This window comes from Pseudaeromonas paramecii, from assembly GCF_039540575.1.
GTDB classification, from domain to species: domain Bacteria; phylum Pseudomonadota; class Gammaproteobacteria; order Enterobacterales; family Aeromonadaceae; genus Pseudaeromonas; species Pseudaeromonas paramecii.
Genome location: NZ_BAABFC010000020.1, coordinates 57,672 through 113,693 on the forward strand (window position 1 = coordinate 57,672; position 56,022 = coordinate 113,693).

The 56,022-nt window shown below is 64.1% G+C and carries 47 protein-coding genes (1 of these 47 cut by a window edge); 25 read left to right on the forward strand and 22 right to left on the reverse strand.

Translation table 11 applies throughout. From position 1 onward, the window contains the following. From ABD847_RS13725 to ABD847_RS13740, 4 genes are all read left to right on the forward strand, one after another. Positions 1–1,080 carry the 3' portion of a beta-galactosidase gene (locus tag ABD847_RS13725; protein WP_345013986.1) on the forward strand. 975 nt of this gene lie to the left of the window's left edge, so only the last 1,080 of its 2,055 coding nucleotides appear in the window; the start codon falls outside the window, past its left edge; its stop codon occupies positions 1,078–1,080. 78 nt (positions 1,081–1,158) lie between these two features. Then, positions 1,159–1,491 carry a glucose PTS transporter subunit EIIB gene (locus tag ABD847_RS13730; protein ID WP_345013988.1) on the forward strand — a complete coding sequence of 111 codons (333 nt, stop codon included), beginning with the start codon at positions 1,159–1,161 and terminating at the stop codon, positions 1,489–1,491. A gap of 305 nt (positions 1,492–1,796) precedes the next feature. Next, a complete protein-coding gene (locus ABD847_RS13735) occupies positions 1,797–3,050 on the forward strand; it encodes a glycoside hydrolase family 53 protein (protein WP_345013990.1) in 1,254 nt (417 codons plus the stop codon). Positions 3,051–3,058: 8 nt separating this feature from the next. Continuing rightward, positions 3,059–3,523 (forward strand): Lcl C-terminal domain-containing protein, encoded by a 465-nt coding sequence (locus ABD847_RS13740; protein WP_345013991.1) that lies wholly within the window; start codon positions 3,059–3,061, stop codon positions 3,521–3,523. Between the two features lie 72 nt (positions 3,524–3,595). On the opposite strand, the gene leuD is transcribed toward ABD847_RS13740, so the two are convergent. From leuD to leuA, 4 genes are read right to left on the reverse strand one after another with little or no spacing between them, the layout of a single operon-like run. Continuing rightward, positions 3,596–4,195, reverse strand: coding sequence for a 3-isopropylmalate dehydratase small subunit (gene leuD / locus ABD847_RS13745; RefSeq protein WP_345013993.1), 600 nt, complete (start codon positions 4,193–4,195; stop codon positions 3,596–3,598). A 10-nt stretch (positions 4,196–4,205) separates the two neighbouring features. Beyond that, positions 4,206–5,618 (reverse strand): 3-isopropylmalate dehydratase large subunit, encoded by a 1,413-nt coding sequence (gene leuC, locus ABD847_RS13750; protein WP_345013995.1) that lies wholly within the window; start codon positions 5,616–5,618, stop codon positions 4,206–4,208. Between the two features lie 2 nt (positions 5,619–5,620). Next, positions 5,621–6,721, reverse strand: a complete 1,101-nt coding sequence (leuB, locus tag ABD847_RS13755) for a 3-isopropylmalate dehydrogenase (protein ID WP_345013998.1) — start codon at positions 6,719–6,721, stop codon at positions 5,621–5,623. Next, positions 6,722–8,287 (reverse strand): 2-isopropylmalate synthase, encoded by a 1,566-nt coding sequence (gene leuA / locus ABD847_RS13760; RefSeq protein ID WP_345014000.1) that lies wholly within the window; start codon positions 8,285–8,287, stop codon positions 6,722–6,724. 340 nt (positions 8,288–8,627) lie between these two features. On the opposite strand from leuA, the gene ABD847_RS13765 reads away from it, so the two are divergent. From ABD847_RS13765 to ilvN, 5 genes are all read left to right on the forward strand, one after another. After that, a complete protein-coding gene (locus tag ABD847_RS13765; RefSeq protein WP_345014002.1) occupies positions 8,628–9,125 on the forward strand; it encodes a phosphatase PAP2 family protein in 498 nt (165 codons plus the stop codon). 58 nt (positions 9,126–9,183) lie between these two features. Continuing rightward, a complete protein-coding gene (locus tag ABD847_RS13770; protein WP_345014004.1) occupies positions 9,184–10,299 on the forward strand; it encodes an MJ1255/VC2487 family glycosyltransferase in 1,116 nt (371 codons plus the stop codon). Between the two features lie 27 nt (positions 10,300–10,326). Continuing rightward, a complete protein-coding gene (locus ABD847_RS13775; RefSeq protein WP_345014006.1) occupies positions 10,327–10,491 on the forward strand; it encodes a hypothetical protein in 165 nt (54 codons plus the stop codon). A 404-nt stretch (positions 10,492–10,895) separates the two neighbouring features. Then, positions 10,896–12,626 carry an acetolactate synthase 3 large subunit gene (locus ABD847_RS13780; protein WP_345014008.1) on the forward strand — a complete coding sequence of 577 codons (1,731 nt, stop codon included), beginning with the start codon at positions 10,896–10,898 and terminating at the stop codon, positions 12,624–12,626. Then, positions 12,614–13,111: an acetolactate synthase small subunit gene (ilvN, locus tag ABD847_RS13785; RefSeq protein ID WP_345014010.1), complete on the forward strand. Its 498-nt coding sequence runs from the start codon at positions 12,614–12,616 to the stop codon at positions 13,109–13,111. The genes ABD847_RS13780 and ilvN overlap by 13 nt, the downstream gene beginning before the upstream one ends. A 119-nt stretch (positions 13,112–13,230) precedes the next feature. Here the strand turns inward: ilvN and ABD847_RS13790 are convergent, their stop codons facing one another. After that, positions 13,231–17,616 (reverse strand): PKD domain-containing protein, encoded by a 4,386-nt coding sequence (locus tag ABD847_RS13790; protein WP_345014012.1) that lies wholly within the window; start codon positions 17,614–17,616, stop codon positions 13,231–13,233. A gap of 393 nt (positions 17,617–18,009) precedes the next feature. On the opposite strand from ABD847_RS13790, the gene ABD847_RS13795 reads away from it, so the two are divergent. From ABD847_RS13795 to ABD847_RS13820, 6 genes are all read left to right on the forward strand, one after another. After that, positions 18,010–18,447 (forward strand): copper chaperone PCu(A)C, encoded by a 438-nt coding sequence (locus ABD847_RS13795; RefSeq protein ID WP_345014013.1) that lies wholly within the window; start codon positions 18,010–18,012, stop codon positions 18,445–18,447. Between the two features lie 119 nt (positions 18,448–18,566). Further along, complete coding sequence (locus ABD847_RS13800; protein ID WP_345014014.1) at positions 18,567–19,211, forward strand: TIGR04219 family outer membrane beta-barrel protein; 645 nt, start codon at positions 18,567–18,569, stop codon at positions 19,209–19,211. 134 nt (positions 19,212–19,345) lie between these two features. Beyond that, on the forward strand, positions 19,346–21,139 hold the full coding sequence (locus tag ABD847_RS13805) for an assimilatory sulfite reductase (NADPH) flavoprotein subunit (protein WP_345014015.1): 1,794 nt from the start codon (positions 19,346–19,348) through the stop codon (positions 21,137–21,139). Then, positions 21,139–22,845 carry an assimilatory sulfite reductase (NADPH) hemoprotein subunit gene (cysI, locus tag ABD847_RS13810; RefSeq protein WP_345014018.1) on the forward strand — a complete coding sequence of 569 codons (1,707 nt, stop codon included), beginning with the start codon at positions 21,139–21,141 and terminating at the stop codon, positions 22,843–22,845. Before ABD847_RS13805 ends, cysI begins: the two co-directional genes overlap by 1 nt. Then, on the forward strand, positions 22,838–23,599 hold the full coding sequence (locus tag ABD847_RS13815) for a phosphoadenylyl-sulfate reductase (protein WP_345014020.1): 762 nt from the start codon (positions 22,838–22,840) through the stop codon (positions 23,597–23,599). The genes cysI and ABD847_RS13815 overlap by 8 nt, the downstream gene beginning before the upstream one ends. 168 nt (positions 23,600–23,767) lie before the next feature. After that, entirely contained in the window at positions 23,768–24,802 is a 1,035-nt protein-coding gene (locus ABD847_RS13820) for a permease (RefSeq protein WP_345014022.1), read from the forward strand. A gap of 59 nt (positions 24,803–24,861) precedes the next feature. On the opposite strand, the gene ABD847_RS13825 is transcribed toward ABD847_RS13820, so the two are convergent. The 4 genes from ABD847_RS13825 to ABD847_RS13840 form a co-directional block, all read right to left on the reverse strand. Next, positions 24,862–25,200: a hypothetical protein gene (locus ABD847_RS13825; protein ID WP_345014024.1), complete on the reverse strand. Its 339-nt coding sequence runs from the start codon at positions 25,198–25,200 to the stop codon at positions 24,862–24,864. Between the two features lie 171 nt (positions 25,201–25,371). Beyond that, a complete protein-coding gene (gene tehA / locus ABD847_RS13830; RefSeq protein WP_345014026.1) occupies positions 25,372–26,307 on the reverse strand; it encodes a dicarboxylate transporter/tellurite-resistance protein TehA in 936 nt (311 codons plus the stop codon). A 138-nt stretch (positions 26,308–26,445) separates the two neighbouring features. After that, on the reverse strand, positions 26,446–27,726 hold the full coding sequence (locus ABD847_RS13835; protein ID WP_345014028.1) for a trypsin-like serine protease: 1,281 nt from the start codon (positions 27,724–27,726) through the stop codon (positions 26,446–26,448). Positions 27,727–27,820: 94 nt separating this feature from the next. Then, positions 27,821–28,990 (reverse strand): S1 family serine peptidase, encoded by a 1,170-nt coding sequence (locus ABD847_RS13840; RefSeq protein ID WP_345014030.1) that lies wholly within the window; start codon positions 28,988–28,990, stop codon positions 27,821–27,823. Positions 28,991–29,153: 163 nt separating this feature from the next. Here ABD847_RS13840 and ABD847_RS13845 point away from each other — a divergent pair, with 163 nt between their 5' ends. The 3 genes from ABD847_RS13845 to ABD847_RS13855 all read left to right on the forward strand — a co-directional run bounded on the left by ABD847_RS13845 (position 29,154) and on the right by ABD847_RS13855 (position 30,680). Continuing rightward, on the forward strand, positions 29,154–29,291 hold the full coding sequence (locus ABD847_RS13845; protein ID WP_345014032.1) for an entericidin A/B family lipoprotein: 138 nt from the start codon (positions 29,154–29,156) through the stop codon (positions 29,289–29,291). 133 nt (positions 29,292–29,424) lie between these two features. Then, complete coding sequence (locus ABD847_RS13850) at positions 29,425–30,165, forward strand: NADPH-dependent oxidoreductase (RefSeq protein WP_345014034.1); 741 nt, start codon at positions 29,425–29,427, stop codon at positions 30,163–30,165. Between the two features lie 107 nt (positions 30,166–30,272). Next, on the forward strand, positions 30,273–30,680 hold the full coding sequence (locus ABD847_RS13855) for a CBS domain-containing protein (RefSeq protein ID WP_345014036.1): 408 nt from the start codon (positions 30,273–30,275) through the stop codon (positions 30,678–30,680). On the opposite strand, the gene malZ is transcribed toward ABD847_RS13855, so the two are convergent. Further along, complete coding sequence (malZ, locus tag ABD847_RS13860) at positions 30,664–32,508, reverse strand: maltodextrin glucosidase (RefSeq protein ID WP_345014038.1); 1,845 nt, start codon at positions 32,506–32,508, stop codon at positions 30,664–30,666. The two genes, ABD847_RS13855 and malZ, sit on opposite strands and share 17 nt — an antisense overlap. Before the next feature lie 88 nt (positions 32,509–32,596). Continuing rightward, positions 32,597–34,930 (reverse strand): LuxR C-terminal-related transcriptional regulator, encoded by a 2,334-nt coding sequence (locus tag ABD847_RS13865; protein WP_345014040.1) that lies wholly within the window; start codon positions 34,928–34,930, stop codon positions 32,597–32,599. Between the two features lie 156 nt (positions 34,931–35,086). On the opposite strand from ABD847_RS13865, the gene ABD847_RS13870 reads away from it, so the two are divergent. Continuing rightward, positions 35,087–36,187, forward strand: a complete 1,101-nt coding sequence (locus ABD847_RS13870; protein WP_345014042.1) for a protein kinase family protein — start codon at positions 35,087–35,089, stop codon at positions 36,185–36,187. Between the two features lie 248 nt (positions 36,188–36,435). Next, positions 36,436–38,070 carry a methyl-accepting chemotaxis protein gene (locus ABD847_RS13875; protein ID WP_345014044.1) on the forward strand — a complete coding sequence of 545 codons (1,635 nt, stop codon included), beginning with the start codon at positions 36,436–36,438 and terminating at the stop codon, positions 38,068–38,070. Positions 38,071–38,134: 64 nt separating this feature from the next. Here the strand turns inward: ABD847_RS13875 and ABD847_RS13880 are convergent, their stop codons facing one another. The 8 genes from ABD847_RS13880 to ABD847_RS13915 form a co-directional block, all read right to left on the reverse strand. Further along, on the reverse strand, positions 38,135–39,637 hold the full coding sequence (locus ABD847_RS13880; RefSeq protein WP_345014046.1) for an AGE family epimerase/isomerase: 1,503 nt from the start codon (positions 39,635–39,637) through the stop codon (positions 38,135–38,137). Between the two features lie 43 nt (positions 39,638–39,680). Next, a complete protein-coding gene (locus tag ABD847_RS13885; protein WP_345014048.1) occupies positions 39,681–40,160 on the reverse strand; it encodes a hypothetical protein in 480 nt (159 codons plus the stop codon). Between the two features lie 116 nt (positions 40,161–40,276). After that, positions 40,277–41,188, reverse strand: coding sequence for a carbohydrate kinase family protein (locus ABD847_RS13890; RefSeq protein WP_345014049.1), 912 nt, complete (start codon positions 41,186–41,188; stop codon positions 40,277–40,279). Positions 41,189–41,967: 779 nt separating this feature from the next. After that, on the reverse strand, positions 41,968–42,963 hold the full coding sequence (gene proX / locus ABD847_RS13895) for a glycine betaine/L-proline ABC transporter substrate-binding protein ProX (protein WP_345014051.1): 996 nt from the start codon (positions 42,961–42,963) through the stop codon (positions 41,968–41,970). A 3-nt stretch (positions 42,964–42,966) separates the two neighbouring features. Continuing rightward, on the reverse strand, positions 42,967–44,118 hold the full coding sequence (gene proW / locus ABD847_RS13900; RefSeq protein ID WP_345014053.1) for a glycine betaine/L-proline ABC transporter permease ProW: 1,152 nt from the start codon (positions 44,116–44,118) through the stop codon (positions 42,967–42,969). Then, positions 44,115–45,311 (reverse strand): glycine betaine/L-proline ABC transporter ATP-binding protein ProV, encoded by a 1,197-nt coding sequence (gene proV / locus ABD847_RS13905; protein WP_345014055.1) that lies wholly within the window; start codon positions 45,309–45,311, stop codon positions 44,115–44,117. The genes proW and proV overlap by 4 nt, the downstream gene beginning before the upstream one ends. 265 nt (positions 45,312–45,576) lie before the next feature. Further along, positions 45,577–46,059: a MarR family winged helix-turn-helix transcriptional regulator gene (locus ABD847_RS13910; RefSeq protein ID WP_345014058.1), complete on the reverse strand. Its 483-nt coding sequence runs from the start codon at positions 46,057–46,059 to the stop codon at positions 45,577–45,579. Positions 46,060–46,138: 79 nt separating this feature from the next. Then, positions 46,139–46,528 (reverse strand): Hpt domain-containing protein, encoded by a 390-nt coding sequence (locus tag ABD847_RS13915; protein ID WP_345014060.1) that lies wholly within the window; start codon positions 46,526–46,528, stop codon positions 46,139–46,141. 149 nt (positions 46,529–46,677) lie between these two features. Between ABD847_RS13915 and ABD847_RS13920 the strand changes: the two genes are divergently transcribed. The 3 genes from ABD847_RS13920 to ABD847_RS13930 are packed head-to-tail and all read left to right on the forward strand — an operon-like array spanning position 46,678 to position 50,593. Continuing rightward, positions 46,678–48,126 (forward strand): response regulator, encoded by a 1,449-nt coding sequence (locus ABD847_RS13920; RefSeq protein ID WP_345014062.1) that lies wholly within the window; start codon positions 46,678–46,680, stop codon positions 48,124–48,126. Further along, on the forward strand, positions 48,116–49,285 hold the full coding sequence (locus ABD847_RS13925) for an EAL domain-containing response regulator (protein ID WP_345014064.1): 1,170 nt from the start codon (positions 48,116–48,118) through the stop codon (positions 49,283–49,285). Before ABD847_RS13920 ends, ABD847_RS13925 begins: the two co-directional genes overlap by 11 nt. A 33-nt stretch (positions 49,286–49,318) precedes the next feature. Next, positions 49,319–50,593, forward strand: coding sequence for a GGDEF domain-containing protein (locus ABD847_RS13930; protein ID WP_345014066.1), 1,275 nt, complete (start codon positions 49,319–49,321; stop codon positions 50,591–50,593). Here the strand turns inward: ABD847_RS13930 and ABD847_RS13935 are convergent. After that, complete coding sequence (locus tag ABD847_RS13935; RefSeq protein WP_345014068.1) at positions 50,590–51,324, reverse strand: Crp/Fnr family transcriptional regulator; 735 nt, start codon at positions 51,322–51,324, stop codon at positions 50,590–50,592. The two genes, ABD847_RS13930 and ABD847_RS13935, sit on opposite strands and share 4 nt — an antisense overlap. 13 nt (positions 51,325–51,337) lie before the next feature. Continuing rightward, positions 51,338–51,835 carry a GNAT family N-acetyltransferase gene (locus tag ABD847_RS13940; RefSeq protein ID WP_345014070.1) on the reverse strand — a complete coding sequence of 166 codons (498 nt, stop codon included), beginning with the start codon at positions 51,833–51,835 and terminating at the stop codon, positions 51,338–51,340. Positions 51,836–52,000: 165 nt separating this feature from the next. Here ABD847_RS13940 and ABD847_RS13945 point away from each other — a divergent pair, with 165 nt between their 5' ends. Then, positions 52,001–53,272 (forward strand): ferredoxin reductase family protein, encoded by a 1,272-nt coding sequence (locus tag ABD847_RS13945; protein WP_345014072.1) that lies wholly within the window; start codon positions 52,001–52,003, stop codon positions 53,270–53,272. Positions 53,273–53,298: 26 nt separating this feature from the next. Here the strand turns inward: ABD847_RS13945 and ABD847_RS13950 are convergent, their stop codons facing one another. After that, positions 53,299–54,165, reverse strand: coding sequence for a helix-turn-helix domain-containing protein (locus ABD847_RS13950; RefSeq protein ID WP_345014074.1), 867 nt, complete (start codon positions 54,163–54,165; stop codon positions 53,299–53,301). 181 nt (positions 54,166–54,346) lie between these two features. Here ABD847_RS13950 and ABD847_RS13955 point away from each other — a divergent pair, with 181 nt between their 5' ends. After that, positions 54,347–55,243, forward strand: coding sequence for a DMT family transporter (locus ABD847_RS13955; protein ID WP_345014076.1), 897 nt, complete (start codon positions 54,347–54,349; stop codon positions 55,241–55,243). Positions 55,244–56,022 lie beyond the last annotated feature (779 nt).

Genomic DNA, 56,022 nt, shown 5'->3' on the forward strand with positions numbered 1-56,022 from the left:
AAGCTGAAGAAACCGGGCATGCACATACTGTCGTCGCTGCAGGCGGTGGCCCACGGCTCCGACTCGGTGCAGTATTTCCAGTGGCGCAAGAGCCGCGGCTCGGTGGAGAAGTTCCACGGCGCCGTGGTGGATCACGTGGGGCATATTGACACCCGGGTCGGCCGTGAGGTCCAGGCCCTGGGCGAAATGCTGGCCAAGCTGCCGGAGGTGGTGGGCACAGTCACCGAGGCCGAGGTGGCCATCATCTTCGACTGGGAGAGCCGCTGGGCCATGGACAACGCCCAGGGTCCGCGCAACGCCGGGCTCTACTACGAGAAGACGGTGAACGAGCATTACCGGGCCTTCTGGGAGCAGGGCATCGCCGCCGACATCATCAATGCCGACTGCGACCTGTCCGGCTACAAGCTGGTCATCGCCCCCATGCTCTACATGGTGCGTGACGGCTTCGCCCAGCGGGTGGACGCCTTCGTGCAGGCCGGCGGCAACTTCGTCGCCAGCTACTGGACCGGCATCGTCAACGAGACGGATCTGTGTCATCTGGGTGGCTTCCCCGGCCCGCTACGCCCCCTCCTCGGCATCTGGGCCGAAGAGATCGACGGCCTGTATGACGGCGAGACCAACAGCGTCAGCGGCCTGGCCGGCAACGCCCTGGGGCTCACTGGGCCCTATCAGGTGACCCACCTGTGCGAGCGCATTCAGCTGGAAGGTGCTCAGGCATTGGCCCGCTATGACAGCGACTTCTACGCCGGCGAGCCGGCGGTGACCGTCAATGCTCACGGGGCGGGCAAGGCCTTCTACGTGGCCTCGCGCAACGATCTGCCGTTCCAGCGGGACTTCTTTGGCCGCATCGCCGCCGACCTGGGCTTGAAGCGCGCCATCGACTGTACCCTGCCGGCCGGCGTCACCGCCCAGCGGCGCACCGATGGGCAGCAGGAGTTCGTGTTCGTGCAGAACTACGGTCGCCAGGCGGCCTATGTGCAGCTGCCTGGGATGTACCAGGATGCCGTGAGCGGCGAGCGCCTCACCGGTCAGCTGGCGCTGCCCAGCTTTGCGGTACGGGTACTCAAGCGGGCCATCTGAACCGTGTCGCACTAGGTTACAAGGCCCGCTTTTGGCGGGCCTTTTTATCGGTCAAGGCGCCGAAACAAGGAGGACGCCATGTTGGAACTGCTTAAGAGTAAGAAGCTGCAAGCCCTGGGTGAGACGGCAGGGGAGGAGCTTATCAAGGCGCCGGATCCGGCCATCCGCGCCCTGTGTGACGCCCTGGGCGGCAAGGAGAACATCTTCAGTCTGGATTCCTGCCTGACCCGCCTGCGGGTGCAGGTGCATCACCTGGGACAGGTGAACCATGACAAGCTGCAGCAGCTGGGGGCCATTGGTGTGGTGATCGTGGGCAAGGAGGTGCAGGCTATCTTCGGCAAGCGCTCCGACTCCCTGCGTCAGGATCTGGATCGCTGGTTCGGATTGGGTGAAGTCGATCACGAAAAATAGTCGTGAAAACGCTTCCTTGGTGAAAATGTTTTCGCTATATTAACTACCGAAGCCATTTTGGTTCCACGCTGTATCTGTCGGCAGGAGGCACATTACCTCCTGCCGTTTTTTTATTTAAAATAATGATAAATAAGCACTAACATCATTTTCTCCCCATGGCGGTCCTGCGCCTCCCTTCATCCCTCTCTCCAGCGGGAAGATCAAATAATCACCAGGTTGCTTGTGTAATCGCTATCACATTATGCCTGGAGTTCCCATGCTACAGTGCCCGCCGATTGAAGGTTGCCAAAGAAGGAGTAACGAGCATGTGGCAGACGAACAGAGGGCGCTGGCTGGGCATCATGGTGTTATGGGGCGCCCTGGCCGCCTGTGGTGGCGGGAGTGAGGGGGGCGGCGCCGGCAGCGGTGGCAGTGACGATGACGGTGGCAGCAGCACGGCCACCAGCCTGGCGGTTCGCGGGGTGGATGTCTCCACCCTGACGGCGGTGGAAGCGGCCGGCGGCCAGTTCCAGGATGCCAACGGTACGGCCGTGGAGCCCATGGCGTTTATGGCGGCGCAGGGGGTCAACCTGGTGCGGTTGCGGCTGTGGGTGGATCCCAAGAGCGCCGGCGGCCAGGCCTACGGTGGCGGGGATCTGGATCTGGACAAGGTCACCGCCCTGGCCAAGCGGGTGAAGGCGGCCGGCATGGACTTCATGCTGGATCTGCACTACAGCGACTTCTGGACCGATCCGGGCAAGCAGTTCAAACCCAAGGCCTGGGCGGATCTGGACAGCGATGCCCTGGTGGCCCAGGTGCAGAGCTACAGCCAGGCGGTGGTGAAGCACCTCATCGACAACGGTGTGCACCCCGAGTACATCCAGGTGGGCAACGAGATCAACTCAGGCCTGCTGTGGCCCGATGGCAAAAACTGGGGCGACAACACGGGTGGCTTCGACACCCTGGCGGCCCTGCTCAAGGCCGGTGTGGCCGGTATCCAGCAGGCGGAAAGTGACGGCGGCGTGACGACCCCGGCCAAGATCATCCTGCACCTGGCCGAAGGGGGCAACAACAGCAGCTTCCGCTGGTGGTTCGATGCCATTACCGCCCGAGCCGTGCCGTTCGACATCATAGGCGTCTCCTTCTACCCCTACTGGCATGGCAGCCTGGCGGATCTGCAGACCAACCTGAATGACATGGTTAGTCGCTATGGCAAGCCGGTGATGGTGGTGGAAACCGCCTATGGCTTTACCACAGATAACGGCGACAGCCTGGGCAATAACTTTGGGCCTGATGAAGCGACGGCCGGTGGTTATCCGGCCACCGAGGCGGGGCAGCTGGCGTTTCTCACCGATCTGCGGGCCGTCATCGCCGCCGTGCCGAACGAGCAGGGGCTGGGTCTGGTCTACTGGGAGCCGGCCTGGTTGCCGGTGGACGGGGTGAGCTGGGCCAGCGACGCCGGCATGGATTACATCGAAACCAGTGGCGGCATCGGCAATGCCTGGGAAAACCAGGGGCTGTTTGACTTCAACGGCGACGCCCTGGCCGGCTGGGCGGCCTTTGCCGAGACCTTGCAATGAGAGCGCCCTTGCTGAGTCTGTTGCTGCTGGTAGCTAGCTGGCAGGTGCAGGCCGGTTGCGCCGTGAGCGAGGGGCGCTTCGTGATGGATGGCCCGGATCGCTTCATCGACAGCCAGAGTTTGCTGATGTGGCAGCACTGCCCCCAGGGACGGCTCGGTGAGCGCTGTAGCGATGGCCCGCTGGACGGCTTTCACTGGCGGGGGGCCGTCAGCCGTCAAGGGGCGGTCAATGCCGCTGCTTTGGATGGCTTGCAGGATTGGCAGATCCCGTCTGTGGCGCAGCTGCAGAGCCTGTTCCAGGCCGCCTGTGGCGTGCCGGCCCAGATCCCCGCCGGCCTGTACTGGAGCAAGAATCCCAGTCCCAAGGCCGGTTATCTGCGCCAGGCGGTGGCGGCAGGAACGGGCGAGGTGATGACGGTGAACGGCGGCACCTTCGGCCTGCACCTGTGGCTGGTGCGCCCCCTGGAGGGCTAGGCCCGCAGCTAGTCATACGTGAACCAATAAAAAGCCCGGCACTTGGCCGGGCTTTTTGTTTTGCCGGAGCGCTTACAGCCAGGCGGGCTGCTTGGCCTCATAGGCGTCGATGGCATCGGCGTGCTGCAGGGTCAGACCTATGTTGTCCAGGCCGTTCATGATGCAGTAGCGGCGGAAGGGATCGATCTGGAAGTCGAAGCAGAGATCGGCGGCGCGCACCTGCTGGTGCTCCAGATCCACCGTGATGGTCTGGCCTTCGTTGGCCTCCACCAGCTGGAACAGGGCATCCACCTCCGCGTCCTTGAGCTTGACCACCAAGAGGCCGTTGTTCAGGGCGTTGCCGTAGAAGATGTCGGCGAAGCTGGGGGCGATGATGGCGCGCAGGCCGTAGTCGGCCAGGGCCCAGGGCGCGTGCTCCCGGCTGGAGCCGTTGCCGAAGTTCTCCCGGGCCAGCAAGATGCTGGCGCCGGCATAGCGGGGGGCGTTCAGCACGAACTCGGGGTTGGGCTGTTCGCCGGCCTCATCCAGGAAGCGCCAGTCGTGGAACAGGTGCTTGCCGAAGCCCAGCTTGGAAACCTTCTGCAGGAACTGCTTGGGGATGATCTGGTCGGTATCGACGTTGGCGGCATCCAGGGGCGCCGCGAGGCCGGTATGTTGCTTGAACTCTTGCATGGCGGGCTCCTTACAGCTCACGAATGTCGACAAAGTGGCCGGCGATGGCGGCGGCCGCGGCCATGGCCGGGCTCACCAGGTGGGTGCGGCCACCGCGGCCCTGACGGCCTTCGAAGTTACGGTTGCTGGTGGCGGCGCAGCGCTCGCCCGGTTGCAGCCGGTCGTTGTTCATGGCCAGGCACATGGAGCAGCCCGGCAGACGCCATTCAAAGCCCGCTTCCACCAGCACCTTGTCCAGTCCCTCGGCTTCGGCCTGCTTCTTCACCTGCTGGGAACCGGGTACCACCAGGGCCTGCACCCCGGCGGCCACCTTCTGGCCCTTGACCAGGGCGGCGCGGGCCACCTCGGCGGCGGCGCGCATGTCCTCGATCCGGCCGTTGGTGCAGGAGCCGATGAACACCTTGTCGATCTTCACGTCGGTGAGCTTGTGTCCAGCCTCGATGGCCATGTACTCCAGCGCCTTCTGGCAGGAGTGCTTGGCCACCGCATCGTCAAAGTCTGCCGGCGCCGGAATCGGCTGATCGATGCCGATCACCTGGCCCGGGTTGGTGCCCCAGGTGACCTGGGGCGCAATGTCGGCACCGTTTAAGGTCACCACGGCGTCGTACTGGGCACCCTCATCGGACTTCAAGGTCTGCCAGTAGGCCACGGCTGCATCCCAGTCGGCGCCCTTGGGCGCGAAGGGACGGCCCTTGAGGTAGTCGAAGGTGGTCTCGTCCGGGGCCACCATGCCGGCCTTGGCGCCCAGCTCGATGGCCATGTTGCACACCGTCATCCGCTCTTCCATGGTGAGGGCCTCGATGGCCTCGCCGCAGAATTCCACCACATAGCCGGTGCCGCCGGCGGTGCCGGTCTTGCCGATAATGGCCAGTATGATGTCCTTGGCGCTGATGCCGGGGGCCACATGACCCTTGACCTCGATCTTCATGGTCTTGGCGCGGGATTGCTTCAGGGTCTGGGTGGCCAGCACGTGCTCCACCTCGGAGGTGCCGATACCGAAGGCCAGGGCGCCGAAGGCACCGTGGGTGGCGGTATGGGAGTCACCACAGACGATGGTGGTGCCCGGCAGGGTCAGGCCGATCTCCGGCCCCATGACGTGGACGATACCCTGCCACTGGTGGCCCAGGCCGTACAGGGGGACGCCGAACTCTTCGGCGTTTTGCATCAGGGTCTGCATCTGCACCCGAGCCATCTCGCCGGAGGCGTTGATGTCGCAGGACTGAGTGGAGACGTTGTGATCCATGGTGGCCCAGGTGCGATCGGTGCGGCGCACCTTGCGGCCCATCTGGCGCAGGCCGTCGAAGGCCTGTGGGCTGGTCACCTCGTGTACCAGGTGCCGGTCGATGTAGATGATGGGGGTTTCGCCGGCGGCCTCATGGACCACGTGGGCTTCAAACACTTTCTGATAGAGGGTCTTGGCCATGATTAGATCTCCCGGATGCGGGCGGCGATCTGGCTGCCCATGTCAGAGGTACTTTGTGCCGGGTACTTGCCGGCCTTGCCTTGCAGCAGATCGCCGGTGAGGTAACCGTCTGCCAGGGTCTCGGCCACGGCGCGCTCGATGGCCAGGGCGGCGGCTTCTTCCTTGAAGCTGTAGCGCAGCATCAGGGCGGCGGAGAGGATCTGGGCCACCGGGTTGGCGATGTTCTGGCCGGCGATGTCCGGCGCGGAACCGCCCGCCGGTTCGTACAGGCCGAAGCCGTCGGCGTTGAGGCTGGCGGAGGGCAGCATGCCCATGGAGCCCGTGATCATGGCGCACTCGTCGGAGAGGATGTCACCGAACAGGTTGGAGCACAGCAGGATGTCGAACTGGGCCGGATCCTTGACGAGCTGCATGGTGGCGTTGTCGATGTACATGTGCTGCAGGGTCACCTCCGGGTAGGCCTTGGCCACCTCGGTCACCACCTGGCGCCAGAGTATGCTGCTTTGCAGCACGTTGGCCTTGTCGATGGAGGTGACCTTCTTGCCCCGTACCATGGCAGATTCGAAGGCGATCTTGGCGATGCGCTCGATCTCATAGCGGTGGTAGACCTCGGTATCGAAGGCCTTCTCCATGGCCCCTTCGCCTTCGCGGCCCTTGGGCTGGCCGAAGTAGATGCCCCCCGTCAGCTCCCGCACACAGACGATGTCGAAGCCGCGATCCGAGATGTCGGCCCGCAGCGGGGAGAGGGCGTTGAGGCCCTGGTGGATCTGGGCCGGCCGCAGGTTGCAGAACAGCTTGAAGTGACCGCGCAACGGCAGCAGGGCGCCGCGTTCGGGTTGTTCGTTAGGCGGCAGGTGCTCCCACTTGGGGCCACCCACAGAGCCAAACAGCACGGCATCGGCGGCCTCGCAGGCCGCCAGGGTGCTCTGGGGCAACGGGCAGCCGTGGTTGTCGATGGCGATGCCGCCCACGTCATGGTGGGAGAATTCGAAGCCGATGCCGAAGGTGCTGCTGACCTTGTCCAGCACCTTGAGGGCTTCGGTCATGACTTCGGGACCAATGCCGTCGCCGGGCAGAACGGCAACCTTGTAACTTCCTGTCATTTAGAGGGTCTCCAATTTGGATTGCTGAGCGATCTTTTCTTTCTGTTCGGCCACCTGCAGGGCGCGGTAGATGCTGTTCATCACGTGCACCAGCGCCTGGGCGGAGGATTCGACGATATCGGTGGCCAGGCCCATGCCGTGGAACTTGCGGCCTTCATACACGGCGACGATATCCACCTGGCCCAGGGCATCCTTGCCGGTGCCCTTGCTCTTGAGCTCGTACTTGTCGATGCGGATATCGTAGCCGGTGATGCGATTGATGCATTGATACACAGCATCCACCGGGCCGTTGCCGGTGGCGGCTTCGCACACCACGCTATCACCTACCTTCATCTTGACGCTGGCGGTGGCCATGACGCTGCCGCCGGAGAGCACGCTCAGGTAATCGAGCTTGAACTGTTCGGGCTCTTCCTGGATCTGGCTGAAGAACAGCAGGGCCTCCAGGTCGTAGTCGAAGACCTGGCCCTTCTTGTCGGCCAGCTTCAAGAAGCTCTCGTAGATCTGGTCGAGATCGTAGCTGCCCTCGTGGTAGCCCATGACTTCCAGGCGGTGCTTGATGACATGGCGGCCGGAGCGGGAGGTCATGTTCAGGTTGTTGGTGGACAGGCCAATGCTCTCGGGGGTGATGATCTCGTAGGTGTTCTTGGCCTTTAGCACCCCATCCTGGTGGATGCCGGAGCTGTGGGAGAAGGCGTTGGCACCGACGATGGCCTTGTTGGGCTGGATCGGCATGTTGCACAGCTGGCTGACCAACTGGCTGGTGCGGTGGATTTCCTGGTGCTTGATGCCGGTGTGGACACCGAGCAGATCGGCCCGGGTCTTCAGGATCATGGCCACTTCTTCCATGGAGCAGTTGCCCGCCCGCTCGCCGATGCCGTTGATGGTGCACTCCACCTGGCGCGCCCCCATCTGCACGGCGGCGATGGAGTTGGCCACCGACAGGCCCAAGTCATCGTGGCAGTGTACCGAGATCACCGCCTTGTCGATGTTGGGCACCCGGTTGAACAGGGTCTGGATGATGCCGCCAAACTCGCTGGGCACCGTATAGCCCACGGTATCCGGGATGTTGACCGTGGTGGCGCCGGCGTTGATGGCGGCTTCCACCATGCGGCAGAGGTTGTCGATGGGGGTACGGCCGGCATCTTCGCAGGAGAACTCCACGTCGTCGGTGAAGCGGCGGGCATACTTGATGGCATGCACGCCCATCTCCAGCACGTCTTCGAAGCTCTTGCGCAGCTTGTTTTGCACATGGATGGTGGAGGTGGCCAGGAAGGTGTGAATGCGGAACTGATCCGCCACCTTGAGGGCCTCGGCCGCCGCGAAGATGTCTTTTTCCAGGGCGCGGGAGAGGCCGCACACCCGGCTGTTCTTGATGTTGCGGGCAATGGTCTGCACCGATTCGAAGTCACCGGGGGAGGAGACGGGGAAACCCACCTCCATCACATCGACCCCCAGGCGCTCCAGGGCCAGGGCAATCTGCAACTTCTCTTTGACGGTGAGGCTGGCGGAGAGGGCCTGCTCACCATCCCGCAAGGTGGTATCGAATATGATGACCCGATCTGACATATGACATCCTCTTGTTGTCCGATTGACCCCTGCGCCTTGGCTGGATAATAAAAAACCCGTGCTAGGCGCACGGGTCTGGTTGAATTGGGGCTGCTTAATGGCTGGCCGCGACTAACCCGCGCGAGAATCCGCGTTGAGAGTTAGTAGTAGTAGTTGGCCGGCAAAGCGCATGGTCAGCTGTTCCTGATAGCTTGAGTGCCCATACCAATAACGGCTTTTGCCGCGGATGTCAACTTTCCCCATGCGTGGCGGCTTGTCATACAACCGTTACTCATTCTTCAAGAGGCTGTCATTGCCGCTCACTATTCTTGCCAAAACCCCAACGAGGAGGGAGGCAAGGATGAACCTGATTCAACGCTGGGATTTTACGCTGTGTCGACTCTGTCTGACCCATGGCTATAACCAGGCCCAGGCGCGGATCTGCCGACGGGTCTCCCGCACCGGGGATGGTCATGCGTATCTGTTGCTGGGCTTGCTGGCCTGCTGGCTGGACGATGAGCAGGGGCTGAACTTCCTGCTCACGGCCCTGCTGGCCTTTGCCATCGAATTGCCGCTGTATCTGCTGCTCAAGAACCTCCTGTGCCGGGAGCGCCCCCAGGGACTGCCGGTGTTCATCCGCCCGTCGGATCGCTACAGCCTGCCCTCCGGCCACACGGCGGCGGCCTTTTTGATGGCCTGCCTGGTGAGCCACTTCTATCCGGCGGCCACCCCGCTGGCCTTTGCCTGGGCCAGCTGCATCGGCGCTTCGCGCCTGCTGCTGGGGGTGCACTACTTAAGCGATCTCATCGCCGGGGGTGTGCTGGGGACCTCTGCGGCCTTGCTGGTGCTGCCCGCCTAGCCCGCGTGGCTGCGCCATTTGCCTATTTCGGCCTGAACTCCACCAACAAGGAGCGTGGATGAAGATATTGTTCGGCGTACAGGGGACCGGCAACGGTCATATCAGCCGCAGCCGTAGCCTGGCGCGTGCATTAAGCGCCCAAGGGGTACAGGTGGATTACCTCTTGTCGGGTCGCCCAGCCGATGCCTATTTCGACATGGAGGCCTTTGGTGATTATCGCGCCCGCCCTGGCCTGAGCTTTGTTACTCGGGAGGGCGCCATCAGCCTGTGGCAGACCCTGCGGCAGAGCCGGCCGCTGACCCTGTGGCAGGATATCCGCCAGCTGGATCTGACGGGCTATCAGCTGGTGCTCAGCGATTTTGAACCCATCACCGCCTGGGCCGCTCGCCGGCAGGGCATACAGTCGCTGGGGATCAGTCATCAGGCGGCCTTCTCCTGGCCCATCCCCCGGCGCTTCGATGACCTACGGGCGCGGCTCATCATGCGCCACTATGCTCCCGTCTCCCGCGCCATCGGTCTGCACTGGTTTCACTTCGGTCACCCCATACTGCCGCCCATCGTCGATGCCCTGATGCCGGCCCCCAGCCGGGGCGAGATCTTGGTCTACCTGCCCTTTGAATCCTTGTCCGCCATCAAGGCGTTGTTGGGGCGCTTCGTCGGCGTGACGTTTGTTTGTTATCACCCCCAGGTCGCCGAGTCCTATCAGCAGGGCAACCTGCAGTTTCATCCGCTGAGCCGGTCGGCCTTCACCGCCAGTCTGGCCAGCTGCGAGGGGGTGATCAGCAACGCCGGCTTCGAGCTGGCCTCGGAGGCCTTGACCCTGGGCAAAAAACTCTTGGTCAAACCCCTGGATGGGCAGTTCGAGCAGGCCAGCAACGCCATGACCCTTGAGATGCTGGGCTTGGGCTCTGTGATGGCCAGCCTGGATCCGGGGGCGGTGCGTCAGTGGCTGGATCATCCCGGCATCGGTCTTATCCGCTATCCCGATGTGGCATCGGCCCTGGCCGCCTGGCTGGCCGAGGGGGCGCAGGAGCCGGTGACCGAGCTGGCCCGTCGCCTGTGGCGCCAGGTGCTGTTGCCCGAACCCGTGTGCGAGCGGCTGGCCGAGTTGGGATTGTCCGACAGCCTGTGCTGTAATCTGCTTTTGCAGCAGGGATCTTTTGCTAGGCTTTAGGGGGAAGGCCAGCAAGGAGGAGTCATCATGCGATTCATCAACCAACGCGGCGAGGAGATCCACCTGGCCGACAACCTGACCCTGCGGGAGTTGACCGACATGGGGATGGACGTCAGCCTCACCGAGGTGACCGATCTGGAACATCAGATCTGGATTGCCGAGCCGGAAGTGGTGGAAGAGGATCTCGGCTGAACAGAGCCCGTGCGAACAAGCCAAAACCCGGCCCAGGCCGGGTTTTTCATGCTCTGCTGTTCGGCTTGGTCTTGCTAGGGTAATGCTCCGAGTTTTTCTATATATAAGGAAGTAAATTCTGGATCGTGCCCTTGGTAGCGTGGGAGTGCGCAATCTTGGGTCAGCTTTGCACTTTTTTGAGTCGGCAAAGCCGTGGACAAGGGCGAGGAAGCGCGATAAGTTGATCCTTCCATGTTTTCCCGGTGACGGAAAAACGCACGAATAATCACCCACATATTCATAAGGTTACGTTGAGTTGCCCCAACCAGGGCGTTCACCTGACCTGTGCCGTCAGCGAGTCATGGAGCGGGAAGCCATATCCCATCGACCTTAAAGACAACGATAAGCCTTGGAGGGCTTGTATCATGGAGATGTTATCAGGCGCGGAGATGGTGGTACGTGCACTGGAAGACGAGGGAGTCGAACATATCTTCGGCTACCCCGGCGGTTCGGTGCTCGACATCTATGACGCCCTCTTCGAAAACAGCAAAATCGAGCACGTGCTGGTTCGTCACGAACAGGCAGCGGTGCACATGGCGGATGGCTACGCACGCTCAACCGGCAAAGTGGGTGCCGTATTGGTGACGTCCGGTCCGGGCGCGACTAACTGTATTACCGGCATTGCCACGGCCTATATGGATTCCATTCCGTTGGTGGTGCTGTCTGGCCAGGTGCCCACCAGTCTGATCGGCGGCGATGCCTTTCAGGAAGTGGACATGATCGGTATCTCCCGCCCCGTGGTGAAGCACAGCTTCCTGTGCAAGACGGCGTCCGAGATCCCCGAAGCCATCAAGAAGGCCTTCTATATCGCTGCCACCGGCCGGCCCGGCCCCGTGGTGGTGGACTTGCCCAAGGATGTACAAAATCCGAAAGAAAAGTTCCCGTACGAATACCCCAAGAGCGTGCACATGCGCTCCTACAACCCCAGCAAGACGGGGCACAAGGGGCAGATCAAGCGGGCCGTGAAGATGCTGGCGGAAGCCAAGCAGCCGGTGCTGTACATCGGTGGCGGCGCCGTGGCGGCCAATGCGGCAGCTCAGGTGCAACGGCTGGCGGATCTGTTCAGCCTGCCGGTGACCAGCACCCTGATGGGGCTGGGGGCCTTCCCGGGCACCCATAGCCAGTTCCTCGGCATGCTGGGCATGCACGGTACCTATGAAGCCAACAACGCCATGCACCATGCGGATCTGATCCTGGCGGTGGGGGCGCGCTTCGACGACCGGGTCACCAATCACGTGGCCAAGTTCTGTCCCAATGCCAAGCTGGTGCATATCGATATCGACCCTGCGTCCATCTCCAAGACGGTGCAGGTGGATGTGCCCATCGTTGGCGCGGCCGATACCGTCATCGAGCAGATGCTGGAGGCCGTCACCGAGCTGAACCTGGAGATCGACAATGGTCAGCTGGCGGACTGGTGGGAGCAGATCGAAGGCTGGCGTGCGCGCCAGTGCCTGGAGTACGCCAAGTCGCCCAGCGTCATCAAGCCGCAGCAGGTGATCCAGAGCCTGTACAAGGCCACCGGCGGCAGCGCCTTTGTGGCCTCCGACGTGGGGCAGCACCAGATGTTTGCCGCCCTCTACTATCCGTTTGCCAAGCCGCGCCAGTGGATCAACTCAGGGGGGCTGGGCACCATGGGCTTCGGCCTGCCGGCCGCCATGGGGGTGCAGTTTGCCCATCCAGGCGCCGTGGTGGCCTGCGTCACCGGCGACGGCTCCATCCAGATGAACATCCAGGAACTCTCCACCTGCCTGCAATACGGTATTCCGGTGAAGATCATTGCCCTGAACAACCGCGCCCTGGGCATGGTGAAGCAGTGGCAGAAGATGTTCTACGGCGGTCGCCACAGCCACTCCTACATGGAGTCCCTGCCGGACTTCGTCAAGCTGGCGGAGTCCTATGGCCATGTGGGTATCCGGGTAGACGATCCGGCCAAGCTGGACGAGGCGATGGAATACGCCTTCTCCTTGAAGGATCGCCTGGTGTTCATGGACATTGCCGTAGACCCGGATGAGCATGTTTATCCCATGCAGATCAAGTTCGGCGGGATGAACGAGATGTGGCTGAGCAAGACGGAGCGTACCCAATGCGACGACTGATATCTGTATTGCTGGAAAACGAGTCTGGCGCCCTGAGTCGCGTGGTGGGCCTCTTCTCCCAGCGTGGTTACAACATCGAAAGCCTGACGGTGGCCCCCACCGACGATCCCACCCTGTCGCGGATGACAATTGTCACCCTGGGGGATGAGCGGGTCATCGAGCAGATCACCAAGCAGCTGCATAAGCTGGTGGATGTGCTCAAGGTGTCCGACATCACAGAAGGCAGCCATGTGGAGCGGGAGATCATGCTGGTGAAGTGCCGTGCCGCCACCGGCGAGGTGCGGGACGAGCTCAAGCGGATGTCCGAAATCTACCGTGGCCAGATCGTGGATGCCACCGCCGAGCTGTATACGGTGCAGCTCGTGGGCACCAGCGACAAGCTGGATGCCTTCCTGGGCACCCTGTCCCAGCTCACCGAGCTGGTGGAAGTGGTGCGTAGCGGTGTCTGTGGCATCGCCCGAGGTGAGCGCGCGCTGCACGCCTGAGTTCGGCTGCTGTTGACAAAGCCTCCCAATCGGGAGGCTTTTTTATGTCCGGCATTGCCCGGCAGCAATAAAAAAACAGCCCCAAGAAGGGGCTGTTGGTTTATGAGCCGGCCGTCGCTTTATTGGGCGATGAGGCTGTAGGCCAGGGTAGTGTCGTTGAAGGTGACCTTGTAGGTGCCGCTGACACTGGTGTAGATGTCGCTGCCGCTTTGGTTGGCGATGCCATCGGCATTGCTGTCACCGTAGTTCTGGCTCCAGTCACCCTTCACATCGAACTTGAAGCGTTGGCTGCCGTTGCTGTCGCCAGTGCCGGTGAAGGTGACGGTGGCCTGCCAGGTGTGATCGGCCACCAGTTCCATGGCGGTGCTGCCCCAGCTGTTGGGGGTGCCGCGGAAGTAGAGCTGAGCGAAGGTCTTGGCGAAGTCCAACTGCTCCACCACGGTTACGCTTGCGCTGGCGCTGCTGGTCAGGCCATCGTCATCGGTCACCTGAACCGTTACCGTATGAGTGCCAACGGTATCGAAGGTGCGACTGATGCTGGCGGTGGTGCTGCCATCATCCCACTGGTAGCCGACGATGGTGCCATCGGCATCGGTGGAGCCGGCGGCGCTGAAGCTGACGCTGGTGCCTACCTGGACCTTGCTGGCGCTGGCGGTGATCTTGGCCACGGGAGCGACCGGCTCGGTGACGCAGCTGACGCTGTAGGCCAGGCTCTTGTCGTTCACCGTCAGGGTGCAGTTACCCACGCTGGTGTTGACTATGTCACTGCCCGCCTTGTCCAGTACGCCATCCTTGTTGGTGTCACCGTAGTTGGTGGTCCAGTCACCCTTGACGTCGAACTTGAAGCGCTGGCTGCCGTTAGCATCGCCAATGCCGCTAAAGGGCAGGGTCACGCGCCAGGTGTTGTCAGCCACCAGGGCCAGGGCCGTCAGGCCCCAGCTGTTGGGGGTGCCACGGAAGTAGAGCTGATCGAACAGATGGACGGGCTCGGTGCTCTTGGCGGTGAGGGTGACGCTGGCGGTGGCGGTGGCGCCATCATCATCGGTCACGGTGACGCTGACGGTTTGGGTTTGATTTACCGTCAGGTTGATGCTGGCGGTGGTCTCGCCCGTGCTCCACAGGTAGCTCACCACCTGGCCATCGCTGTCGGTGGACCCGGCGGCGCTCAGGGTGACCACGGTGCCTGTGTCGACCGTCTGGCTGGCCGGGGTGATAACGGCGGTGGGAGCCTGGTTGACCGGTACCGTCAGGGTGACGCTGGTGCTGCTGCTGGCACCCTCGTTGTCCGTTACCGTCAGGGTGATGGTCTGAGTGGCGTTCGCCGTCAGGGTCAGGCTGCTGCCGGTGGCGCCCGTGCTCCACTTGTAGCTGGCGATGCTGCCGTCACTGTCGTAGGAGCTGGCGGCGCTCAGGGTGACCTGGCTGCCGGCTGCCACCGTCTGACTCCCCGGGGTGATGATAGCCACCGGGCTCACGTTGATGTCCACATCCGGCGCACCGGCGATGATGGTTCCGGCGTTGATACTCCAGACACCGGCATCCACCTTGTAGTTGCTGCCGCCATTGTTGTCCCAAGTGCCGCTGCAGTTGTTGGTGACAAACTCCACCTTGCTGCCGCTGCCCATGTTCACCGTGTAGGCAAACCAGTCATTGCCCACGTCGGTCATGGTGGCGCCGGGCGCCGTGGTCCAGGTGCCGCTGTCGACGCGATAGTGCAGGCAGACATTGCTCCAGCTGCTGGTGTGGTAGTAGAGGGTGGCGCTCAGTTGCAGGTCGGCCGGGAAACCGGCGCTCAGGGTGCCGTCGGCAGCCAGGGTATAGGTGCCTTCGGTCAGCAGCAGGCCGGTTTCATCGGGGCGATACAGGTTGTCGCCTGCTTCCAGATAGCGCATGAAGATGCCGTCCAGATCGCCGCTGTAGGTCAAATTGGTCAGGAAGTAACGGTCACTGCCGGCCAACTGACTGATGCTCTTCTGGGTCCAGTCGGCAACGTCCGGGGTGCGGGTCTCCAGATCCAGGGTACCCAGGTCGGCTTGGCTGCCTTCAATGTAGAGGGTGACGTGTTTGCTGGGGGCCTTGTCGGTGAAGAAGGCATGTTCCCCTTCAATATCACCGTTGACGTCCTCTACCTTGACGCCATCCACCATCTTGTAGCGACCTGCGCCCACATAGACCTGCTGGATCACGCTCTTGGTGACATTCCCCTGGCTGTCGGTGGCCTCGATGTAGTAGTCCAGCAACTGGTCGCGGTAGTCATTCAGATAGGTGTAGTAGAGGTCACCGATTTCCTGGGCCGGCACCACCTCCAGGGTGGCGGTGCTGCTGGGTTGCCAGGAGACACCGTTGATGTCCGGGGTGAGATCCCGCACCTTCATGTCGTAGCTGACCCAATCTCCCACGTTATCCGGATTGACGTTGGCGTCACCAGCATGGGCTACCGGATCGTACAGTTGGTAGGTCTTGTCCTTGGGATCGGCACTCTTGGCCGTGTGTACCCGTACCATGAGTTGGATGTCGGCGATGTCGCTGACGTCGTAGGCATAGGTGTAGATGGCAAACTCGTTGTCCATGTACATCTTGGCCCAGCCTTCGGCCTTGGAGGCATTGGCACTACCCGGGTTGTAGGGATAGCGTTGTGGCCACCACAGCGAGGGACCGGTTCTGTCCTTGGACAGGTTGGCACTCACATACGGCTGGGTGAAGTACAGCGACTGATTGAAGGAGAGGGTAGGTTTGACGCTGTCATCCACGTTCTCGTCATAGTAGCCGAAACCGGAGTCCATGCTGGCGATCAGGAAGTACCAGCCCAGCTCTGCCGGGTTGGCGCCGCCGGCGTAGTCCTTGCTGGCATCCCCTTTCACCGGATAGGACATCATCCAGGGATTCAGCTGATTGCCGTTATAGGTGACCTGATGATCCAGGTTGCTGGTGGGGCTCCAGTAGTTGGGGTGGTCATCCAGCCAGATCTGTTCGGCGGTCTTGGCGTAGTTTTCGGCCGCCTGCAGCAGGGCGAAGTTACGCTCCAGATAGTGGTAGCCGTACTCCAGTGACGGCATATGACTGCGTTTGTCGCCGTTGGCCGCATACAGTTGGCTGTAACTGGTGCCATGGGCGGTATTGAAGGCAGACAGCTGGCCGCTCCAGACCCCCATGGGCAGGTGCCAGTGGTACCAGGTTGGGTCGGAGGAGGAGTCGCGGGTGTCGATCCAGGAGCCATCCTGCACATGCACCACATCATCCGCGGGGATGGGGTGGGCCTTGAGGTACTCCTGTACCCCCATGCCGGTGACCGCGCTATCGGCGTAGGTCACGTAGCCGGAGTTCAGCCAGGTACCGCCGTCACCGGCACGGCCTGAGCTGTTATCCCCGTCGTGGGCGATGACAAAGTACTGGGTGCGGCCCAGAGCGGCCGCGGTGCCCTCATAATTTTTCAGCACGCCAGCGGTGACTGAGCCTTGATAGCCCTCTTCCCAGGAGCTGGCTTGTTCCACCGGAATCCCAGCCACCTTGGACACAGCACCGGTCTCAGGATCCACGTATTGCACCCAGTGAGGTATGGCGGCGAAGGGGAACTTGTTATGGGTCACCTGCTTTTCGTTGAACATGTTCAGGGCAAGCCAGGAACCCACATTGCTCTCGTTTTGCAGATCGGCCCGGTTGGGAGGGGAGACCAGGGTATCTACCCCTGGATTGTTCAGGTAGGGGTAGTCTTTGAGCGTGCGTGAATAATGCACGTTGCCCAGCACGGACCACTCGATGCCCAGTTTGTTCAGCACCGGGATGATGCGTTCTGAGAAGCCCAGCTCGGTGGGGAAGAAGCCCTTGGATGAGACGAAGTTACTGCCGAGGAAGTAGGGCTGGGCCAGCGCTACGTTCTGATAGATCAAATCCTTAAGGAAGTAGTCGTTGCCCACCAGGGGGCCCATGCTGTGGTGACCGGTGAAGTGGATGGTGTCCAGCGCCTTGAAGTTGTTGCTGGTCTTGTAGCCACTTTGGGTGCTACGCCAGTAGTCGCCCCAGCCGGAGTAGTAGCCCTCCTGGTTGCCCAGCTCGGCAAAGCTCTGCACGTTATTGATGGCAGAGCCGGACATGGTCACCTGGGTTTGACTCAGCGGATAGCTGCCATTGTTGCTGATGACGGTGTTCATCGGCCAGCTGAGGTAGGCACCCTTCTTGGCATGATGGGAATAGTAGGCTTCCAAATCATCATGAGGCATGGGCCGGTTGGTGCCGGGGATATAGTAGGTGTAGTTGGCCGGTGGATTGGCCTTGAGGTTTTTCACCTGACCGTCGTACATGTAGCGAACCGGTGCGCCTACCGCGATCCCGTCGTAGCTGCTGGTATCGAAGTAGGGCCAGAAGTTCGGCATGTGATTGTGGTAGATGTGGGTGGCGGCGATATCAGCCTTGGCAGGCATGGCACTCAGGCCAATTGCCAGTCCGAGGGTCACCGCGGCGGCCGTCGGCAGAAGCCGGGACGGCAGCGTGGCAGGGCGAATCTTCATCTGGTTTTCCTTTCGTTAGCTGTCCTTATGTCGTCGTTTCCGGGCTTGTGCCTATTTTGTTTTGTTTGTGAAAGGCGCCCTGAAACCGGGCAATGCTAGCGCCAGGGTGGGGGAAAAGTGGGCAGGGAGGGAATTTGTGTGAGCCAGGTGGTTGGCAAGATGCAGAAAATGCGAACGGTAGCGCTTTCAGGTGTCGAGCGCAAAGCGCCCAATACAGCCGAAGATTGAACCAGTCCCAAGGATTTCGCGAGGGCATTTACCAACCTTTGCGATTTACCTCATCGATGCCGAGTTGGGCGCTTGTCGGAAGTATCTCATCCTGGTTGAGCTGAGCGGTTGTTAGGACGTCTGACGCAGGGATAGACTTTCAGGATGAGGTGAATAGGACTGGATATGGGCAAACTAAGTCTGATGTGGCTGTTGAGTGTGTTGTGCGTCGGCTCGGTCTGGGGGGAGATAGTGGTCACTGACCCCTACCTGGCGCTGCTTGCGCCGGAACAGCAGCAGGTGGCCTGCATGGTGCTGGAGAATCAGGGCGACAGCGTGGTGCGCCTGGTGGGCGCCAGAACGCCGGATGGGCAGACGGTACAGCTGGGCGAGGGCCGCTGGGATGACAAGCCGGGGCGCTACCGGTTTCGCCCCCTCACGCGGCTGGTGGTGCCGGCCGGTGGCCAGGCTCTGCTGCAGCCGCAAGGTTTCTGGCTCTGGTTCGCGGATGCCAAGATCCGTCCAGCTGGCGAGCAGGCCTTGGTGCTGCAGTTTGACGATGGCAGCGAGGTGCCCGTCTCGCTGCCCCTGCGCGAGGTGCCAGCGCCGGCGCCGCAATCCTGAACTCAGGCTTAACCACTGGTGCATCGGCAGGCAGTCACACCGCGTTAGGTTGGTGACACTGCGGCAGGGCGCTACAATGGCCTCCCTTTTTCGGCTTCGTCTTATTTGCGAGAGGATCCATGAAGCATCAAGCCTTGTTTGTTCTGGCCGGCCTGGCCCTGGCGACCTCTGCCCAGGCCGCCGATCTCAGTGTGGCGGTCGGCGCAGATTACAGTGACAGCGGTTTTCAGGGCACGGCGAGCCAACGTCCGCTGACCAATGAGGGCAATAGTCGCTGGACCGGTTATATCGACTTTCGTCACCCGATACTGCTGCTGCCCAACGTCAATCTCCAGCGCAGTGATTTCTCCACCTCGGCCCCTGGCATCAGCCACGATCTGGATGTCTACGATCTGACCTTCTACTACCGGCCATTCGAGCTGGATCTGCTCAGCATCGATTTCGGTCTGGACCTGCGCCGTTATGACGGTGACTTCAACGGCCAAGGCTATACCCATGATCAGGCGCTGGCTTACCTGGGTGCCGAGTCCAGCCTGCCGGGCACCGGCCTGGGGGTATTCGGTGATGCCCGTTATGGTGCCTGGAATGGCGAAGAGAGCCATGATTGGCGGTTGGGCGTGAGCTATACCCTCAATCCCCAGGACAGCCTGCAGCTCAAGCTGCGCGGCGGTTATCGCAATGCCCGTTTCGATTACGACGAGGCCGGCCAAGCCTTTAATCAGCGGATGGACGGCTGGTTTATGGGCGCCGAGATCCGTTACTGAGCCTCTGTTAGCCGTAGGGCGCCCACTGGGGCGCCTTTTTTATTACTTTTTATCATTAAAAATTCGGTTTTATTCTTTGAGAATGGAATAAGCGCCCCTAAGCTGACAGCATCACGTTAAATGGACGTCGGCACATGAATTCTCAGGATCTTCTGCAACAGGCAGGCCCCTTGCCCGGGCCGCAACTGACCCAACTGGCTGCGGCCGTGGCGGGTTTGACTCAGTCCCAGCTCATCTGGGCCAGCGGTTATCTGTATGGCCTGGCCCAGGCTGGCGGCAGCCAGGTTGCCGCCCCGGCACCCGCGGCCCCCCAGGGCCAGCTGGTCATTCTGTATGGCTCCCAGACCGGCAACGCCAAGGGCGTGGCCGAGGCCATCAAGGCCCAGGCCGTGGCCAAGTCCATCCCGGTGAGCCTGCACAGCCTGGCGGACTACAAGGCCAAGCAACTGAAAAAAGAGAGCCATGTGCTGCTGATCACCTGTACCCAGGGGGAAGGGGAGCCGCCGGAAAGCGCAGTGGATCTGCACGGCCTGCTCAAGAGCGGCAAGCTGGGCAAGCTGGGGGATCTCAAGTTCGCCGTGCTGGGGCTGGGGGACTCCTCTTACGAGTTCTTCTGCCAGGCCGGCAAGGATTTCGACGCCTTCCTGGAGCAAGCCGGTGCCCAGCGTCTGCTTGAGCGCGCGGATCTGGACGTGGATTACCGCGAGGCCGCCGCGGCCTGGGGTGAGGCGGCGCTGGCCAAGGTGGCCGAGACCTTAAGTGCCGCACCGTCAGCCGTAGCCCCGGCGGGCACAGTCGCCCATGGCACCAGTGCCTACGACAAGTTCAACCCCTTTGCCGCCACCCTGCTCACCAACCAGAAGATCACCGGCCGCGATTCCACCAAGGATATTCGCCATATCGAGATCAGCCTGGAAGGGTCGGATCTGCGCTACCAGCCGGGCGATGCGTTAGGGGTCTGGTTCGACAACGACGCCGCCCTGGTGGACGAGCTGCTGGCCCTGGCGGGGCTGACGGGCGAGGAGCCGGTGAGCGTCGCCGGCCAGTCCCAGCCGCTCAAGCAGGCGTTGACCCAGTCCCTGGAGCTGACCCGGCTGCACGCCGGCTTCATCACCGGGCTGGCCGAGCTGTCTGACGATGCCGGACTCAAGGCCATCGCCGCCGACAAGGCCCAGAGCCAGGCCCTGGCGGCCGCCAGCCAGCCGGTGGAGGTGTTGAAGCGCTTCCCGGTCAAGCTCAGCGCCGAGCAGCTGGTGGGCTTGCTGCGCCCCCTGACCCCGCGCATGTACTCCATCGCCTCGTCCCAGGCCGAGGTGGAGGAGGAGGTGCACCTGACCGTGGGGGTGGTGCGCTATCCCCAGGCTGACGGCACCTTGCGCTCCGGCGGTGCCTCCTCCTACCTGGCAGACCGGCTGGCCGAAGGCCAGAGCGTGCGGGTGTTTGTCGAGCACAACGACAACTTCCGTCTGCCGGCCAACCCGGCCACCCCGGTCATCATGGTGGGCCCGGGCACCGGCATAGCGCCGTTCCGCGCCTTCATGCAGCAGCGGGAGGCCCAGGGCGACGAGGGGCAAAACTGGCTGTTCTTCGGCAACCCCCACTTCACCCAGGACTTCCTCTATCAGGTGGAGTGGCAGAAGTACGTCAAGTCCGGCCTGCTGACCCGCATCGACCTGGCCTTCAGCCGCGATCAGGCACACAAGATCTACGTGCAGGACAGGATCCGCGAGCGCGGTGCCGAGCTGTGGCAGTGGCTGGAGCAGGGGGCGCACTTTTACGTCTGCGGTGACGCCAACCGCATGGCCAAGGATGTGCAGGAAGCCCTGCTGGAGGTCATTGCCCAGCACGGCGGCAAGGACCGCGAGGCGGCGGAAGAGTATTTGAATGAATTGCGGCGCGCCAAGCGTTACCAGAGGGATGTCTACTGATGAGTTACCAAACTGTTCCCGGCCCGGTAGAAGGGCCCCTGGCCGATAACGAGCGCTTGAAGCGCGAGAGCAACTTCCTGCGCGGCACCATAGCGCAGGATCTGCAGGATCCCCTCACCGGCGGCTTCAACGGCGACAACTTCCAGCTGATCCGCTTTCACGGCATGTACCAGCAGGATGACCGGGATATCCGCGCCGAACGTGCCCAGCAAAAGCTGGAGCCACTGCACAACGTCATGCTGCGGGCCCGCATGCCCGGCGGCATCATCACCCCGGCCCAGTGGCTGGGTATCGATGCCTTTGCCCGGGACCATACCCTGTACGGCAGCATCCGCTTGACCACCCGGCAGACCTTCCAGTTTCACGGCGTGCTGAAGCCCAAGATCAAGCTGATGCACCAGACCCTGAACCAGTACGGCATGGATTCCATCGCCACTGCCGGCGACGTGAACCGCAACGTGCTGTGCACCAGCAACCCGGTGGAGTCCGAGCTGCACGCCGAGGCCTACGAGTGGGCCAAGGCCATCTCCGAGCACCTGCTGCCCAAGACTCGCGCCTATGCCGAGATCTGGCTGGATGGCGCCAAGCTGGGGCCGGACGAGGAGCCCATCCTGGGGTCCAACTACCTGCCGCGCAAGTTCAAGACCACGGTCGTGATCCCGCCGCACAACGACATCGACGTGCACGCCAACGATCTCAACTTCGTGGCCATCGCCGAGGACGGCAAGCTCATCGGCTTCAACGTGCTGGTGGGCGGCGGCCTGGCCATGACCCATGGCGAGAAGGGCACCTATCCGCGCAAGGCCGATGACTTTGGCTTCATCCCCAAGGAGCACACGCTGGCGGTGGCCGCCGCCGTGGTGACCACCCAGCGGGACTGGGGCAACCGGGTGGATCGCAAGAATGCCAAGACCAAGTACACGCTTGAACGCGTCGGTGTCGAGGCCTTCAAGGCCGAGGTTCAGAAGCGTGCCGGCGTGACCTTTGCCGACAGCCGGCCCTACGAGTTCACCAGCCGCGGCGATCGTTTCGGCTGGGTGGAAGGCATCGACGGCAAGCGGCACCTGACCCTGTTCATCGAGAACGGCCGCATCCTGGACTTCCCGGGCAAGCCCATCAAGACGGGGCTGGCCGAGATCGCCAAGGTGCATCAGGGCGATTTTCGCATGACCGCCAACCAGAACCTCATCATCGCCGGCGTGCCGCCCGAGCAGCAGGCGCAAATCCAGGCCCTGGCCGAGCAGTACGGCCTGCTGGCGCCCGTCTCCCGCCAGCGTGAGAACTCCATGGCCTGTGTGGCGCTGCCCACCTGCCCCCTGGCCATGGCGGAGGCCGAGCGCTTCCTGCCGGCCTTCGTCACCCGCATCGAGGCCCTGCTGGCCAAGCACGGCGTGCCGGATGACAGCCTGATCTTCCGGGTCACCGGTTGCCCCAACGGCTGTGGCCGCGCCATGCTGGCCGAAGTCGGTCTGGTGGGCAAGGCGCCGGGCCGCTACAACCTCTATCTGGGGGGCAACCTGGCCGGCACCCGCATCCCGCGCCTGTATCGGGAGAACATCACCGAGCAGGCCATCCACGACGAGCTGGACGGCCTCATCGGCCAGTGGGTCGCCGGGCGCGACAGCCATGAAGGCTTTGGCGACTTCGTGATCCGGGCCGGTATCGTCCGCCCAGTGGTGGACTCAGCGAGGGACTTCCATGACTAAGGTATTGGATCTGGCGGCGCTGTTGGCGCTGCCCAAAGAGGAGCAGGTGGCGCGGCTTGCTCCCATCAACGCCGAGCTGGAGGCCCTGAGCGCCCCGGAGCGGGTGCGTTGGGCCCTGGCCAACCTGCCTGGCGAACAGGTGCTCTCCTCGAGCTTCGGCATCCAGGCGGCCCTGATGCTGCACCTGGTCACCCGGGAGCGGGCGGACATTCCTGTGGTGCTTACCGACACCGGCTACCTGTTCCCGGAAACCTATCGCTTCATCGACGAGCTGACCGAGCGGCTGGGGCTCAACCTTCAGGTCTACCGGGCGGCACTGACCCCGGCCTGGCAGGAGGCCCGCTACGGCAAGCTGTGGGAGCAGGGCGTCGAGGGCATAGAGCAGTACAACCAGATCAACAAGGTGGAGCCCATGGCCCGCGCCCTCAGCGAGCTGGGGGCCCAGAGCTGGTTCTCCGGCCTGCGCCGGGAGCAGGCCAAGAGCCGCGCCAACCTGCCGGTGCTGGCCATCCAGCGGGGGCGCTTCAAGTTCCTGCCGGTGATCGACTGGACCAACAAGGACGTGCACTACTACCTACAGGAGTTCGATCTGCCCTATCACCCCCTGTGGGAGCAAGGCTACCTGTCGGTGGGGGACGTGCAGACCACCGCCAAGTGGGAGCCCGGCATGACGGAGGAGCAGACCCGCTTCTTTGGCTTGAAGCGCGAATGCGGCCTGCACGAGGACGGCGAGCACGACGGCTCGGGGATCTGAGGGATTCCCGACTCGGTACGACAGACAAGGCGCCGCAAGGCGCCTTGTCTGTCTTGTCCCGGCGCCAGATTGAGGCTTGTGTGTCGGCAGGCCCATGCTACTCTTGCCGCCAATCTGGGCATCGGTGTCGGTGCCATCATCTAGCAACTGAGCATTGAAAGGAAACCTATGCGGCAAGCGAATGCAAGGGCCGGCAACTCTCTGGCCTGGTGGAAGCCGGCGCTGTTCTTACTGGTGCTGGTGGCGGGCCTGTGGCACGTCAAATGGCAACCCTATTACGGCAAGGCGCTGCTGGCGGCCGATACTCATGGCATCGGCGGCTCCATCCTGGCCAACCTGGGCAGCGCGCCCCTGGCCTCGGCCATGGATTACAGCCTGCTGTACTTCAAGGCGGTGTGGAAGGCGGCCCTGCTGGGCATGTTGCTGGGCTCCCTGATCCAGGTGCTGATCCCGGCGCAGTGGCTCAAGCAGACTCTGGGCCGGGGCGCGGCCCGCAGCACCCTGCTGGGCAGCCTGTTCGCCCTCCCAGGCATGATGTGTACCTGCTGCGCCGCGCCCGTGGCGGCAGGCATGCGCAAGTCGTCGGTCTCCATGGCCGGCGCCCTGGCCTTCTGGCTGGGCAACCCCCTGCTCAATCCGGCCACCCTGGTGTTCATGGGCTTCGTGCTGGGCTGGCAATTCAGCCTGATCCGCCTGCTGGCGGGGCTGGCTATCGTGCTGGTGGTGGGCGTGGTCGTGCACCGCTGGTGCCCTGAGCCGGCAGGAGAAACGCAATCTGAGACGCAGGACTCACCTCTGCAGGGCGGCTTCTGGGCTCGTTGGGGCCAGGCTCTCTGGCGCCTGTTCTGGAGTGCCATTCCCCCCTATGTGCTGGCGGTGATGCTGCTGGGGGCAGCCCAGGTCTGGCTGTTTCCTCATGGCCAGACCCTGGGGGACGATCTTGGCTGGCTGCTGGCCATGGCGGTGGCGGGCTGCCTGTTCGTCATTCCCACGGCGGCGGAAATCCCCATCACCCAGGCCATGATGAGTGCCGGTCTGGGACTGGGACCGGCCCTGGCGCTGCTCATCACGCTGCCGGCCTTGAGCCTGCCGTCCCTGATGATGCTGCGCAAGGCCTTCCCGGCCCGGGCCCTGTGGCTCACCACCGCCGTGGTGCTGGGGGTGGGGTTACTGGTGGGCACCGCCGGCCTGCTGTTGGGCTAGGCTTGGGATGAACATGAAGAAGGCGCCAAAAGGCGCCTTTTTTTTACGACGGACAGCCACTAGTTGCTGTCTTGTTCCATGGGTTCAGCGGCGTCGCCACTGACGTCACTCATGGCGTCACTCACGGCGCCGCTCACGGCAGCGGCCGCCTTGTCTGCCATCTCGGCGGCGGCATCTGTGGTCTGCTGTGCCTGCTGGATGGCCTGATCCACTACCTGCTCGGCGGACTCGGTGCTGGTGGCAGCGGCGTTGCTGGTTGCCGCCTGGCTATCCTTGGCGCTCTGTTGACTCTGGGCGGCCGGTGCAGCGCTCGGTGCCGTCTTGGGCGCCTCTTCTTTCTGGCCGCAGGCCGTCAGGGCCAAACAAACCATACCGGTCAATAGCATCTTGTTCATCATTACTGTTCCTCAATGCTGATGGTGATGGGCGCCATGGGCCGACCTGGGCCATGGCGCGGGAGACATGAGTCGAAGTGGGGACTCATTAGCTGTCTTTGCCTCACTAACCTTGGGTCTGGCGGGCAAGATGTCAAGGGTAGACGGGAAATTGATGCCTGGTGGCCAGCCGGGTCACAGCAGGCGCCCCCGTATCAGACGGTAGCCGGTGCGCAGGCTGAGATAGCCGATAAAGCCGTTGGCGGCCAGGAATACCGGCACCGCCAGGGCCTGGGCGGGGGCGGCGCCGGCCTGGGCCAGCTTGAGGGTGCCGACCGTGCTGGCGGCGATGCCGAAGGTGTAGGCCCAGTAGGAGGGGGCGAAACGCTGGGTGCCCAGCCAGCGCCACAGTCTCAGCCCCAGCAGCAGCTGGAACAGGGCATAGCCCCACAGCATCAACAGCCAAGGCGCCGCCTGACCGGGTTGCAGCACCAGGCTGGCCATCAGGCAGACCGCCGGCGGGGCGAACTGGATGCCCAGCAGGGGCCGCTGGGTGGCGGGCAGATCCTCGGCCTGCCAAAGGCGTTGCAAAATTGGTGACTCCAGGGCCAGCCAGGAGAAGACGCCGGCCCCCAGAAACAGCCAGCCCCACTGGGGCTGACCCAGGGCCCCCAGGGCGGCGGCACTGGTGAAGTTTCCCGCCACCGTCGGCAGGTAGAGGGTGGGTGCCGTGTCCTGGCTCTGGCGCCGCCCCTGCCACAGGGTGCCGGTGTGCCAGAGGGCGAAGACCAGATGCCAGCCAAGCCCCAGGGCGGTCAGGCACCAGGCCAGGCTACGGCTGTAGGGCAGAATGGCCAGCACCATCAGCAGGGTGGCGATGCCCAACAGGGCCGGGGTGCCCCCCTGCACCGGGTGTTGCCACTCGGCCAGCCGGGCCTGGGGATGGCGCAGGGTCTGCCAGAGGTAGCGCAGCAGCAGGCTCAGCCAGACCAGACCGGCCAGGGCCAGCAGGGCTTCGGCAACCTGGCCCGGCAGGCCCCAGTAACCGGCGGCCAGACGCCAGGCCTGACCCAGTCCGGAGAGGCCCAGCACCATGCCGAAAAACGAGGCGGGAACGAGTTTGGGAGTCATTGATGGCCCGGGGTGAGGAAAAGGGGCGCCAGTGTAGCAGTTTTTGCCCTGTCAGCGTGGCTGGGGCGATGGATGACACAGGGCGGCGGAGGCATAAAGCAAGGGGCCGATGCGGCCCCTTGTGCTGTTATCTGGGTATCAATGCTGGCGCCGACGGCGCAGTCCGGCCGCCGCCAGCAGGATCAGTCCGCCGAGGGGCAAGCTGCCACCACCGCCGCTGTCACTGCTGGTGCTATTGTCGTCACTGCTGCTGTTGTCACTACTGTCATCGCTACTGTCGTCACTGCTGCTGTCATCACTGTTGTTACTGCTGCTGGCGGTGATGCCGGTGCCGTGCAGTATCAGGGTGGCGCTTTGGGTGCTGCTGTCGGCGGCGGTGGCGGTGAAGTCGATCTCTATGGTGCGATCGTCTGTGGCACTGCTGGGGGTATAGCTGACATTCACCTCACAGGTATCGCCGGCGGCCAGGGTGCTCTGATCACAGGCGGCGCTCACGGTGGCGGTGGAGGTGATCTGCCCCAGGGTCCAGGCCTGGGAATCATCGTTGCGGATCAGGAAGGTGGCGGTGCCGGTCTCGCCATAGGGCACCTCTAACGCCTGGTTGGTGGTGTAGTTGAGGCCGTCGATGGTGTCGTTGATCCAGTCCAGGTGGTAGCCGATGGAGGTGAAGCCCGCGGTATAGCCATTGTTGCCACAATAGGCGCGGCTGCCGGAGGGATAGCTGATGAAGCTGGTGAGCCCGTAGAGGATGCCGTCTTGCAGCAGTGGACCGCCACTATCCCCAAAGCAGATGCTTTTGCCGGCGACGCCCCCGGCGTAGAAGTGATCCGGGTAGTAGTTGGTGTCCATGCCTTCAAACGGCAGATCTATGGTCTGCAGGTCGTCTGGATAGCGGTTGCCATAGACGTCGGTGGCGCCCCAGCCATAGGCGGTCAGCCAGTCGCCGTTGCTGGTATCCGAGGTGTCGGTGACCTCTTCCAGGGCCTGGGTCTGACTCAGGGTGGCCAGGGTAGGGGTACTGACGCTCTGGCTGGTGGCCAGGTGCAGCAGGGCCATGTCTCCCACGAAGTCGGTCCGGCTGCTGCCGTCGTAGATCACCTGCCAGTCCGGGTGCACTACCACCTCATCGATCGTGACCGGGGTGAAACTGGTACTCAGATCCGCATCGCCGATGCGCAGGCCGATTTCGTCCAGCTGGATGTCGTCCACGCAGTGGGCGGCGGTGACCACCCAGTCGGCGGCAATCAGGGTGCCGCCACAGAAGTGGGCATTGGTGTAACCGGTATTGAGCTGCTGGATGGAGACCATCCAGGCCGGGGCCGAACTGACGGTTTGACCGCCCACAATGGTGGGGACCACGTCGGTGGCCAGGGCTGCCGGGGCACACAGCAAGAGCAGAGAGGACGCAAGGGCGCGCATAGGGACTCCTATAACAACAAACGAGGCCCCATCTGTGTGGGGCCTCGCCAGACTAAACAGGCCTTATGCCGGGCTCAAGCGCGATGACATGCCTTTACACTTTATTGCCGGCCAGTCGACGTCGGCGCGCCATGGCCAGCAGGGCTAGCAGGGCCAGCCAGGATTCGGATAGCGCCCCGCCGCCACCGCCATTGTCGCCTGTGGCGTTGAGGGACTGGGCATATAACCTCAGGTCATCATCAATGCGCCGTCCATCATCCCGCAGAGCACTAAACCAGGTGTGGATCATGAGGTTCTGCCCCGGTTGTTGCGGGCTGTAACCGACGGTCAGGCGGCAGCTCTCTCCCGGCTGCAGCAAGACGCCGGTACAATCGGCGATCAGGGTGCTTTCACTTTGTACTGACTCCAGCAGCCAGGGTTGGTTGTCGTCATTGCGCAGGATAAAGTCGGTCTGGCCTGTCTGCCCGGCGGCGACACTCAGGCGTCGGAAATTGCCGTAATTGAGCCCTTGCTGCAGATCTAGGAGCCAGTTGCGATAGTAAGCCACCGAGGTGAAACCGGCCAAGCTGCCGGCACTGCCACAGTGGTAAGAGTCAGTCTGGATATAGCTGGAGATACCGTACTGGGTGTTATCCACCAGCAGAGGGCCACCGCTGTCCCCAAAACAGGTGCTCTGACCGACGTTGCCGCCGGCCATGAAGTGATCCGCCTCTACCTGTATAGAGGCGACGGCATAAGGCAGAGTAACTTGTTGCAACAAATCCGGGTAGAAGTTAGCCGCAGCATCGGTGGCGCCCCAGCCAATGGCGGTCATGGTGTCACCCACCGTTAGGGCAGCCTGTTGCTCGGTACTGGCCAAGCTTGGGACCGTGTCGCCTTGGGCCTGGGTCAGGTGCAACAGGGCAATATCGCCCTCAAAGGTATAGCGAAACGTGCCGCCGGTGGGATCCCAGTCCGGGTGCAGTATCACCTGGTCGATATCTACCGGGGTATAGGGGGTGGCGAGATCCGTGTCACCCACCCGCACGGCGATGGCATTCTGATCCTCATCGCTGACACAGTGGGCGGCGGTCAGCACCCATTGTGGGGCTATCAGGGTGCCACCGCAAAAGTGACTGTTGTTGACCGCACTATTGCGTTGCTGCAGGGAGACCATCCAGGTGGGGGCCTCGGTCGGTTGGCCGCCGACTATGGTGGCGACGGGGCGGGCAAGCAGGCTGGGGCTTAGGCTCAGCAGCAGCAGGGAGAGGGGTAGTGGGCGCATGGAGACTCCTTGTCGGGGCGCAACAGATTGCCGGGCAGGATAGAGGGCTAAGGTTAAGAAATGCAAAGGATTTGTTTGGGGCTTTCGATCCGGCTCACTTGCCGCCGGCGCGGGGGCCTGTGGTATGCTCGGGCCACCGCAACGCCATGAGCAAGGAGTCGTCATGAACAAGCTGTGCTGCACCCTCACCCTCTGCCTGCTGTTGTCCGCCTGCAATACCATCAATGGCATGGGGCGGGACATTCAGAAGGGCGGCGAGAAGGTGCAAGAAGCCGCCCAGAGCGTGCAGAAAAAGATGTAATCCAAGTAGGTTCATCTTGGCCTCCATTGAGCCTAATTCAGGCCTGTTTGCTGTTTGACCCGGCAGGGGCTTTGCCAAGGCGGGGGCCGGCGTCCACACTCAATGCACAGATGAGGTGGTGCCGGGAGGCCAGATGAACGAAACCCTTCGCCTGATGCAGGCGCATCGCAGCCACCGCTGCTTCAGCCCGGATCCCATCGACCCCGCCCAGCTGCAGGCCATCCTGGAGGCGGCTCATCACGGTCCCACCTCCATCAACAGCCACCAAGTCAGCCTGATCCTCACCCGTGACCCCAAGGCGCGCGCCCAATTGGCACAGATCGCCGGGGATCAGCCCTGGATCGCCCAGGCCCCCGTGTTCATCACGCTGGTGCTGGATTTCTACAAGACGGGTCTGGGGGTGGCGCGGGCCGGTCAGACCCAGCAGATCCAGCGCAGCCTGGAGGGGCTGCTTTCCGCCAGTTTGGATGCGGGCATCGCCCTGGGCAACCTGATGACGGCCGCCCGTTCTGTGGGGCTGGGGGTGGTGCCCATTGGCGGTATACGCCGTGATCCGGAAGCGGTCATCGAGCTGCTGGACTTGCCGGAGTGGACCTTCCCGGTGGCGGGCTTGTGCCTAGGCCACATCGCCAAGCAGGGGCCGCAGAAGCCGCGCATGCCCCTGTCCAGCTACTGCTTCGAGGAGCGCTACCAGGCAGACTGGCTGCCGGAGATCATCGCCCGCTACGACGAGAGCCTGTGCGAGTTCTGGCGCCGCGTCGGTCGGGAGGATGGCCTGAGCTGGAGTCAGAACACCGCCCTGTTTTACAGCCAGTGTTATTTCCCCCAGGTGAAGGCCATGGCCAAGGCCCAGGGGCTGACGGCCGAAGAGTGATGGGGCATGAGTGGCACCTGTGTGCTGTCGCACACTTGCCCGGGAGGTCAGGCGATACAATGGTATCAGCGGTCAGGGGTTGGTCGCATCCGGGGTAGGAGGTGAGCATGTTGGTTCGGGATATCATGCGGGAGCGGGTGGCCAGCGTCGGCATGGATGACAAGCTGGAGACGGTGCGGGAGATCTTCGCCCAGGCGCCCTTTCATCATCTGCTGGTGCTGGAAGACGACAAGCTGGTGGGCATCGTCTCGGACAAGGATCTCTACCGGGCCATCAGCCCCTATCTCGACAGCTTCGCGGAGAATCAGCGGGACAGGGACACCCTAAGCCGCAAGGTGCACCAGATCATGAGCCGCGAGCCGGTGACCGTCTCCCCGGAGCTGGGGGTGCGTTCTGCCGCCGATCTCATGCTGGCACGGGGCATCTCCTGCCTGCCGGTGCTGGAGCAGGGCCAGGTGGTGGGCATCCTCACCTGGCGGGATCTGCTGCGGGCCGTGCTCATTCCCCAGCACTGAGCTGCCAGAGACTGGCGCCGGTGCCGGACAGGGCCAGCAGGCAGTCGTCCTGCGCCCCTTGCAGCACACCGGTTCCCCAGCGTAGTTGCCATGGGCCTGTCAGCCCAGGGGGCATGGTCAGCCGGATCTGCGCCTCGCCACTGCGCTGCAGGGCAAACAGCCAGGCTTCTTCGCCCCACTGGCGCACAAACACCAGACTCTCCCCGGCGGCATACAGGATGGCACAGCCCCCCCGGCGCAGCGCCTGACTCTGCCGGCGCCACTGGCCCAGCTGACGACACAGACTCAGCAAGCCCGATTGCCAGCTGTCGGGGGCCTGCCAGGGAAAGGGCGGCCGGTTGAAGGGATCATTGTCGCCACTCAGGCCTATCTCGGTGCCGTAAAACAGACAGGGCACGCCAATCCAGCCATACAGCCAGCACAGGGCCAGCTCCATCCGGGCAAGATCGCCGCCCAGCAGGGTGAGGAAGCGGCGGGTGTCGTGGCTGTCCAGCTGATTGAACAGGCACAGCTGTTGCGGCTGGCTAAGCCCGGCCCGGTAATGTTCCAACCAGGCGGCACACTGGGCCGCATCCAGCCGGATGGGTTGGTAGGCCACGTCCACCCCCGCCAGGAAGGCGCGCACCGGCAGGGCAAAGCCCGAGTAGTTCATGGCGCCATCTTCCACCCCCTGTTGCAACCATTCCCGGGCGTCGCCAAAGTGCTCGCCCAGCAGATAGGCCTGGGGATTTTCCTGCCGCGCCGCCCGGTAGATGCCCGCCAGGTGGTGCAGGTTGCCCCGCGCCGTGCCGCCTTCCCCCAGCATATGGGCCACATCCAGCCGCCAGCCGTCGATGGCATAGGGTTCCCGCAGCCAGTGGCGCACCACGCTGTCACGGCCGGCGTAGAGGGTCTCCATCACCCCTGGGCTGGCGTAATCCAGCTTCACCAGGCCGGGATTGCCCTTCCAGCACTGGGCCTGACCGTTGACGAAGTGGTACCAGTCCCGGTAGGGGGAGTCGCTGTGCCATGCCGCGCCCTGCTCGGTCTGGCCGTAACGGTCGAACCAGGGACAGGTGTCGCCTGTGTGGTTGAACACCCCGTCCAGGATGAGCCGCATGCCCCGAGCCCGGGTGGCCTGCCGCAGGCGGACGAGGGCCGGATTGCCGCCCAAATGCGCGTCCACCCTGAAGTAGTCCTGGGTGTCGTACTTGTGCACCGACGGCGAGCAAAAGATGGGGTTGAGGTAGAGGGCCGTGACGCCCAGCTGCTGCAGGTAATCCAGTTTGCTCGTGAGGCCGTCCAGATCGCCGCCGTAAAACTGGCAGCTGGCGTCTTGGGCCGTGAGTGGCGCGTCCCAGGGCAGGCGGCGCACCGGCTTGCCCTTGGCCTGATGAACGTATTCGCCATCCTGTATCAGATGGGGACCATCGCCCGGCGCGAAGCGGTCCACATACACCTGGTAGAACAGCTGATCCGCCACCCAGGCCGGGTGGGGGCTGGGGATGGCCAGGGTGAACTGACGCAGCCGCTCCAGCGGCAGACGGCTAAGCCCTTCCGGGCCGAACCAGCAGTGGTCGTCCGGCCAGAGCAGCTTGAAGCAGTAGCGCTGCTGTGCCTCGGCGGGATTGAGGGGCAGCCAGGCCGCATAGGCCTGCCAGCCGGCGACCGTTTCTTGCGGCGCCATGCTGACCTGCCACTCCTCGTTATCCGGCTCGCAGCGCAGCACCACCTGCTGGGGCAAGACGGCTGCCTTGAGCCAGAGCTGGATCCGTGGGCCCTGGGCGGTCTGTTGCACCAGGGGCGGGACGGGCAGGTGCCAGGCCTGCAGGGTCGGTTCAGAAGACATGCCGGACTCCGGTGAGGGGGGATGGGTCGAGCATGATCCGCCCGACCGTCCTTGTCATCCCCTGGGGCTGGGGATCTGGCGGGTGGAACTAGCCCCCCAGCAGGCGCTGACGGGCCACCGCCTGGGCCTCGGCACGGGTGCGGACCCCCAGCTTGGCGTACAGGTGATTGATGTGGGTCTTGATGGTGGAGGGGGCGACAAACAGCTGGCGGGCCATCTGCTCGTTGCTCAACCCCTGGGCGATGAGCCGCAAGATTTGCCACTGCCGCTGGCTCAGCTCCTCCCCCTGGGGCAGCTCGCTATCGCTGTCCAGGGGTTGGGTGAGGCGATCCAGGGCCTGCTGCACCAGGGCCAGCACGCTGGGGCTGGTCTGGGGCCAACGGCTTAGCCCCTGCAAGGGGGCCACCACCCGGGGACCCGCCAGCAGCAGGGGCAGAATCGTCTGGCGCCCGGCCAGCCAGGCCAGCCGGGGATGCCACAGCTCGGGATCTGCGGTGCCTTGCCCCAGCAGGATCAGCAGCCTGGCCTGCTGGCCCAGCCAGTGGGCCTGCCAGCGCTCGGCGGTGTCAATCAGCCACTGGAGTTGCGGTTGGGGCAGGGGGCTGTCCAAGGCCTGCGCCAGCCAGGCATGCAGCAGGTTGTCCTGCAGATCGTAGAGATCCGCCAGCTGCTCATGCCAGGGGGTCCGCTGGCGCAGCCGGGCCAGGGCGGCCTGGTCGCCCCGTTGCTGGTAGCCCAGGGCCAGGGCATAGCCGACACGAAACTGCCACATGCGGCAGTACTGCTGGCCAAAGCGCTGCTGCTCCAGCTGCTCCAGGCAATCCGCCAGGGCCTGGGGTGGGCCGCGCCAGATGAGGCACAGGGCCTGGTGGGCCAGGTAGGGCAGGCGCCAGTAGTCCCCCAATGGGGCGGCCAGGGCGCTGCCCTGGCCCAGCCAGTAATCGGCCTGATCCGGCTCACCGCGCTGCAGGCAGATCTCCGCCTGCAGTCGATAGAAGGAGTCCAGCAGGCGATCCTGCTTGAGATCCTGTTGCTGGACGAACTCCAGGGCGGTCTGGATCACCCGACCGGCCAGCTGCCAGTCCCCCTGCAGGTAGTGCAGCTGGGCCAGGCGATACCAGGCCGCCAGCTTGAGGTGATACTGCTGCTGGCAGTCGGCCCAGCTCACCAGCAGATCCAGTTGGGATCTCGCCCGGGTCAGTTGGCCGCAAAACAGCAGGGCCATGGCCTGGGTCAGCCGGTAGGGGGCCAGCAGGGGCTTGGGCAGTTGCTCGCCCAGTTCGGCCAGCTGCTGCTGGGCGTCCTGCAAATGGTCGAAGTTGAAGCTGATCATGGCGTGCAGCAGGCGGGCGCTGGCCTCTTCTTCCGGCTGAAGCGATTGATGTTGCAGGATCTGCAGGTACTCCTCGGCCAGATCGGAGCGGCGATGCAGCTCCATGGTCAGCCAGGCCTGCAACAGGCACAGGGCCGGTTGCTGGCGCAGCCAGAGGGCCGGCAAGCGATCCAGCTGTTCGGCGAGCCAGGCACCCTGGCCCAGCTCCAGGCAGGGCAGGCCGATGCGGGAGAACAGCGACAGGGCCAGCTGGGGCAGGGGTTGGGCCGGGTAGAGGGCCTGAATGTCCGCCAGGGGCCATTGGGCCAGCCAGCGACTCAGTGGCGCCCAGTCCAGCTCGGGCTGCTCCCGCCACAGTCCCAGCAGCTCGGCGATCCAGGGTTGCCAGTGATCGCCATCCTCCTGGGGTAACAGCCAGCCGGCTTGGCAGAGCTGGGCCCGCCAGACCCGCCACTGACCGGGACTGAGGTTGGCCAGTTGCAGCAGACGGGCGTGATCCAGCACTGGGGTGTGTGCCTGGAGGGCCAGGGCCAGGGGCAGGGGCGCCGGCAGCTGGGCCAGCACCGGATCCAGCAGGGCCAGCCCCCAGGCTTGCAGCAGCCCTTCGGTGGGCTCATCACACTGGCAGGCCTGTTGCCACAGCCGCCAGGCCAGGGGCCAATGGCCCAGCCGGGAGCGCCAGGGGGCCGCCCGCTCGACGGGAATGGATTCGTGAGCCCACCAGTCGGCCAACTGCGCCTCCCCCCAGGCCAGCCGGGCCGTCCCCAGGCGTAACGGCGTCAGCCCGGCGCCTCGCAGCCGGCCCTCCAATGGGCTGTGCAGATTGGCACAGACCAGCGTCTGGGCCCCGGAGGGCAGGCCGGTCAGCAAGGCATTCAGCAAGGTTTCCTGTGCCGGCTCATCCAGCGCCTGCAGATCCGGCACCAGCCACAGGTGATCGGTGGCGGCGGGCGCGGGCCAGATTCGGCAGGGGCGGCGCCGGATCAGCTCCTGGCACAAGGCCTGTTGGTCGTAGCCGGCCGGCAGGGCCAGCCACAGCAGATCGGCTTGTTGCAGGGCCTGTTGCAAGGTGCTCAGATGGGGGGACATGGTGACTCCTTCGGCAGCGCAGGCCCTATCTTACCCTGCCGCCGGGGGGACTCAATGCCTCTGCAGCGGATCCACCAGTGGCTTCCAACCGGTCGGGGGATGGTGTGTTTTTCATCCTGCGTCAGACTGGTCTCAACCTGATTGATGGAGAACCCCATGAATGCCTTAGTCCATGCCCGCCAGCAAGCCCAGTTGGCCTTTGCCGCCTCCGATGCCAATCTGGTGGTGGGGGAGGCCAGCGCCTGTCCGCTGCCGCCGGCCGCCCTGGCGACCATGACACCGGCGGATCCCTGCGTTGTGGAGCAGTTTAGTGGCGGCCTGACCGCCCGGGTGCTGCACCTGTGTATCGAGGGGGTTCACTACACCCTCAAGCAGCGGCGGGAGGAGGCCCTGGTGCGCAACATCGACGGTCAGACCTCGTTTCTCAACGAGGTGCAGCGGCGGGCCGACTTCACCCGGCTCAAGGCCGACCCGGCCTGGGCGGGGCGCTTTGACCACATAGTCCCCACCCTGTATGCCGATTACCGGCAGGGGATCATCCTCTCCCCCTGGTTGCCGGGACAGGCTCCCACGCAGCTGGATGCTGACCTGTTCGACCAGCTGTTGTCCACCATGGTGGCCTGTGAGGAGGCGGGGCTGATGGAGTGGGATCTGTGCCCCGGCAACCTGCTGGTGGATCAGGGGCACCTCTGGCTGTTTGACTTTGGCTACATGTATCCCTTCGATCCCTTGCATCACTACAACAGCAATGGGCTCAGCGATCCCCTGTTCCATGCCTGCGAGCGCTTCGAGACCCGTTTCTTCTTCGGCTGGCTGCTCAACCAGGCCCTGCCCATGGAAGCGCAGCTGGCCCTGTATCGGCAGCTCAAGCAGGTGGCGCTGACTCACTACGCCGGCAAGCGCGCCCATCTGGCGGCGCGGGGCGCCATCCCCGATGTGCTGGCCTGGCTGGATGAGCTCATGGCCCGCTGGCAGCAGGCCCTCGCCAGCCCCTCTGCCCTGGCCGCCTGCTTCGAGCTGGAGGCCTTTCGCTCCCATGTGCTGGACATCGAAGACGACCTGCACGGCCAGAGCTGCACCGCCACCACCTTGAAGCGCATCGACTTTGTCTGCCAGGCCCTGACCCACCGCCATGCCGCCCTGGCTGCGGGCGGCGCCCTGTTCTACGACAATGCCGGGCGGGATCAGGCCAGCCTGCTGGCCCTGTATGCCCACAAGCGGCAGCAGGCCCAGGGCTGGTTGCTGCCGGGCCATTGAGTCCCGGCAGAATGCCTCCCTTGTCAGGCCGCGGTAGCGGCCTTTTTGCTCTCTGATAGCCGATGGACACTGGTCTGAGTGGCGCGTTTGCCAAGCGAGACTCACACTTAGGAGGCCCTGCACGGGGAATAAAGCTGGTGCCTGAATAACAATCTGGCACGCCACTCACCGGCGGCCACCCATCGACGTCCATGGTTTGCTCCGGGCGCAGGTTCCCTGGGGTCACCCATACATGAGAGGAAGGCACTATGTTTTTGAACAAAATGAGCATTCGCAGCAAGGCGGCCTTCGGCTTGATCCTGCTGACCTTGTTTATCCTGCTCATCGGCATCTTGAACTACCTGGCACTGGGGCGACTGCAGGAGAATACCCGGCTGTTTGCCGAGGATCTGATGCCGGCCCAGGGGGTGGTGCTCAACGCCGACCGGGATCTCTATCAAGCCCTGACGGCCCAGCAGGAGATACTGCTGTTGCGGGGCCAGGGCGAGGAGATCGCCGGCCTCAAGCAGGACTTTGACGACAACGTCCAGCAGGCCAAGGATCGCATGGCCAGCTACCTGTCTATCATGCAGCCCTATCCCGATGTGGTCGCCCAGCTAGCCAACTTCGAGCGGCTGTTTGCCGACTGGCTGGAGTCGGCCCGTCAGGTCAACAGCCTGGCCATCCAGGGCGATGCCGCCGCTGCCCACAAGCTGCACGATCAGAGCGGCAAGCAGTTTGCGGCCCTGCGGGAGCAATACAACCTGGCGGGGGAACTGGCGGATCAACTGGCCGGCCAGACCAAGCAGTTCTCGGACGCCATGGCCGACAGCCGTCAGGCCTGGACTCTGGGGCTGCTGGTGGTGGCCCTGGTCTGTGGCTTGCTGCTCATCTATCTGGGTCCCAAGCTGATCGTCAGCAGCGTGCGGGCGGTGACGGAGAAAATTCAGGATATCAACCGGGGTGGCGGCGATCTGGTGAGCCGGCTGCCGGTGGTGACCCGGGATGAGCTAGGCCAGCTGGCCACCGAGTTCAACCGCTTCCTGGACCAATTACAAGGGCTGGTGCGCCTGCTGTTGGGGGATGCCGGCGAGCTGGAGGCCAGCACCAGCAACCTGCGTCAGGTCTCCACTCAGGTGGATGACATCAGCGAGAATCAGCGGGTGCAGCTGGCCTCCCTGGTGACCGCCTTCAACGAGATCAACCAGGCGGTGCACGACATCAGCCAGCATGCCCAGCTCACCTCGGATCAAACCCATCAGGCCCAGGATGCCGCCAACCAGGGGCTGCAACTGTTGCAACAAAACGTCACTCTGAACCGTCAGCTGCAGGAGAGCTTCCAGCAGGCGGCGGGCCGGGTGGCCCAGTTGGCCGGGGAGTCGGAGAAGATCACCTCGGTGCTGGATGTGATCCGTGGCATCGCCGAGCAGACCAACCTGCTGGCGCTGAATGCCGCCATCGAGGCGGCCCGGGCCGGTGAACAGGGCCGGGGCTTTGCGGTGGTGGCCGACGAGGTGCGCACCCTGGCCAGCCGCACCCAGCGCTCCACCGAGGACATTCAGGGCATGATCAGCTCTTTGAAGAGCGGTGTGCAAAGCGCGGTGCAGGCCATGGACAAGGGCAGCGGCCAGGTGGAGAACACGGTGGGCATGGCGGACAAGATGCATCAGTCCCTGATGGAGATACAACAGACGGTCAACCGGGTGCTGGACATGAACTTCCAGATAGCCTCGGCCACCGAGGAGCAAAGCGCAGTGATGGACGAGATCAACCGCCACGTCTCCGAGCTCAACAGCCTCACCGAGGAGGGGGCGGCCACCTCGGGCACGGTGCGGCAAACCGGCAGCGATCTGGACGAGCTGGCCCGCCAGCTGGCCGGCCGGGTCCGTCAGTTCAAGGTGTAATCTGGGTAAGACGACAGACCGCTCCCTTGGGAGCGGTCTTTTTTATGCCGCAACGGTGGCCGGCCTAGGGCAGCTGGGGGGCTGAGAGGGTCACCTGCCAGATGCCGTCCTGTTGGCTGGCAGACTGGCAGGCCAGCACCTTGGCGCGATAGTAGTAGACAGGCACCTCCTCACCCACCGTCAGGGGGCGGGCGAAGTAGAGGGTGACGGGCTTGGCCTGGAAGGCCTGGGCGGTGAGGTAGCCGATCAGGGCATGCTCCAGGGAGTGATAGCCGTTCTTCCACAGGTGTACCTTGAGGCTGCCGGCATCGTTGATCCAGCCCCAGACCTCGCCATTCTGGTGGTCGACAAAGGTGGCGAACCAGCTGGGCCAGGTGCGATAGAGGTAGCGGCGCGGGTTGGCGTTCTCCAGACCCAGGGTGGCGGCGGCCTGATCCAGCTCCGCATACTCCCACCAGGCACTGCCGTTCTCGCCGTCTCTATCCCCCCACCAGCCTACCTGCTGGCTGCCGTCGGCCCCGGCGGGCAGGGGCACCGGCAGGTTTTTCAGCTGATCCTCCCGGTAGGCCCGGGCCAGCAGGCTGTACAGGCCCCCTTCGGCCAGCTTGGTGAGCAGGGTATCGCCTAACTGACGGCCGGTGAGGTAGAGCATCCAGAAGCTCTTGCTGCTGTGGCCGAAGTCGGCATGGCGGGCCGAGGGCAGCTTGCCGCTGTCGTCATGCAGATAGCCGTAGAAGCGCCCCTCGGCGGGGGCGTAGAAGTCCCGCACCAGGCTCTGGGCCAGCCAGGTCATGCGCTGATGCCAGAGGGCCTGTTGCTGACCTTGCAGCCAGGGGGCCAGCAACACCAGGTAGGCGTTCAACTGATCCAGCTGGGCCACCAGCTCCACCTGCTGATCCTGCGTCCGGCTGGCCGGGAACCAGGTCAGCCGCTGATGGGCCTGGTCCAGATAGGCGGTGAACAGGTGATCCTGCAACCGTTGCAGGTCGGCCAGGGCGCCGGCATCGCCACTGACGTAATACCAGGCGGCCAGGCCCAAGCCTATGTAGGCCAGATCCTGGCTGGTGCGATCCGCCGGGCTATCGGCGGCCTGGCCAGCCTGGAAGCGGGTGATGGCGCCATCCCGCCCCCGCTGTTGCGGGTCATGGGGCAGCAGGGCGCGGGTACGCAAGAAGTCCACCCCCTGACGGGCCAGGGCCAGGGCCTTGGGGTCGCCGGTCAGATGAAACAGCATGGCGTAGGCGAAGCTCTGCCGCGAGACCATGCGGGTCCACTGATAGGGCAGACCCTCGGCGATCCAGTCCGGCGGATTGGCCAGTTCGGGACACAGGCTGGCGGGCTTGGGCTCGGCCAGCAGCGCCTTGGGGTCCGGACGACTGGCGTCGTTGCACAGGAAGCTGGGGAAGGCACCGTCCGTGATGCCGTCGGCGGCCTGGTACCAGAAGGGGGCCAGATCCTGGCGCACGTGGGTGAGCCAGGCCTGACCGTCCAGCAGTTCGGCGCGGCAGGGGGCCAGGGCCAGGCTGAGGGTCAGCCCCAGCAGGGGAAGTAAGGTTAGGGGTCTCATAGGTCCTCCTTGAGTCTGGAGTGACCAGTGTAGTGGCTGAGGCTCAGTAAACCGGGATCCCGCCGACACTTGTTTTCCCCCTGGGGGGTGGAGTCTCCCGGTTTGCGTAGGGGGGCCATGGCAGCAGTTGCTCACGCAAGCTCAGATCCACCGCCGCCAGCAGCAGTTGCTGTGGGTCGCTGCGACAGTGGGTCCGGATGTGGCGGGCCAGACGGGCGCCGTCCCGTTCGCTGTCCGGTAGCTGCAGATGGCGCAGGGCCAGCACATGGGTGCTGAGGGCCTCCACCGCGAAGCTGGCCTCGCCGGGCTGGGTCACCAGCAGGCGCTCCGTCTCCTGGCAGGTGAGCATGGCCAGCCGATCCAGCCGGGGCAGCAGCCGGATGACGCCGCCGCCGACCAGGGGCTCGAGTTCCTGGGTCAGCCCGTGGCGAGAGGCTTCTCCCAGGCGGCTGCCGATCAGCAGATCCTGGGCTGGGAGTCCGGTACTGACGAACAGCAGCCAAAAAAAGAACAGACGTTGCATGAGGCACCTCCCGCTGACAGGAACTCCATTGTAGGCGCGGGTCATGAATGCAAACTGAAGCGGGACAAAATGGGGGCCTTTTGGCCCCCTCGATTGTCCTCGGATTCAACTTGGGATCAGCTTGAGGCGCCCGTCAGGCCGGCGAGCTCCCCGGCGCTCAAGAAACCGTCCGCCGCACCGGCGACGCCTATCTTCCAACCGGCAAACAGGCAGGCCTGGTTCAGCGCCTGATAGGGGTTGCCATGGCTCAGATAGCCGTGGAGGAAGGCCGAGAACAGGGCGTCGCCGGCGCCTATGGTATTGACCACGGGCCTGGGGCTGCAGGCCGGGGCCTGATAGAACTGTCGATCCGCCGCCACGTACATCAAGGCCCCCTGGCTGCCGCGCCCCATGACGATGATGTCGTTGTGGTAACGGGATTGTAGGGCGCCGATCAGCTCCTCCGATGGGCGACCATGCAGCCCCTCGTCGCTGAGAAACAGGATATCGGCGGCGGCCATGAAGTCCCGGTTGTAGGCATCGTCCGGGTCGCTCAGCACATGCACGTCGGTGGCGATGGGCCGGCCGGCGGCCTGCACCGCGGGCAGCAGGGCGCGGTTGTAGTTGATGTTGCACATCACCGCCAGGCGGCAGTCCGCCAGCTGGGCCACGAAGCGCGCCTCATCGTAGGCACTCTCCTGAATGGTCTTGAGATCGACATGGATCTGCCGGCGCCCGCCGGGCTCGTAGAGGATCACCGAGGCCGGGGTGGCGGGCAGGCTGGCCTGCAACCCCTCGGTGGCCAGCCCCAGGCTTGCCATGGCCTGCTTGACCCACTGGCCGTGAAAGTCGTCGCCGATGAGCGACGCCATGGCCACGCCGTGGCCCAGCGTGTGCAGCGCCTTGGCCACGTTGTAGCCCACCCCCGAGACGGTGCTGGCCACCCGGTCGAAGGCGTAGGTCACGGGAAAGTAGTCGAGGGGAAAGTGGTCTATGCCCAGGGTGGTTTCTATGTTGATCAGACCCGAGACCAGGATGGCGGCGGACATGGTTGACTCCTGTGATGACGGTTTGAGTCAGACTATCCCAGACGCGGGTTCGTCACCGTGATCCCGGCGAGTCTGTGTTTCCCCTGGCGGGGTGGATTGGTGCGGTGGGGATGACCTTATTCTGGCATCGCTCTGTCAGACCTGAGTTTTTAGCCTGCTGTGGTTGTTTGAGGCGGGGGTGTCCGTGCCGCCCTTCTCCGCTATTGTGCTCTTTCTACGCTTGGCTTGGCGACGACATCCCTGACTAACCGCCCGCTTCGGGCTCCTGCCCTGCGCGGCAAACTGGGGCCGGGATACTCAATCCCGTCCTAACGCCAGTTCGCCCCCCAGCAATCCCTATCCGCTGGCCCTCCGGGTCCCCTCGTCCATCGAGCCAGCTTTTCGGTCGTTATCGACGTCTGCTTCGCCTTCCTTGGCTGCGCATTCCACTCGGGCTATCCCTGCCCTCGCGCCAATCCGGGCCGGGATATTCAATCCCGTCCCCCTTTCGGTCTGGCCCCGACACGGCGATAACTCGCTCGGCATCCTTGCCTCGCGCCCGGCTGGCCCGCTCTCCTCGGCCAGCGGCAAGGGATGGAGGGCCTGTTAGTCAGCAATATGTCGGTGGCAACAATACGAAGTTTATTCAGAATACGTGCCTTGACGGGTAACGTTCTAGCCTGGGCTCTCTACGGGCGTACCCTCGACTGAGTGTTCACCACCGCGATAGGCGGTGGTGAATTACGACAATAAAAACGGGGCCGTCTGGCCCCGTTGTGTACTCTGGCTTAACCGGCTGCTTAGCCGGCAGCTTGGCGGGCTTCGGCCAGCCAGGCGTCCACCTGCTTGGCATGGGCCTGGAGCCAGCCTTCGGCGTGACGGTCTATGTCCGCCGGGCTGTTTTCGCCCTGCTTCATGCGCATGTTCTGGGCGCTGATGTCGTTGCTGGACAGGCGCATGATGGCAAAAAGCTTGGCGGCGGCCGGATTGGCCGCGGCCCACGCCTTGTTGGCGACTATGTGCATCACGTTCATCTGGAAGCCATAGTTCTTGCCGTTGGGCAGCTTAGTGTCAATCTTGGCGCGCTCGCCGGGCAGGGCGGAGAAGGGCACCTCCAGCCAGACCACGTCCTTGCCCGGCACCAGCTCGCCGCTGACCCAGTAGGGGGTCCAGGTGTAGTAGAGGATCGGCTTGCCGGCCTTATAGCGGGCAATGGTGTCGGCGATGATGGCGGCGTAGTTGCCCTGGTTGTGGTGCACCGTCTTGACCAGGCCATAGGCCTCAATCTGGTGATTGACCACAGCCTCGCAGCCCCAGCCGGGGTTGCAGCCGGCCAGATCCGCCACGCCGTCACCGTCGGCATCGAACAGCTTGGCAAGCGACGGATCTTTCAACTGGGCTATGTTGTTGATCTGGTAGGCCTCGGCAGTCTTCTTGTCGATGAGGTAGCCCTGGGCCGCGCCGCTGACATAGTCCCCCTGGCGGTAGAACTTGGCGTCGCCGCCGGCCTTCTCGTATTTCTCGGCATGCAGCGGATCCCAGTTGAAGGTGAGGAAGGTGCCCTCGCCGTTGGCCACAGTGGCGTAGCCCACGTTGTAATCCACGTCCTTGGCGGGTTTGACCTCATAGCCCAGCCGGGCCAGCAGCTTGCTCACCAGCACAGTCTGAAAGCTCTCCTCGGCGATGGTGCTCTGAATGGGCTGCACGCTGACGCCCTGTCCGGGCAGCTCGGCGGCCTGCAGCTGGCTGCCCAGCAGCAGGGCCAGCAGGGGAAGGGCCTGTTTGGCGTTGATCATGGGTCACTCCTTGTTGGTTGAAGAGGAAGTCGGCCGCCCAACTTGGCGGCGCAGCAGGGCCAGGGGCCCGCGAGGTGCCTGCTGGCGGTGGCGCTGGGACTGGCCCATGGCCTGGGTCAGCCGGTCCAGCACTATGGCCAGCAGCACTATGCCCACCCCGCCCACCGAGGCCATGCCCATGTCCAGGCGGCCGATGCCGCGCAGCACCATCTGCCCCAGGCCGCCCACGGCGATCATGGAGGCGATCACCACCATGGACAGCGACAGCATCAGGGTCTGGTTGACCCCGGCCATGATGGTGGGCATGGCCAGGGGCAGCTGGACCTTGAACAGCAGCTGGCGCGGACTGGCGCCAAAGGAGTGGGCGGCCTCCACCAGATCCGCCGGCACCTGCTGAATGCCCAGCAGAGTGAGGCGGATGATGGGGGGCAGGGCGAAGATGATGGTCACCACCACGCCGGGCACGTTGCCGATGCCGAACAGCATGACGATGGGCACCAGGTAGACGAAGGCGGGGGTGGTCTGCATGGCGTCCAGCAGCGGGCGCACCCAGGTGGCGGCCCGCTGGCTGCGGGACAGCCAGATGCCGCAGGGCAGGCCGAGCAGCAGGCAGAAGAACAGTGAGGTGAGCACCAGCGCCAGGGTCACCATGGCGTCGGCCCAGGCGCCGATGAGGCCGATGCCCAGCAGGGCGACCAGGCTGCCGAGGGCCATGCCACCGCCCACCAGCTGCCAGGCGACCAGGGCCAGCAGCAAGATCATCAGGGGCGCCGGCACCCAGAGCAGGGCGCCCTGGATGGCGTTGAGGGTCATGTCCACCGGGGCGCGGATGAGCTGGAAGACGGGGCGAAAATGCACCACCAGCCAGTCGATGCCGGACTCTATCCAGCTGTCCAGCGGGATCCAGGCCTGGTCGAACGGCTGGCGCCAGTCGATGCTTGTGTCTTGTGCAGCGGTTGGTGCGGGGGTACTGAGCCAGTCCGCCTGGGCCTGCTGCTCGCCGTTGCCTGCCGTGCCCCAGGGGTCGTCGGCGGTTTGGCTGCTAGTGGCCCAGGGATCGGGCTCGCTGGCGGTATCGGCGGCCTGGGCCGGCAGGGTCAACAGCAGGGTGGCCAGCCAAATGAGAGGCAGCCAGAGACGAAGAGACTGGGTCATGCCGGGGTACTCCGATCCAGGGTTTGCAGCAGGTGGGTCTTGGAGATGAGGCCCAGGTAGAGGCCCCTCTCATCCACCACGGGTACCTGGCAGGGCGCCTCGGCCACCAGGCCGATCAGCTCGTTCAGCGGCGTTTCGCCTTGAATGGGCTGGGGCAGGGGCAACAGGGCCTTATCCAGCGCCTGCTGGCCGGCGGCGGCCTGCTTGAGGGAGTCTACCGACACCACGCCGACGAAGCGCCGGTTGCGGTCGATGACGAAGCCGTAGTCGCGCTCCTGATCCTCGAGCTGCTTGAGGGCGGCGCGGGGGCCGTCGGTGTCGTGTTTCTTGATGAGGGGGATCTGGCGGCGCTGGGCTATGTCCTTGGCGCTGAACACCTGGGCCAGATCCACGCCGCGGAAGAAGGCACGCACATAGTCGTTGGCTGGCTGGTTCAGGATCTCGTCCGGGGTGCCTATCTGTACCACCACCCCCTCCTGCATGATGGCGATGCGATCGCCGATGCGCATGGCCTCGTCCAGATCGTGGGAGATGAAGACGATGGTGCGCTGCTGGCTGCCCTGCAGCTTCAGCAACTCGTCCTGCATCTCGGTGCGGATCAGGGGATCCAGGGCGGAGAAGGCCTCGTCCATCAACAGGATGTCCGGGTCGTTGGCCAGGGCGCGGGCCAGGCCGACCCGTTGTTTCATGCCGCCGGACAGGGCATCGGGGTAGGCGTCGGCCCAGGTCTCCAGGCCCACCTGGGCCAGGGCCTGACGGGCCGCCGCATCACGCTGCGGCTTGGCCACCCCGGCCAGCATCAAGCCGAAGGCGGCATTGTCCAGCACGGTCAGGTGGGGCATCAGGGCGAAAGACTGGAACACCATGCTGATCTTCTTGCGCCGCACCTGGCGCAGGGCGTCGGCGGAGATGGACGCAATGTCCTCGCCGTCGATCAGCACCTGGCCGCGGCTCGGCTCGATCAGGCGGTTGAGCAGGCGCACCAGGGTGGACTTGCCGGAGCCGGAGAGCCCCATGATGACGAAGATTTCCCCTTCCTGAATGCTGAGGTTGACGTCCTGCACCCCGACGGAGAGGCCGGTGCGTTTGAGGATCTCGGCCTTGTCCTGCCCCTGTTCCAGCAGGGCAAAGGCCCGCTCCGGCTTGTCGCCGAAGACCTTATAGAGTTGTTTGACTTCGAGTTTGGCAGTCATGGAATCCTTACTATGGGAAGGTGTACAGAAATGAAACTAAATATGCATAGCAATACTAATCATTAGTACCGTAAAGCAATTTGCCGTGAATTTGAAGGATTTCGTCGGGCTTAACGCCAGATCACCCCGATAAGTGGCGGATTGGTAGGGGGTGTTTTTGATTGAAAAGGCGGATTTACTCGGTGAGTGGAACAAAAAAAAAGCCCGCCGAGTGGCGGGCTTTTAAGCTCTTTCGAAATTTATGTTTAGCATTGCTAATTTTTGTTTAGGGCTCGTTGCGGGTCAACTCGCCGCCGGCCAGCATGGGGGCAGTCTGTTGGATAGGCGCATCCAGCACCTCGGCCAGCAGTTCCAGGGAGCCCAGCAGCATGGACTGCTGCCAGTCTGGCAGGGTGGCGAAGCGCTCCACAAAGCGCTCCTGCAGGGTATCCGGTGCCTGAGAGAGACGCGCGGCCCCCTCCTCGGTGAGCTTGACCCACACCTTGCGCTTGTCATCCGTGCCCCGCAGCCGGATAACCAGGGCCCGGCTCTCCAAGCGATCCAGTATGCTGGTGACGGTGGCCTGGGCCAGGTTCATGCGCTGGGCCAGCACCCCCGTGCTCATGGGCTGTTCCGCCTGCAGGGTCTGCAGGGTCAGCAGTTGGGGCAGGGTGAGGCCGCAGGCACGGCTCAGGTCCCGTTCGTTGAGATCTATGGTGCGTATGATGCCGCGCAGGTGGCTGAGCACGGCCTGACTTTTCGGATTCATGATGCGGTTACGTCTGGAATGTCAGGGCTTTATAGACAGGCCGGCGCGCCATGGCAAGCCCCCGCAAGGTAAATCCTGGTCAATGGGGGGACGACGCGGTGCTGGCCTGACCGGATAAGGCTTGACCGATCTCCTGCTCCAGTGCCGTCAGACCCAGCTGCAGGCCAGGCCAGTGGCAGTCCAGCCGCAGGTCGTCCTCGTGCTGCGCCGCCAGCGTCACGGCGATGAGCCGCTGGCATAAGGGCTCGCTGGCCAGATAGGGCAGGCTGCCCTTCAAGCGATGCAACAGGCGCCTGAGCTCGGGCCAGTCCTGTTGTTGCTGAGCCTCGGCCAGCTGCCCCCGCAGGGATGCCGCACTGTGCTGATAAACCCGTAACGCCTCATAAAACAGGTCGCCGGCCTCACCGCACAGGCGCCACAGTTTGCCTTGATCCAGCCAGCGCCCGCCCATCTTGGTCTCCAGTTTCATATTTTGCTGATGCCGCTATCGTGTGGTTTTAAATGCTGGTTAATTTTGCATGCTTCGGGATTTGCACTCTGTTCTTTGCGGAACAGATACATAAATCATTTGTCGTTAGCATGGTTTCTTTGTCTGGCAAGCAGAGGAGCCAACCTCCGATGGTCGAATCGCACCTGCCCTCCGTCCTTCTCGGCTTGGATGCGGCCCGCGGCGTATTGCTGGTGGAGTCGTGCCCCCAACAGGCCCAGCACCTGCGCAGCGAGCTGGCGCAGCTGGGCATACCGCCAATCCGGCTGGATTGGGCGGCGGATGCTGAAACCGCCTGGCGTCTGTGCCGCGAACACGCCTATCAGTTGCTGCTGTGTGATGACACCCTGGGGGCCGAACAGGCGGATGGTGGCCAATTGCTGGCGGCCCTGCAACGGGAGGGGTGGCTGGCGACCGACTGCGTGGTCCTGATGATGACCGACGACGCCACCCTGAGCCGGATGCGGCGCCTGGTGGCCCTCGCGCCGGATGGCTATCTGCTCAAGCCGGTGCAGACCGCCATTGTGTGCCACCGCTGGCCGGGCTGGCTGGCACGTCGTCAGCAGCTGGCGCCCATTTTGACGTTGCTGCAGTGCGGCCTGCTGTCGGCCGCCGCCGGACAGGTGGCGGACGTGCTGGCCCAGTCGCCTGAAGATGCCCCAGGCCTGGCGTTGTTACAGGCCAGGATCTGGATGGCGCAGCGGCAATTTGATCGCGCCCATAACGCCTTGCTGGATCTCAAGGGGGGCCCCGAAGGCAAACGTGCCCAGCTGGCCCTGGCGGAGCTGGCCATGCGACGGCGCTATTACGCCCTGGCGGACAGCTGGTTGGCGGCGCTGGAGTCGGATCCGCTGTTTTGTGCCATGGCTCTGACCCTGGGGGCCGAGAATGCCCTGCGGATGCACCAGTTTTCCCGGGCCCGGCAGAAGTTGCAGCAGGCCATCAGCCTGGCGCCGGGCTCGGTAGAGCCCCACTGGTTGCTGGCCTGCGTCGAGCTGGCCGATGGCACCCTGCTGGCGGCACAGCAGGCGCTGCAAGAGGGGCTCAGGCAGGATAGACCCGGCCTGAGCTGGGCCGGCCAGCTGATGCCCCTGCTGGCGGCGGTACAACTGGATCGGCTGGGCCAGGGCGAGCCGGCCGCGGTGGCGGCGCTGTTGCAGCAATTCCAGCAACTGTGTGGCCTGTGGCAACAGCAGGTCGGACAGGTGGCCTACCGTCCCATGGCCTTGCTGCTGCTGGGACGCCGCCACTGTCTGCTGGGGGCACCCCAGCAGGGCGCGCTCTGCCTGACCCAGTACCAGAGGGTGTGTCAGCGGCAGCAGGGCCAGCGCCCGCTGCTGGAGCAGATGGAGTTGGTCAAGCTGTTACGCCTGCTTGGCGATCCTGAAGCGGAGGTTCAGTTGGGACAACTCAACCGACAGCTGGCCGACGCGACGGATCGGGTCGAGCACCTGGCCTGGCGCCTGTATCTGGCCCGCTGGTGTGCCCTGCCTCCCCTGGTGCGCGCCTGCGACGCGCAGGAGCCCTGTGATTCTGTCAGCCTGGCTCTGGCCAGTAACGAGGTATCCAATGAAGCCTGAATACAGACTGCTTATCGTCGAAGATGATGATTTTCAGCGTCAGTGGCTGGCCCGGCTGAGTCAGCCCCATGCCGGCCAGATCCAGGCGGTGGCGGATGGCCGGGCGGCCCTGCAACGGCTGGACGATGGCTTTTTGCCAGACATCATCATGCTGGATCTGGGCCTGCCAGGCATGGATGGGATCTGCCTGCTGGCGGAGCTGGCCCGCCGGCAGCTGTCCAGCGCCCTGGTACTCATCAGTGCGGCCAGCAGCGAGGTGATGGCATCGGTGGCGACCCTGGCGCAGCTGCAGGGCCTCAACCTGGTGGGGCAGTTTCGCAAGCCGGTGGCGCGGCAGCAGATCCAGGATCTGTTTGCCACGGATCTGTCCTGGGTGGCAGCGCCCAGTCCGCCACCTCTGCCGTCTGCTCCCAGCGTTCAGGCGGTGAGACAGGCGCTGGCGCGGGGGGACTTTCAGCCCTATTTTCAGCCCCAGATCTGTGCCCAGACCGGCCGCCTCATGGGGGTGGAGGCCTTGGCCCGCTGGGTGCGTCCCGGCGGCGAGGTAGTGGGGCCGGCGGGCTTTCTCGACCAGTTGGATGCGGCTGGGCTGGGGCATCGCCTCACCATGAGCATGTTGGCCCAGTCTCTGGCCAGCGCCCAGCAGTGGCGTAGCCAGGGACTGGATCTGAGCCTGTCGGTGAACATAGCGCCGGATGAGCTGCTGTCGCCGACCTTGGTGGAGGAGGTGCTGACCCTGTTGGCCGAGTTTGACTTCCCGCCCCAGCGCCTGTGCCTGGAGATCACCGAGACCCAGGCCTGCGGGGATCTGGAGGCCCTGCTGAGCGTCGCCAGCCGGTTGCGGCTGCACGGCGTGGGCTTGGCGCTGGATGATTTCGGTACCGGCCATGCGTCCTTATTGCAGCTGATCCATACGCCGGCCAGCGAGCTGAAGATCGACCGGGCCTTCGTGGCGCGCATGCTGGACAACCCCAGACACAGGGCGGCGGTGGAGACCACCCTGGCCCTGGCGGAACGCCTCAAGATCCGCACCGTGGCAGAGGGGGTGGAGACTCAGGCTCAGGCCGATCTGTTGGCCAACCAGGGCTGTCAGCTGTTGCAGGGGTATCTCTATTCACCGCCGGTGCCGGCCGAGACATTGCTGGCCCGTTGGGGCTAGTATGAAACCAATCAAGCCCACGCAGGAGCCGACATGAAACTGGACAAGCGACTGAGCCCTTTGACCGATAGGCGCGACCTGGGGCGCTTCTCCCGCCGCCTGCTCAGTGAGGGGCATGAGTGGACGCTGGATGATTTTATCGCCAAGAACAAGTCCCTCTACGCCAACGTGGTGGTCCGCCTGTTCCTGCTGGTGAACCTGCTGACCCAGGCTTACCTGGTGATGCGTATTGCTGGGCTGTTGCATCGGGGAGAAATCCAGCTGGATGTGGTGTCGCTGTGGGATCCCCTGCTGGCGCCTTCCGGCTTGCTGCAGGGGCTCTATGGCTTGACTGTGCTGGCCTGCCTGTTGTTTTTTTGGCGGCCGGGCTGGCTGCTGGGGCGGCGCCAGGCTGAACGGATCTACCGGTATACCCGGGCCCGCTGGATCCTGCTGGCGGTCACCCTGGTGACCCTGCTGTGGTTGTGTCTGCTCAACTACCACTACCACGTCCAGTACCTGATCCTGACCAATTCCAACTGGGGCATCATGTCGGCGGTGTTTCTCACCCTCTCCCTGAGCTATGCCAGCATCGCCTTCATCTTTCCCTCCCTGGCCAGTTTGATGCTGGGGATCTTGTTCGCCAGCCTGCTGAATGATCCCTATATCCAGCGGCTGCTGGCACCGGATCAGAGCACCCACTGGTTCAGTTACGTCGGCTGGCTGGAGCTCTTGTGGCTCAGTGGGCTGTTCTTCTATTTCGCCAATCGCCTGGTGCGCTTTACCGCCGCTCAGGAGTTCGAGAACCTGCAGCTGATGCGGGCTCTGGTGGAGGCCTCCAACCTGGATCCCCTGCTGAACATCCCCAATCGGCGGGCCTTTTTCAGCACGGCGGAGAAGCGCCTGAGCCGCCTGCAGGCCCGTGGCGGCCAGGCCGTGGTGCTGATGCTGGATGTGGATCACTTCAAACGCTACAACGACCATTACGGCCATCTGCAGGGGGATGCCTGTCTGCAGACGGTGGCCGACTGCCTGCGCCGGGGGATCCGCGACGAGGTGGATAACCTGGGGCGCTACGGCGGCGAGGAGTTCGTGGTCTACCTGGAGGATACGGATCTGGCCGGTGCCCGGGTGGTGGCCCAGCGCATTCAGGCGCTGCTGGCGGAGGCCGCGCTGCCCCATGCCGCCTCGCCCACGGCCCCCTGGGTGACCATCAGCATAGGGATGGCGCCGCTGCAGGCCGGGCTCTCCCTGGCGGCCGCGCTGGATCAGGCGGATCAGGCCCTCTACCGGGTCAAACAGCAGGGTCGCAACGGGGTGGGGGACTAGGTCGCGGGGCCATCGCCCGGCGGCGCCACCAGCCCGGCCCCCGGATCGTGAAACATCAGGTTGAGGCACTGCAGGGGCGCCCGCAGCCCAGGGAGATCCAGCAGCAGGATGCGGCCCCGGGCCAGCCGTAGCAGACCGTCCAGCTCAAACTGCTTGAGCACCTCGTTGAGCCGTGGTCGGCTGATGCCAGCCAGCAGGCTCAGCTGTTGCTGGCTGATGGGCAACTGCAGCCCCTCGGGCAGATCCTGGCCGCAACGGTCGCCCAGGTGCAGCAGCAAATAGGCCACCCGCTGGGGCAGGCTGTGCCAGCTGTTGAGGTTGAGTTGCAGCCGGACGCCATGTTGCTGCAAGGCGATGGCAAACAACCACTTATAGACCTCGGGCTGTTGACGGCCCAACCCCTCTACCTCCGCCTTCGGCAGCAGCCAGGCCACCGGCGGCAGCAGCACCTCCATCAGGCTGAACAGCTGGTGTACCTCAGGATTGAAGGCATGAAAGCCCCACCAGTCACCTGGGCCCAGGGCCATGCCGATGCTGCGCTTCATCTGACCATCGGGTATCGCCAACAGCACGGCACCCTGCTCCAGGTAGAAGATGCCAGGGGGCGGATTGAGGCGGTTGTACTGCTGCAGCAGATCCACCGGCCGGGCGATGGCCAGCAGCGCCTGTTGCAGGCTGGTGGCGATATCACCGGGCCAGGTGGCCTGGGCCAGGGGCTGGGATGGTGGCATGGACCCTCCGGTGTCACAGACGCAGCAGCATCTCGTGCCAGGCCAGGCCGCCGTGGGCCGAGGCGCTGGGACGCACATAGTTGAAGCCAAAGCGCCGGTACAGGCCGATATGCTCCTCCCGGCACATCAGCTCGATGGACTGCTTGTGCAGCCGCTTCATGCGCTGGATGAAGTTCACCAGCAGCAGGCCCGCCAGCCCCTGGCCCTGATGATCCGGGTGTACCGCCAGGGACAATATCACCGCCTGACGGCCCGCCGGGTCGTGGCCCACCAGCTCCTTGAAGGCACAGTCGTCCATGCGCACCACATCGGCACAGGCGCTGTTGATCATGCCGGCGATCACGCCGTCGATCTCCAGCAGCATGAAACCATCCGGATACATACGAATACGTTTTTCGATCTTCTCCCGGGTCGCCGCCTCGTCGCCGGGGTAGGCGCTGCGCTCGATGGCGTAGCAGCGATCGAGATCCGCGAGGGAAGGGGAGCGCAAGCGATAGTCGGTCAACAGCATGGGACCTCCTTGAGTAAGGTTGATGGGGCATGGTAACGCCTGCCGCAGGCCCGGCCAAGGCTGTCGCCTGTCACAATTGGCCACAGTTCCGACACACTCGGCTGACAGCCCGGGGCTAGGCTCAGGTTAGGCCCATGGTTACGACGTCTTTTGGGAGTGCCTGTCATGAAATACCTCTACGGCCTGTTGGCCCTGTACCTGGCCAGCTGGCTGTTCACCCTGCCGGCCGACGCCCTGCAACAGGGCTTCTTCTTCTGGCGTGGCCAACTGGTGCAGCTCTCCGGCGCCCTGCTCATCGCCCTGTTGGCGGCCCTGCTGCTGATGGCCACCCGGCCACGCTGGCTGGAGCAGCGCCTGGGGGGGCTGGATCACCTCTATCTGCTGCACAAGTGGTGCGGCATCGGCGCCGCGGGTCTGGTGGTGCTGCACTGGCTGCTGAGTAAATCCCCCCGCTGGCTGATCCAGTGGGGCTGGCTGACCCCGGGAGCCCGCCATGCCCATCAGGGGGCCAGTTGGCGGGGCCTGGGCATGGAGCTGGGGGAGCTGGCCTTCTACGGCATGCTGCTGCTGGTCATCATCAGTCTGGTGCAGGCGCTGCCCTATGGCCGCTTTCGCCTGATCCACAAGCTGGGGGCCGTGCTGGGGCTGATGGCCGGGTTGCACAGCCTGATCCTGCTCTCCGACCCCCTGCGCAACACCCCCTTCGGCTGGCTGACCCAGCTGGCCTGCCTGCTGGTGCTGGTCGCCGCCCTGTGGAGCCTGCTGGGCCGCATCGGTCGGGCCCGTCGGGTCACCGGCCAGCTGGAGGTAGTGAGTCATCCGGCACCGGATCTGGTGGAGCTGGCCATCCGGCTGCCCCGCGCCTTCACCCGGGACTACCAGCCTGGGCAGTTCGCCCTGCTGACCCTGGATGCCAGGGAGGGGGCCCATCCCTTCACCATACTGCGCCAGGACCCGGACACCGGCCTGACTCACTTCGCCATCAAGGGGCTGGGGGATCACACCCGGCAGCTGGTGCAGGGCTGCCGGGCGGGGCAGCGCGTCTGGGCCGAGGGGCCTTATGGCCGCTTTGTCCTGCCGGACGAAGGGGCGACGCCCCAGCTGTGGATCGCCGGCGGCATCGGCATCACCCCCTTCTTCGCCTGGCTGGAGGCCTTGGCGCGCCAGGGGCAGACCCGGTGCCACACCCGGCTCATCTATTGCGTCGAGCGCCCGGAGGAGGTGCTGCACGGCGAGCGCCTGCGGCAACTGGCGCGCAAGAGCGGCGTGGCGCTGGAGATCCACACCCGCCAGCAACAGGGGCTGCTGGATCCCCGGCCACTGTTTACCGACCCCCAAGCCCAGTGCTGGTTCTGCGGTCCTCAGGGCCTGGGCGAATGCCTGGCCAGCGCCCTGCCTGCCGGCCGGCTGCACCATGAGCGGTTCGCGTTTCGTTGATGGGCTAAGTGGGTTCAGCCAGGATGCTAGGCCTGGCGCCGCCAGGCGCTGGGGCTGAGTCCGGTGCTGGCGCGAAAGCGGTTGGCGAAGTGGCTGGGGCTGGCGAAGCCGCAGGCCAGGGCGATCTCGGTCAAGGGCAGCGGACTGTGGCGCAGCAGCTCCCGGGCCTTCTCCAGCCGGCGCAGCATCACGAACTGGTGGGGCGCCAGCCCGGTGCTCTGTTTGAACATGCGGGCGAAGTGGTATTCGCTGAGCTGGGCCTGGGCCGCCAGCTCCGCCAGGGTGAGGGGGCTGTCCAGGTTGGCCTCGATATAGGCCTGCACCCGCCGCTGTACCATCGGGGCCAGGCCACCGCGCACCGTCGGCAGCTGCCAGCGCACCTGGCTGTAGTGCTGGATCAGGTGGGTGAGCAGCAAGGTGGCGCTGGTGGAGAGCAGCAGCTGGTTGGCGTCCTGCTGCCAGTCGCAGGCCAGCAGGCAGTGGCGGTAGAGGGCTGTGATGCGCGGATCCTCGCCGAAGGTCTGCTCGTCCAGGTTCAGCTCGGCGGGGGCCTTGTCCCAGATCTGCAGGGCGATGGCCTTGAGGTGCTCATCGGTGCAGTAGAGGTGCACGAAGGAGAGATCCGAGCGCACATCCCAGGTGGATTCGCACTGCTGGGGCATCAGGCAGAAGCGATCCGGCGCGCCGCCGTTGCGCCAGCCATAGGGGGTCTTGTGGTAGGTCTCGTAGCCGTCGGCCACATACAGGCTCAGGGTATGGTGATCGCAGCACTGGGTGATGGTGTCGTGCTTGTTGGTCCAGGCGGCCAGCTCGATGCCCGACCCCAGGCGGACGCGCTCCCGCAGTTGGGCCTTGTGCTGGCTCAGATTCTCGAAGGCTTGGTAACGGCGCATATCCTGGCTCCCGGCTAAGGGGTCCAGTCTAAGAAATGGCGCCGACGGATGCCAGCGCGCCTCGCCCGGGCGGCAAAAAAAGCGCAAGAGTGTGCAAGTGCCGCGCGCCGCCGCAAGGATGGGCAAGCCGGTGGAGCCGAAATCGGGCAGACTGCTCGCCTGTCTGGTGAGGAGTCGTACCATGAACCTGTTTCTCTATCTGCTGGTGGTGCTGATCTGGGGCACCACCTGGATCGCCATCGTGTTGCAACAGGGCGCCGTGCCGGTGGCCGTGTCCATCTTCTGGCGCTTCGCCCTGGCCTCGGCCCTGTTGTGGCTCATCCTGTGGGGCAGCCGGCGGTTAAGGCCGCTCAGCCTGCGGGATCACGGCTTCTGCCTGCTGCAGGGCTGCTGCGTGTTCGGCTTCAACTTCTACTGCTTCTACACCGCCTCCCACAGCATCAACAGCGGCCTGGAGTCGGTGATCTTCTCCATGGCGGTGCTGTTCAACGCCATCAACGCCCGGCTGTTCTTCGGCCAGCAGATCCCGGGCCGCTTCTGGCCTGCCGCCGGGCTGGGGCTGTTGGGCATGATCTGCCTGTTCTGGCCAGAGCTTAGGGCGTGGCATCCGGCCCTGCTGCCCGGCGTCGGTCTGAGCCTGTTAGGCACCTACGGGTTTTCTCTGGGCAACATGCTGAGCGCCCGCCATCAGCGCCAGGGCCTGGACATCCTCTCCACCAACGCCCGGGCCATGCTCTACGGCACCGGGGTGATGGGCGCCCTGGCCTGGGCCCAGGGGGCGGACTTTACCCCCGAGCTGAGCCTCACCTACCTGGGGGCTCTGGGCTATCTGGCGGTGTTTGGCTCCGTCATCGGCTTTGGTGCCTACTTCGCCCTGGTGGGCCGCATCGGCGCCAGCCAGGCCGCCTACAGCACACTGCTGTTCCCCCTGGTGGCCCTGGGGGTCTCCACCCTGTTTGAAGGCTACGTCTGGCATGCCAACGCCGTGCTGGGGCTGGCCCTGATCCTGATGGGCAATGGCGTCATGTTTATACCCGCCAGCGCCTTTGGCCGCGGGCGGCGGGCCGTGGCGGCGTAACAAGGCGGTGCCAGCAAGGCTGCCGTTGATATCGCGGCGTCAGTTTTGCCTAGAGGGCAGGGCCGCCTGGCATGGCGGCCCATGCTTGTCTGAATCGCTTTTACCCAGCCATTCCCACTCACCACGCACTTCTCTCCACGCACTTCTCGCCACTCACTGCCATCCTCCCTGCTGCACGGCGCGGATACCCCAGGCCAGCGACGCCGGCTCCCGGTGACCTGCCTCGGCCTGGCGCCAAACCGGTGCTGGGCAATGCAGCCCTACCCCTAGCCAGTTAGACCGCGCCTCGGCGGGGCGCTGGCCTAACGCTGCGCCATCGAAGCGCAAGGGGGGCGCCCCATCTGACCCGCTCAGTTGACAGATTGCCAAATGTGACCTACCCGCATGTCAATGCACGTAAAGGACGGTTAGGATAGGGACTCATAGGACTGTGTTTGAGGCAGCGTACTGGGGGCTGAAACCCAGGGGCGGTAGCTTGACTGGCGCCCAGCAAACCGGCCAGGCCTGGGGCAAAATCACTGTCGATACGGCCAGTTAGGAACACGATCAGGTCCCACTGCGGGATAGGCGGCAAATTTGCCGCCTATCCACGACCGGTGAAAACCCAAGAATTTTTTGGCGTCAGAACAACAGGTTGCAAGGGTGAGTCATCATGCCTTGCGGAACTAGGCGGCCCGCCGCTGTGGATAGGTGGCAAATTGCCGCTTAATAAATTGTTGCACTCGCCGAGGCAGGCCTCGGAGAGGTCCGATTTAGACGACGGCGAACACATTAATACT

Excerpts from the sequence above, each read along its gene's own strand:
- ABD847_RS13820 (WP_345014022.1), top strand. The coding sequence starts at position 23,768 with ATGCGGCAAGCGAATGCAAGGGCCGGCAACTCTCTGGCCTGGTGGAAG.
- tehA (WP_345014026.1), bottom strand. The coding sequence starts at position 26,307 with ATGACTCCCAAACTCGTTCCCGCCTCGTTTTTCGGCATGGTGCTGGGC.
- ABD847_RS13735 (WP_345013990.1), top strand. The coding sequence starts at position 1,797 with ATGTGGCAGACGAACAGAGGGCGCTGGCTGGGCATCATGGTGTTATGG.
- ABD847_RS13890 (WP_345014049.1), bottom strand. The coding sequence starts at position 41,188 with ATGTCCGCCGCCATCCTGGTCTCGGGTCTGATCAACATAGAAACCACC.
- ABD847_RS13855 (WP_345014036.1), top strand. The coding sequence starts at position 30,273 with ATGTTGGTTCGGGATATCATGCGGGAGCGGGTGGCCAGCGTCGGCATG.
- leuB (WP_345013998.1), bottom strand. The coding sequence starts at position 6,721 with ATGACAGGAAGTTACAAGGTTGCCGTTCTGCCCGGCGACGGCATTGGT.
- malZ (WP_345014038.1), bottom strand. The coding sequence starts at position 32,508 with ATGTCTTCTGAACCGACCCTGCAGGCCTGGCACCTGCCCGTCCCGCCC.
- ABD847_RS13795 (WP_345014013.1), top strand. The coding sequence starts at position 18,010 with ATGGGCAAACTAAGTCTGATGTGGCTGTTGAGTGTGTTGTGCGTCGGC.
- proW (WP_345014053.1), bottom strand. The coding sequence starts at position 44,118 with ATGACCCAGTCTCTTCGTCTCTGGCTGCCTCTCATTTGGCTGGCCACC.
- ABD847_RS13940 (WP_345014070.1), bottom strand. The coding sequence starts at position 51,835 with ATGCTGTTGACCGACTATCGCTTGCGCTCCCCTTCCCTCGCGGATCTC.
- leuA (WP_345014000.1), bottom strand. The coding sequence starts at position 8,287 with ATGTCAGATCGGGTCATCATATTCGATACCACCTTGCGGGATGGTGAG.
- ABD847_RS13765 (WP_345014002.1), top strand. The coding sequence starts at position 8,628 with ATGAACCTGATTCAACGCTGGGATTTTACGCTGTGTCGACTCTGTCTG.
- cysI (WP_345014018.1), top strand. The coding sequence starts at position 21,139 with ATGAGTTACCAAACTGTTCCCGGCCCGGTAGAAGGGCCCCTGGCCGAT.
- proX (WP_345014051.1), bottom strand. The coding sequence starts at position 42,963 with ATGATCAACGCCAAACAGGCCCTTCCCCTGCTGGCCCTGCTGCTGGGC.
- leuD (WP_345013993.1), bottom strand. The coding sequence starts at position 4,195 with ATGCAAGAGTTCAAGCAACATACCGGCCTCGCGGCGCCCCTGGATGCC.
- leuC (WP_345013995.1), bottom strand. The coding sequence starts at position 5,618 with ATGGCCAAGACCCTCTATCAGAAAGTGTTTGAAGCCCACGTGGTCCAT.
- ABD847_RS13945 (WP_345014072.1), top strand. The coding sequence starts at position 52,001 with ATGAAATACCTCTACGGCCTGTTGGCCCTGTACCTGGCCAGCTGGCTG.
- ABD847_RS13885 (WP_345014048.1), bottom strand. The coding sequence starts at position 40,160 with ATGCAACGTCTGTTCTTTTTTTGGCTGCTGTTCGTCAGTACCGGACTC.
- ABD847_RS13865 (WP_345014040.1), bottom strand. The coding sequence starts at position 34,930 with ATGTCCCCCCATCTGAGCACCTTGCAACAGGCCCTGCAACAAGCCGAT.
- ABD847_RS13800 (WP_345014014.1), top strand. The coding sequence starts at position 18,567 with ATGAAGCATCAAGCCTTGTTTGTTCTGGCCGGCCTGGCCCTGGCGACC.
- ABD847_RS13935 (WP_345014068.1), bottom strand. The coding sequence starts at position 51,324 with ATGCCACCATCCCAGCCCCTGGCCCAGGCCACCTGGCCCGGTGATATC.
- ABD847_RS13730 (WP_345013988.1), top strand. The coding sequence starts at position 1,159 with ATGTTGGAACTGCTTAAGAGTAAGAAGCTGCAAGCCCTGGGTGAGACG.
- ABD847_RS13950 (WP_345014074.1), bottom strand. The coding sequence starts at position 54,165 with ATGCGCCGTTACCAAGCCTTCGAGAATCTGAGCCAGCACAAGGCCCAA.
- ABD847_RS13835 (WP_345014028.1), bottom strand. The coding sequence starts at position 27,726 with ATGCGCGCCCTTGCGTCCTCTCTGCTCTTGCTGTGTGCCCCGGCAGCC.
- ilvN (WP_345014010.1), top strand. The coding sequence starts at position 12,614 with ATGCGACGACTGATATCTGTATTGCTGGAAAACGAGTCTGGCGCCCTG.
- ABD847_RS13875 (WP_345014044.1), top strand. The coding sequence starts at position 36,436 with ATGTTTTTGAACAAAATGAGCATTCGCAGCAAGGCGGCCTTCGGCTTG.
- ABD847_RS13840 (WP_345014030.1), bottom strand. The coding sequence starts at position 28,990 with ATGCGCCCACTACCCCTCTCCCTGCTGCTGCTGAGCCTAAGCCCCAGC.
- ABD847_RS13955 (WP_345014076.1), top strand. The coding sequence starts at position 54,347 with ATGAACCTGTTTCTCTATCTGCTGGTGGTGCTGATCTGGGGCACCACC.
- ABD847_RS13790 (WP_345014012.1), bottom strand. The coding sequence starts at position 17,616 with ATGAAGATTCGCCCTGCCACGCTGCCGTCCCGGCTTCTGCCGACGGCC.
- ABD847_RS13920 (WP_345014062.1), top strand. The coding sequence starts at position 46,678 with ATGGTCGAATCGCACCTGCCCTCCGTCCTTCTCGGCTTGGATGCGGCC.
- ABD847_RS13925 (WP_345014064.1), top strand. The coding sequence starts at position 48,116 with ATGAAGCCTGAATACAGACTGCTTATCGTCGAAGATGATGATTTTCAG.
- ABD847_RS13825 (WP_345014024.1), bottom strand. The coding sequence starts at position 25,200 with ATGATGAACAAGATGCTATTGACCGGTATGGTTTGTTTGGCCCTGACG.
- ABD847_RS13910 (WP_345014058.1), bottom strand. The coding sequence starts at position 46,059 with ATGAATCCGAAAAGTCAGGCCGTGCTCAGCCACCTGCGCGGCATCATA.
- ABD847_RS13870 (WP_345014042.1), top strand. The coding sequence starts at position 35,087 with ATGAATGCCTTAGTCCATGCCCGCCAGCAAGCCCAGTTGGCCTTTGCC.
- ABD847_RS13845 (WP_345014032.1), top strand. The coding sequence starts at position 29,154 with ATGAACAAGCTGTGCTGCACCCTCACCCTCTGCCTGCTGTTGTCCGCC.
- ABD847_RS13815 (WP_345014020.1), top strand. The coding sequence starts at position 22,838 with ATGACTAAGGTATTGGATCTGGCGGCGCTGTTGGCGCTGCCCAAAGAG.
- ABD847_RS13770 (WP_345014004.1), top strand. The coding sequence starts at position 9,184 with ATGAAGATATTGTTCGGCGTACAGGGGACCGGCAACGGTCATATCAGC.
- ABD847_RS13780 (WP_345014008.1), top strand. The coding sequence starts at position 10,896 with ATGGAGATGTTATCAGGCGCGGAGATGGTGGTACGTGCACTGGAAGAC.
- ABD847_RS13880 (WP_345014046.1), bottom strand. The coding sequence starts at position 39,637 with ATGAGACCCCTAACCTTACTTCCCCTGCTGGGGCTGACCCTCAGCCTG.
- ABD847_RS13805 (WP_345014015.1), top strand. The coding sequence starts at position 19,346 with ATGAATTCTCAGGATCTTCTGCAACAGGCAGGCCCCTTGCCCGGGCCG.
- proV (WP_345014055.1), bottom strand. The coding sequence starts at position 45,311 with ATGACTGCCAAACTCGAAGTCAAACAACTCTATAAGGTCTTCGGCGAC.
- ABD847_RS13775 (WP_345014006.1), top strand. The coding sequence starts at position 10,327 with ATGCGATTCATCAACCAACGCGGCGAGGAGATCCACCTGGCCGACAAC.
- ABD847_RS13850 (WP_345014034.1), top strand. The coding sequence starts at position 29,425 with ATGAACGAAACCCTTCGCCTGATGCAGGCGCATCGCAGCCACCGCTGC.
- ABD847_RS13930 (WP_345014066.1), top strand. The coding sequence starts at position 49,319 with ATGAAACTGGACAAGCGACTGAGCCCTTTGACCGATAGGCGCGACCTG.
- ABD847_RS13915 (WP_345014060.1), bottom strand. The coding sequence starts at position 46,528 with ATGAAACTGGAGACCAAGATGGGCGGGCGCTGGCTGGATCAAGGCAAA.